Below are 57,671 nucleotides of genomic sequence, written 5' to 3'. Positions count from 1 at the left end.
ATATATGTTCCTAAACATTATTCATCAGATATTTTTATTTATATGAATATCTGTTCATATGTTTATATTACATCGAAGGAAATTAAATGTCAATACAAAATCATATTCAATATATATCAAATTTTATTTACTTTAGTTCTAACTATATTCACCTTATATCAAATTTCGTTCTACCAGGAATTTATGTGCTACATCAGCTGGCAGTTGATGTTCCGTTTCAACGGCGTAATTCATCTTCGCCATCTCTTGATCTGTAATCGTATGATTTAAACTTTCTAATACAGGCCGCAGTTCAGGATGAGCAATCAACACTTCGCTACGTACGACATTACCAGCCATATAGGATGGATATAAATGTTTATCATCTTGTAACACCGTAATCGGTGCAATACTTAATTGACCATCAGTCGTGAATATCGGCATTGCATCCACCTCTCCACGACTAATAGCCGTATATTTTAGACCTATATCCATATCTTTAGTCGCTTTAAAGCTCATGCCATACACCCGTTGTAATCCAGGATAGCCATCCTCACGGCCAAAGAAATCATATTCCCCTCCTAATGTTAGGGATGGTGCTATACGAGCAAGATCAGAATACGTTTTTACGCCATAACTCTGAGCGATTTCATTACGCACCCCTATGCCATAGGTATTATTAAAGCCGTACATGCCGACCCACTCAAAATTATATTTCTCTTTATAAGCCTGTGAAAGCTCATTAAATAAGCTTTCATCATAAGCATCTGTACGTTTTAACACAGCAGACCAAGCCGTCCCCGTATATTCAGGATATATATCAAATTGGCCGGAAAGCATAGCTGGTTGAATATTTGATGTACCACCACCTACACCTTCTGTAACCTCTACGGTTAGATCAGTCTTCTTCTCGATTAATTCTTTTAAAACATTCCCCAAAATAAGCTGTTCCGTCATAGGTTTCGTTGCAATATGAATAACATCGGTCTTCACATGACGGCAATACATGGCCCAGCCACCTATACCCATCGCAATTATCGTCATAATCGAAACAAATATAATCGTATAACGCTTCATATGGGGGCTAATATGCGTTACTCTTTCACCTAAAGAAAAGAGCGCATCAACAGTAATGGCTAATAGTGCAATCAGTAAACTACCGGCAATCGTCAATGCACTTTGATTCGTTGTAATCCCCCTATAAATCGCCACACCTAAGCCACCAGCACCAATGAAGGATGCAATACCTGTCAAGGCAATGGTCATAACGAGCATGGTCCGTATACCAGCCATAATCGTCGGCATAGCCAAGGGAATCTCTATATTCCACAAACGTTGAATCCGCGTGAGTCCTAATGCAATCCCCGCTTCACACATGGCTTGATCAATCTGGTTAAGACCAGTAAATGTATTTCGTACCATTGGTAATAAAGCATATATAACCAATGCAATAATAGCCGTCGTATTACCAACACCCGATACATACAACAAAAGGCCTAACATCGATATAGATGGAATCGTATATAGGAAATTAACCCCTACCATAACTGGCGTAGCTAGCCGTTTATATTCATATATAAATACACCCAATAATCCCCCGATGATGATAGCAATAACAGAAGCTAATACTGAAATTTCTATATGCTCCCATAACAACTGGAGAAAAAAATCATAGCGATTGATAAGTAATGATATGACATCATGCATTACATACACCGCCTTTCTAAGTTAAGAAATAAAAAACTATATAGGTATACTACAGCTAACCAAATTCAAACATTTATCATCAAGCTATATTAACCCATAATATCATTGTATACCTAATTATGCCTTAACTCTAGTCTATTTACCATACACAACAAAAGCCGTTATTTATATTTATATTTACATATCATACATGTTCAGCTCTTTAATATGTCTGAAAGGAATAACAGTCCCTTGTACAGATAGAATTTGTAATTGCTCACTAATCATATCAACAGCACCTATAAGTTCCGTATATTTTTGTTTGTTATAGTAAACAATTCGCACCCACTCCCCACAACGTACAGATTGTAAAACTGTATTTAACTCATCTATTTGATCCTCTGACAACTCTGCCCGATCTTCTTTTGGCCTTGCTACAGCGGTTAATAAAGTTTCAAAACCCCTCAATGCCGCAAAGGGCATAAATTGTTTTGCTCGCTGTAACCGAGACATGCGATGTTTCATTAATTTATACCTCCCTTTACGCGACTAATGTATTTCCAATGTATCCATTATAATATCTATTCCCCATTGTGCCCGCCTACTAAAGTATTTCTAAAGCGCATGGTCCCTTCCTCTTGCAAGCTAGAAGCGCGTAGAATAGAATTTTTACCGAACTGTTCCTTGATGGATAGCATTGCTTCTTGTACCTGCCTCTCCTTTTCCTCTGTATTTGTAGTAAGAGTACTAAATAAGTCCACCTCTTGAGGTATGGCGGATCGATTGACTAAATCCTCAAAGCTGATTCCTATGCGACGGATGAGCTCATTTTTATGGCAATGCTGCTCATATAGTTTAATAACTGCAGCCGTCAACGTTTGTAGAGAATCTGTGTACTGCTTAAGCTTTTTAGAACCCCCTGTAGAGCGCATCATTTCATCAGCATAGCCGATATGCATATGAATGTGATTTGTGACCCCTTTGATTTGTAAAAGCTCTAACACCAAGGACTCTACCATTTCGCGCATAGGCACGTATGCCTCTTCATAGGTATAATTACGCAACAAAATCTGACTGTGCGAGATAGAGTGCTTAATAGGTCGATATGCATGGATATCCGCAATCGTACAAGGCTCACGGCCCCAAGCATGATCGATTATGAGCTCTGCATTAATGCCAAACTCCTTGTACAACTTCGCCTCTGGAATCATAGTAATACCATGTAAGTCATAAGCACCATACTTATGCAAACGACTAGCTATGCCCTTACCAATCTGCCATATATCGGTCAAGGGCTGATGATACCAGATTGTCTCTTTAAAAAGGCTTTCATCAAGATAGCCTATAAAATCAGACGCATGTTTCGCCAAAATATCAAGGGCAATCTTAGCAAGAAACAAATTTGTTCCGATTCCAACGGTGGCATAAATCTTCGTTGCCGCTAGCACCGCATCAAGCAACATCTGCGCCAACTGACGAGGCGTCTTTTTATATAATGGCAAATAGGGCGTGATATCGATGAAATACTCATCAATAGAGTACACATGCACATCTTCGGGCGCCACATACTTGAGCAAGGTTCCATAAATCTCAGCAGACACCTGCATATACCGCTTCATATGTGGCTTCACCGTCAAATACTCAATATGCGGTGGAATCTGAAATAATCGACTGCGATTTTTAACACCTAACTTTTTTAAGGCAGGAGAAATAGCCAATGTAATAGCACCCTTGCCACGAGAACCATCGGCCACCACCAGAGGTGTTGTAAACGGATCCAGTCCCAAATCGGCGCATTCTACAGACGCGTAAAAACACTTCAAATCAATGCACATATACAGCCGATCCGTATCAGCTGAACCCATACAAACACCTCCCTAAACCGCTAAAAAACTGGCTTTTACAAAAATTAAGAACACAAGAATTTGTATGACTAGTATAACAAAAAAACAAAGTATTTTCAAACATATGTTTGTTATTATAAAAGTAAATTTTAAGTATAAATAAAAAATCCCAAGCCTTAACTATATAGTTAGGACTCAGGATAAAATATATCTATTTTAAAGAGAAAAACGAACACCTTGTGATTTAAACCTTTTTGGATTTTCCACTAGCTGCTTATAAATATCAAGCGCCTTTGATGTTTCTAAACTTTTAATCGGTTGTAAGATCATCTTATTGCCGTAATACTGCTGCTGTAACTCATTAAACTTATTTATACTTTCGATATCTTGTGGATTTAAATAATATACATGAATGATATTATTCTTCTGGTTGATGGTCAAATAAATATTATCTCCTATCGCATAAATTTCATCATCAATAATAATCATAGAGCTACCTTTATTAATAAGATATACATTATATGCTTTATCAAAAATAGTGTTATGTCTACTCTCTACTACATATCGATATTGCAAATCATGAAATAACCATCCTCCACCGATGAAAAAAAATAAACCAAATATAACTAATAATCCACTTGATAATTGTAGTAAACTCCTAAAAAACTCAGCTATTACTTTCATAATTTCTCTTTCCCAACAATACAATGAAAACTATCTAGTTCAATTATATATTGATGGGACTTATTTTGCTAACGTAATACAAAAAGAGCACCACCTATCGAGGGGCGACTTACGTGTCGTTTGGAGCCACGAGATAGGTGGTGCTTTTTTGTAACTAAGTTGTCGAAATAAAATTGGGCCCCATCAATATATAAGAACTAACTAATAGTTTTTATTATTGTTCCGGCCCTAGGTCTCGGAATTCTACGTCTCTAAATTGTGTTAATTCCCCAACGAATTGGAGTTCCACGGTACCGACGGAACCGTTACGGTTTTTACGAATGAGGACTTCTGCATTGTCCCCTTTTTCAGAGTTTTCATCGTAATATTTATCACGGTACAAGAAGATAACGATATCCGCATCTTGCTCGAGGGAACCAGATTCACGAAGGTCCGAAAGTACAGGCCGTTTGTCTGGTCTGCTTTCAACACTACGAGATAACTGAGACAAAGCGATAACCGGTACGTTAAATTCACGAGCAATCAGTTTAAGATTACGAGAGATTTCGGACACCTCTTGTTGACGATTTTCACTGCCCTTACCAGAATTTCGACCTTGCATCAACTGAATATAATCGACGATAACGAGATCGAGGCCATGTTCTACCTTGAGACGGCGCAATTTAGAGCGCATATCTTGTACGGTAAGGCCCGGCGTATCATCGATAAAGAGCTTGGATTTACTCATGCGGTCCGCTGCGGCAATAACCTTTTCCCAGTCAGCAGGATCCATGTTCGCACGGCGCAATTTTTCAGAGCTCACACCTGCCACGGAGGACAAAATACGACCAACGAGCTGTTCCTTGCCCATTTCCAGGGAAAAGAACGCCACCGTCTTGTCGTACAACATCGTTACGTTTTGAGCGATGTTCAAGGTGAAAGCTGTTTTCCCCATCGCAGGACGAGCCGCTACGAGGATGAGGTCAGATTTTTGTAAACCGTTGAAAATGTGGTCCACATCTTTAAAGCCTGTTGGCACGCCTGTAATAGCACCATCATGCTGTTGCAGTGCATTGAGTTTATCTAGATTAGATAAAACCACTTCACCAATGACCGCAAAGGATGACTCAGATTGAGTTTGACCACTTACGTCTAGTATCATTTGCTCCGCCTTGTTGAGGATAGCCGTCGGCTCATCTTCACCAGAGTACGTCATACCTACGATTTTATTCCCTGCATCGATGAGGCGGCGCAACTGAGCTTTCTCGCTGATGATTTTCGCATGTTCCTCCACATTGTAGGAAACCGATTCATTCGCAAGAGATGTAATATAAGCAAGACCACCTACCGCATCAAGGCGCTTACGACGGTCTAGTTCTTCACCAACGGTGATAAAATCAGCCGTCTTATTGGCATGCACGATTTCTAAAATAGCATCGTAAATAATACGATGTGCATCGCGGTAAAAATCTTCAGATTTAAGAATACTCGTCACCGTATCTACAACGGCTCCCATATTGGATCCATTAGTTAATAAAGCCCCCAAAACGGCCTTTTCCGCATCTAGATTATGCGGTGGAATGCGTACATCCATGATAATCCCCTTCATACAACCACTATGGATAAAAGAATTCACCATACTCAAAGAGCATGGTGAATACTATTATTCGGCTACTACATTAACCTTGATAGTACTTGTAATTTCAGGATGAACACGAACTAGTACGTCATGTACGCCCAATGTTTTCAATGGTTCTTTAATTTCAATTTTCTTTTTATCAATATCTACTTTATATTGAGCTTTAGCAGCATCGGAAATATCTTTAGCAGTAACGGATCCGAATACACGGCCTTCTTCGCCCATGCGAACTTTTACAGTTACTTCAATCTTAGTCAATTGAGCTGCCAAGATCTTAGCTTCGTCATTTGCAACGGCTTTATTATGAGCAATGGATTCTTGTTTTTGTTTCGCATTATTTACGTTAGTTGCTGTACCTTCAAGGCCGAGGCCTTTTTTGATCAATACATTGCGACCATATGCATCGCTAACTTCAACGATTTCGCCTTTTTTACCAACTTTTTTAACGTCTTCTAGCAATACTACTTTCATTGTTGTTCCTCCTCTTGTTCTGCGGAATGAAGCGCATCAAGAGCATGCTCCAAGATGGCCTGCTTTGCTTCCTCTACGGTCATACCTTGTAATTGAGCACCCGCCACAGTTCTGTGACCGCCACCACCCAAGGCTTCCATTACAACTTGTACGTTTACCTTGCCTTTGGATCGAGCGCTGACGCCGATACCGCCGTCATTCAAGGAATATAGTACAAAAGCTGCTTCAATATCTTCATTACTAATGAGCATGTCCGCACTTTGTGCAGCCAACGCCATCATATCCTTCAAACCTTCAGGCGCTACGGAAATAGCAATCCCTTCAGTACGACTTGCTTCAAATACCATTTTAGCACGCAATTGGATAGAATCGAAGGTTTCAATAAATAATTGTTTAACTCTGTCGATATCCGCTCCTGCACGGCGCAAGAATGCTGCTGCCTCGAAGGTACGCGCACCAGTTTGTTGGATAAAGTTCTTTGTATCTAATACGATACCTGCATAGATACCTGTGGCTTCCGCTTTTGAAAGCTTCACAGGAACGCCTGCATATTGTACAAGCTCTGTTACGAGTTCAGATGTGGACGATGCAGTTGGTTCCAAATAGGTAAGCAATGGATTTTCCACAAAGTCTGCTGCACGACGGTGATGGTCGATAACAATACGTCGTTCAGAAATTTCAAGCGCCTCTTGAGCCGCTACCATTTCTTGACGGTGCGTATCACACACAACAGTGAGCGTATTCGCATCTACCCATACTCTTGCAGCTTCTGCAGTAATAATATTCTCTTGCCAGAACTCTGACTCGTTAAGAACATTCACCATTTTATCAATGGCGCTAGTTTCTTTTGAAAGCGCAATGCGCACGTCTTTACCAAGTGCTCGAGCAATGGCAGCTACACCGATAATGCCACCTAAGGCATCATAGTCTTCGCGCTGGTGCCCCATGATAAGGATCTTATCAGAATCAATCATAAGCTCATGGATCGCTTGAGATACAACACGAGCACGAACGCGCGTATTCTTCTCAACGCCTGCCGTATTACCGCCAAAGAAGCGCGTACTTTCACCATCCATAATACACACTTGGTCACCACCGCGACCTAATGCAATATCTAAGGCTGCACGAGCACGGCCAGATACATCTTTCACAGAGCCTACATTTTCACTAATACCAATGGAAATCGTAGCTGGTACTTGACGAGGAGATGGTAATTTACGGATTCGTTCGAGCACTTTAAAACCATCTTCCTCCATCTCATGAAGCGCACCACGAGAAATGGCAAAGGTATACATATCATCTTGGAAGTTACGAATAAAACCTTCATAACGGTCAATTTCATCCATGATGATATTATTTATATCTGTCCAAATACTAGTATACTCACGATCACTGAGGCCTTTCGTCAATTCTTCAAGATTATCGATTTGAATCATGCCCCATACAGGCTGTCCCTCTTCCGCTTTAATACGGGCTTTTTCTAGGTCTGTAATGTCCTTGAAGTACAATGTCATCACTGCATGTTCCGCAAGTTCATCTTCACTATCAATATCTGATCGCGTATCCCGAGGATCGATAAATTTATAAATAATTTGGAAGTATCGATTTTCATATTTTTCCGTCATATATCCGGATTTACCCCAAATTTTATCGATACGGAAACCAGGTAACAACGCAGACATTTTTTGGAGCTTATTCCAGTCCACCTTAACCCAGTCAGCAAAAACACTGTTATTCCACACCAATGTACCTTGTTTATTAACAAGAACAATCCCCATTGGCAAATTTTGTAAAGCAAAGTTAGAAGCTTGTGTGACGTTTTTCATCATCGCACTAAACTGTTCTCTTGCTAAACGACGCCGGTTATGAAGGGTATTATAATTAAGCAAATACGCCGCTACTACAATGATTAATGCTAAAATCGCAATTGCCCAATTTAAATAGGCCAGCAATAATAACAATAATACGAGAACGGCAACAATGGTAATTTCTAAACCTTTCCATCTCCGTTGAAAGGATTTCATAACGGCCTCCTTTCTATTATGAGCTACGTTTTTCGAAACGTGCTCTCATATCTAAAAACATATCAAAAATACCATAGAAAACAAGACCATACGGACTCATTGTATATAAGAAGAAAAGAATTATAAATTGAAAGAATCCATTTACTCCATAGTTTTTCATAACTGCCATTAAACAGGTAATACCATTAACTAAGCAAATGAAAGCCCCCACAAAAGCAACATTCATTCCGATATCTTTAAGTAAACTATTATCATATCCAATATAGGATAAGCCATAAATAATAATAATCCCTATGGCTAGAACTCCAGCACCCCAAATCGGCATACGCCAAGTAGCCATGGGAGGTAATTCTCTATGAACTATATTAGTTCGACGACCAATATAAGATACTAACTTAGCCATGATATACGTTATGATAGAGCATGCACAGAACCATAATGACAACATCATACGTTCTGCTTGAGCAAATGAATAATTAAGTTGCTGAATCATCGTATCAATCTGTTCTTGCGGTGCTGATTGCTGTCGTATAGACTCAATCATAGCTTCTTTTAACTCATTATTTACATTTTGTCCTAAGCTAATAAAATCTACAGATGCAAAACTATTAGCAACCACTAATTGTAAGAGGCCCATACCAAGCAATACAGCAGCAGGCACTAATATTAACTTTCTAAAAGACCAGTTTGCTCTAAAAGCTTCCCCCAAAAATATACTAGGCAATGAATATACTAAAATGGTAGACATAGCAATTAATGGTCCAAGAAAGAGTGTTACTAATATAAAGGCTACTATTGAGGAAGTACAGCTATATCTACTACCCCAACGGATACCAATGATTGAAATACCTGCTGGAGCTACCATAGTTGCTAGAAAAGCTGAAAACGGCATGACTGCCCCAATTATAGTCAACATAGCAACAATGGTCGATATAAATGCAGTTTCCACCATCGCTCTTGTATTTGTTTTATTCATAAATCACCATTCTTACATAAGAAGATATATTAATTGGTATCTTTTAATTATAACAGTTTAAAAAGGTAACTTCAAATACCCCATATAGTAGACGAATACCATAGCAATGCTATTAATGGTAGTTTTTATTGCTCTTTTAAAATGTCAAAAGTACCACACCATGAGGTGCGGTACTTTTCTGTATTATATAAAATTATACGTCTTGAATAATTGGCAAGATCATAGGACGACGACGGGTTTTATCATAGAAGAATTTACCCAATGCGTCACGTACGTTTTGCTTAATGGTTGTCCAGTCTTTGATGCGTTGCATTTCACAATCTTCAAGAACTTGTTCTACGCGGCGCTCCGCAGCAAGCATGAGTTCTTCTGCGTCACGAACGTATACGAAGCCACGAGATACGAGGTCTGGACCAGCTACGATAGTACCAGACGCTTTGTCCATCGCCATAACAACGATAACCATACCTTCTTGTGCCAATTGTTGACGGTCGCGGATAACGATATTACCTACGTCACCAACGCCAAGGCCATCAACGAAGATAGCGCCAGCTTGTACGCGTCCACCTTTACGACCACCATCTTTATCAAATTCAAAGATTTGACCATTATCGCCGATAAGGACTTTCTTAGGATCTACGCCCATAGCCACACCAAGTTCACCATGACGACGCAACATACGGTACTCACCATGAACTGGGATAAAGTATTCTGGACGAACAAGGTTAAGCATTGTTTTAAGCTCTTCTTGGCTCGCATGACCAGATACGTGAATACCACGGTCTTTACCATATACCACATTACAACCTAAACGAAGTAAGTTATCGATAGTTCTACCTACAGCACCTTCGTTGCCTGGAATTGGTGTAGCGGAGATGATAACAGTATCATTCGGTGCCAATTCTACAGTGCGATGATTGCTTGTTGCCATACGGGACAAGCCTGCCATCGGTTCACCTTGAGAACCAGTCGTTAAGATCATGATTTGGTCATCTGTGTAGTTGTGCATTACATCTACATCGATGATTGTATTTGGTGGAATATTCAAGTATCCGCGTTCTTGGGCAATTTCTGTAACATTGACCATGCTGCGGCCCATAACTACAACCTTACGGTTGAACATAACCGCCGCATCAATAGCTTGTTGGATACGGGATACGTTGGATGCGAATGTTGCCAAAACAACGCGGCCTTTTGCTTCTCCAACAGCTTGTTTAATCGCAGGACCTACGGAACTTTCAGAACCAGTAGTACCTGGTTTTTCTACATTTGTAGAGTCCGATAATAGCGCTAATACGCCTTTGTTACCGAGCTCAGCAAATTTGTGCATATCCATCAAACGGCCATCAACTGGGGTTTGGTCAATTTTAAAGTCCCCTGTATGAAGAACCGTCCCGATTGGTGTATTAAAGTATACAGCGCAGGAGTCAGGAATGGAGTGATTTGTTTGGATGAAACCAACAGTCACTTGACCAATTTGAACTTCATCGCCGGCAGCAATCGTACGCAGACATTTTGGAGATACCTTATGTTCTTTAAACTTGCCTTCGATTAATCCACAAACGAGGTTTGTTGCGTATACTGGGCAACTAATTTCTTTCATAAGGTATGCCAAAGAACCGATATGATCCTCATGACCATGAGTAATTACGACAGCTTTCACGCGGTCTTTATTCTCGATGATATAGCTCATATCAGGAATAACGATATCTACGCCAAGCATATCTTCACTAGGGAATGCAAGCCCAGAGTCAAGAACGATGATTTCGTCCTCGTATTGGAAGATAGTCATATTTTTACCAATTTCACCAAGACCACCTAATGGAATGATTTGGAATTTTCCCTTGTTGGCGCCATTTGGTGTGCGACCGACTAATTCCACTTGTTCCTCTTGATTGTTCCAACCTGTAGAACGATTATTTGAGCGGTTATTATTGCGGTTCTGACCATTTTGACCATTGCGACCATTATTAGTACGCGTATTACGTGTATTTTCACCACGCGGTGCACGAGTTTGACGAGTTTTGCGTTCTTGACCTTCACCTTGTTCGGCATTGCGACGTGTATTTGTACGGCGAGTCGTATTAGTACGGCCACCATTCGCACTTGTGCGAGTATTTGTAGAACGGCGTTGGCGTGTTGCACCTTCACCTTCACCAGCTGTTTGTTGGCGCGTACGACCTTCGCCAGCAGGGCGGCGTGTATTTGTACGGCGACGCGTTTGTTTTTGCTCGCCTTCAGCCGCAGCTGTAAGAGTAGCAGTTTTTGCTACTGTTGGTTCTGCTTTCACTTGCGCAGTAACCTGATTATCTGTTGTATTCACAGTTCCTCCTAAAATTTTGTTCATTAATTTATTTAACATAGTTTTTCTCACCTATCACTTGAATTGATCTATGCCACGAGGAAATGTCACACAAAGAAAAAGGCGCTATTATACTAGCGTCTCGTCAAATGGGCGCAAAAATGCGCTATCAAATTTTGCCGTTCCTAGTTTGTGTGCCATTTGCCGTAGCAAATGAGTATAGTGCACTATCAGATGCTTCAACTGCAAGAGACTTCTATTTTTATCTCAATCCGATACGCAGTGCAATATAGTCCGATCTGTTTTGATGAAAGCCTCACTTTCATACGTTGTGCTCATTATAACATAAAAACAACATAAACAAAAGAGTTCTACGCTTGATTCATCAAAAGTAACATAAAATTTTACTACTACTTAAAAGGGCGGCTCAAACCGAACCACCCCAAAGCATGTCATTATTTATCATCTGGCATACTTTTATAAAATCCTTCAATATGCCATTCGCCATTTTCTTCGACCAGAGATATGTAGCGTGTCATGTGCGCAGCCTCAACCGCGCCATCTCCGGGTTTAGTGACTTGCAGATCCGCTTCGTAAATGATGCGTTTCATGCTGTTTATACGAGTGATACGACTCGCACCTAAGGACCCGACAACCACCTTCGGCGCCGACTTCATAGATTCCATCCATTTTTGCTTTTCTACGGGATTCGTCTTAGTCTGATTGATAACATAGGTGAAAGCCTTATCATAGTTCTTTTCATTGACGGCATCAAAATAATCGTGTATCGCATCCCGTGCAGCTTCATCACTGCCTTGACCGACAATGATGTTCGTAAACCATCCGCCCAGCTCCAGTTCACTTTCCGGTCCCATATAACGAGCCGAAACACTGCATACGCAGATAGCACTCACCAGCAATGCAACGAGAATTCGAGTGGTGAAAGCACTGCTCGTAGGCGATACTTTCATAATAGATGCCAACCGTTTGTCAATGACGATGTTCCTTAACGCCTCACCATATTGATTGGCCTTCGGTTCACCCTTCTTACACAGTAGAGCAAATAGAATTATTGGCCCTATAAAAGGTATTAAAACAAAAAATAGATATTCACTACTTTTACCGGTATCATGAAGGCGACGGATACATAGAGCCCCCAACGGAATTAGCAAGACTAGACCGATGATTGTCAGTAACATCCATGCCAACAGGATTAAATAAATACCCCTATGAAGCACCGCCGTAAGTCCATAAGCAAGCGCCAGAATTCCAACGATAACTAATAGCCACAACAAAAAGAACCGCAAAAATTCTCCTTTAGACGCGCGGCCATCTGAATTCATAAATTTGTGGCCTACCACATAAAGAAATGTATCCTTATAACTCAACTGATAATGCGCCAGCGGATAGATAATATCCCCTTCCGGTGCAATTCTCTCAACCTCCACCGCAGTCGTATACTGCCCGCAATGCGGACAGAACATGGCCGCCTCGTCACAATATTGACGGCAGGATTCACAATAACGTTTCATATGTAATACCTTCTATCTCAAAACTCTCTCTATATATAGCTTCAGCAAGACCTTCACGGTATAAATTGGCCTATAGCTTTAGCAAAACCTTCACGGTATAAATTAACCCCACCGTTAGCGGGATGTCTAAGACCGATGGCTGAAAGACCGAATCGCCCCATCGTGTCTGCCGATTTTTGACCGACAGCGAGCACGAGCGGCTCCGGTCCACCTAATTCGGTGTGCAATGCCAACAGTCTTTTCGTATATTCCCAACCCAGCTGCTGCTCCGACTCGGTCGGCGTCCGATTAGTGAGCGGTTCGCCCGCCTTGTGAGGGTGAAAGGGGAATATATTCCACAGCAACGCATCGTACGGATCAATACCTTGTTCAATGATAGCGCTCCACACCACCGTGTCCGTAGGCTCGTTAAAGCCTTGTTCCTGTTGAGTGCGTTTCAACATTAAACTCGTAGGTGAACTGGTCCGCTGTAACGTAATAGGCGTTATCTGATGTGCCCGAATTGTTTTATGCTTATCCAGCAACATGCGCTCACAGGTAATGGCAATGCCCGAAAAGCGCCCACCTTGATATCCGACAGCCTCCGCCACCACAAAGATCTTGGAGCGTCCCAACCGCGGCAGCAAATACGCCATCAAATTGTTACGACGCACCTGAGCCGCATCAAAATCAGGCCGAACAATTTCGAGGTCAGGATTCACCTCGCCCCATGGATTGTGAACAAGCTCGCCCCTATATTGACCGAGCCAGTCTATAAACTGCTGTACTTTTGCAATCTGATTCGTATCAAACGAAGTCATATATTCATCAAAAGACAGCGTTTTCTCTTCCTCTGATGTAAATAAGGACATAGGCTCTCCCCCAATTTATACTACCGAACCATATAATAAATAATGCTGTATATCATGATTATCAATGCTTTATATACTGTATTTATACACTAAAGCCCATAATAATACAATCCATATATTACGATATCCAATCATAATATGTGATAATATATCTGATAATCACGCACTACATAAAATGTATGCCGTTACTATATTATAATAGCATCCATTTCTGAAAATTTGATGCGAAATTAATATTCAAAATATCCACATGCAACAAAATATAAAAAACTGTAATTTTAAAGCGACTTTAGATTCTCTACCATCAAAACGACAGGCCTCATGTAACAGCCCTGATGGTAATGAACGATCCTACTATCTTTGAAACTACAGTTTTTGTTGGACTTCTGTTGCTACTAATATATACAATCTCACATTTATATATAAAACTCGATTTTGTCTTCTTTGGCAAGTTGGAATTGTTCAAATATGTGATTTCGAATATTGACGAAGGATGCGGAGGTCCTGTCCGTCCTATCGATGAGATTGACGGGGATGATCGTTTGCACCCGTCCCGGATTGGCGGCAAGCACTACGACGCGATCCGCAAGTACCACCGCCTCTTCTATGTCATGCGTAACGAATACCACCGTTTTACCCTCTTCACGGCAGATGCGGGAGATTTCGTCCTGTAAATTAATGCGTGTCAACGCGTCGAGGGCCCCTAGCGGCTCGTCCATGAAGATAATATCCGGATCGACCGCCAGCGCCCGCGCAATGGAAACACGTTGCTGCATCCCGCCGGACAACTCCGCCGGATAGCGGTTCCGAGCATGATCGAGCCCCACCATTTTCACGTATTTATCGATAATGGCAGGTCGCTCTTCCTTTGGTACATTCTTGCTTTCAAGGCCCAGTTCAATATTGCTTTCCACCGTTCGCCACGGCAACAGTCCGTAATTTTGAAAGACCGTTACATACCGCAGTTGAGGTGCTTTCACCTCCGCGCCGTCGATGGTAATAGAGCCCGAAGTAACGAGCTCAAAGCCGGCCATAGCATTTAAAAGCGTGCTTTTACCGGACCCGGAAGGACCTAAAAGGCAAATAAATTCACCTCGTTCAATGTCCAGATTAATATTTTCAAGGATGGTGAGCGGTTCTCCATCTTTCATAAATTCCTTGTGTGCATTGCGCACCGAAATGTAACCCATGCGTCCACCTCCTATTTCTCAATGCCCCAACGTCTATAAATCCATTTTTCGATGAGGGACACGCCCCAATCGAGCAAAAGTCCTACAAAGCCAATCGTCAAAATCGCCACCATCAGAAGATCGTTACGCAAATTGTTCCGCATATCGATGATGAGGAATCCAAGACCCGTCTGAGAGCCTACCATTTCCCCCGTCACCAGGAAAATCCACGCCGTTCCGAGCGCGATGTGAAGTCCTGATGCGATGCCGGGAAACACGGCGGGCAATACGATTTTAAATAACAGTTCCGGCTGCTTGATACCAAAATTTCGGGCCACCTTGATGTATACGGGATCGATATTCTGAATCGCGGACACCGTGGATAAGAGAACCGGGAAAAACGCCGCAATAAAGATGATGACGATAGCCGGCGCCTGTCCGATACCGAAGAACAGTACGATAAACGGCAACCATGCCACCGGTGAAATGGGACGAATCACCTGAACGATAGGGTTAATATAGTTCCAAATACCCTTATACCAGCCTAAAATGAGTCCCAGGAATACGCCGGCTACGACGGAAATGATATAGCCTATGAAAAAGCGCACCAAACTGTCCGCAACATCCTTGAATAACACGCCGTCTCCGATGAGCTCCCCAAAGCCGAGCAACACTTTGTATGGCGTCGGCAGCAAGGCTTCGTTAAATCCGCCAAGGCGAACGATTAATTCCCAAATTAGCCACGCTGCGATAAATGAGCCTGGCACATATGTATATTTCTTCATGGTCCCCCTCCTATGGTAACAATGTTTGATCTACAAACTCTGAATAGCTCGGCACGTTTTTGATTAAATCAATATGTGTCATGTGATGCACGAGCGCATTGTAACGCTCCTCTGTAAGGGCTAAATCTTTAAACCCAATCACTTTGAGGGAATGTTCAATAACAGGATCCTTAAACTTCATGTATTTTAAGGAAATCTCCTTTTGCGCCTCCGGATGCTCGTCTAAATATGTACCTGCATCGAGATAAGCTTTTGTGAAAGCCCTCGCCAAATCGTGGTGTTCATCGACGAATTGACCGTTGAACACGAGGGCGCAACAGATATTGTCATGCCATAAGTGATCAGGGTCTTCAAAGACCTTCCCAGCTCCCATTTCTATAGCAAGAGAACCAAATGGCTCCGCCACGCTATAGCCAGCGATTTGACCGACCGACAATGCGGACGGCATTTCAGGAGGACTCATCTCCACTATCTGTACATCCTTCTCGCTAAGACCTGCCTGTTCAAGCATGAGGTCTACGAGAATCTTTTGAGTTGATTGCTTATGAGGGATAGCAAAGGATTTACCTTTCAAGTCCTGTACAGAGTTAATATCATTATTTACAACAATAATGTTACCTTCCGTATGGCCTAATGCCGCTGCGCGCACATCAATGCCCTGTTCACGAGCCTTTACGCCGAGCTCAACGAGAACAGCTGCAGCATCTACTTTACCGGTGTTGAGCGCATCCATAAGTTCCGGCCAGGAACCGTATTTTACAAGCTCTACATGAACTGGACCATCTGCTGTCTCCAGTTCCTTCATAGCAAATACGGGTAGCGCATGCGTAATCGGTAAATACGCAACGCGCACGGTTTTTAATTCTTGGGCGGTCTTTGGTTTACTGTGTTCATGATAACCATACGCTAGCCCACTTACTATCAACAGCACGATAGCAATGAATAGATACCAAAATTTCTTCATAATGTCCCCTCTTTCTACCTCACAACAAGGGGCGTTTATGACTCATATCAATTTCCGCATTTTTCTAAACCTTAGATGAAATCAGGCTTTAGAACACCTCGTCTTCTAAACTTAATATAACCTACTATATCAATATGTATTAATTATGTCAATAAATCATATTAATATTGTAGGTATTATTATTTATGTACGAAAAATATCAATATAGACAAGATCCTATTCATTTAAATAAGCATTTTAATATAAAAGGCAAATAAATAGATAGTATATAGAGGATCAACACCAGTAAACTTTCAGATAACATAAAGCCGCAAGATTTTAATTAACCAAAAACAGCAAACAACTAATTAACAAAAAGTGGTAAGGTGCTAATTAACAAAAAACAGATAGTATTCGTTGTGATATGTACCCCCTTTACTAGACAACCAGTAAAGGGGATACATATCATTGGATACTACCTGTTTGTAATGTTTATTAACTTTTCACAATTATTTGAATAGAGTCTTTTTATTTAGTACGTAAACTTCAGATGTACCTGCTTCACTAGACTCAGATACATGTGGATAAATGGAGGACTGACGGAAATGCTTAATTTCCCCTTTAGGAACGATTAACATAAGTGGCTTACCAGATTCGATAATCTTGTTAAATTCCTCTTCACTTACTTGTTCCATAAGATATTTCTTCTGCCATTCAGCGCTACGTTTGTTTAATTTATCTCGATCATCCCAGCGGCTTTCATCACCATTAATCTTGATAACCTTATGGCCCGTATAATACACAACAGCCGTACTATAGCCATTATAGTAATAGACATCCCCTTCATAGGAATCCACTACTGGAACAACATCAATATTACTACGTTGCTTAACGAATGGCTCTAAACCTTCCATAACAACTATAGAAGATATAACCATAGTACCAAGGACAATAATTGTAACTAAACGATATCCTCTTTTCGTATACCATGTATAGAACATAGCCAATATTGCCATAGCAACCACGACATAGAGCAAACAATAAAAACCCCATGGTGCGAAGAAAGAGCCTGCTACATAAGCAATCCACAAAAGCAACGTCGGCCCCATAATAATCCATTTTAAGGCTCTAGATTTGCCTTTGCGAATAAGCTTCATAACGCCCAAAGCACCGATAGCACTAAATGGGACTAAGCTAACAAAGGTATATAGAGGGTATTTTGTTGCCATCAAGGTGTAGAATAGCACAATTCCAACACCCCAAGTCATATTATAGATAAACCCTGTATGACGTTGTTTAAAGCCATCGATTATGCCGTAAATAACAGCACCCGTCCACGGCATAGAAGCACCAAGGAAGATAGCGAGATAATACCACCACACATTATCTTCTGGATGCTCCGATTGAGTAGCGCGAGTCACATTGTGAAGCCCTAAGAAGCCATTGATAAAGTCTTGACCATGAACACTGTACATGTACACATACCACGGCAAACAAACTACACAAAAAGCTAAAATGCCACGCCAATCGAAGATGGCTTTCACCATAGACCAAGAACGATTAATACCTGCAAAAACAAGTAGAATCATACCAGGCAACACAATGGCTACCGGACCTTTAGTGAGTACGCCTAACGCAGCAAATACATAGGCTACAATCATGGCATACGGTTTCTGTTCTACCAGTCCCTTGTAGGAGTAAATCATGACCATCAACGTCGTATAGAGGAGCACCATATCCGTAATAACGCCATGTGCTACGGTCCAGAACATGAGAGATGTGCCTAGAACGGATGCCCCAATGAGACCAAGTGCCCACTTACCGCTCATGGTACGCGTAGATTGATACATGGTCGCCACCGACAAAGCACCAAAAATAGCACTCGGTAGGCGCACCACCCAATCAGCAATCCCAAAGATTTTAAAGCCAAGAGCAATGAGCCAATAAATCATGATGGGTTTATCGTACCAATAAGTACCATAAATCTGCGGAGATAGCCAATCACCCGAAAGAACCATTTCCTTTGCCGTTAACGCATAATTAGATTCAACGGGATCTGTAACAGGCAACATATTATTGCCAAACATATAAAACACTAGCCACACAATAAATACGACTGGTGTTAATCGAGAGAGTTTCATAAGGGCCTCCTTATCGACGATTACGATAGTATCTAAAGCCCAGTACTACAGCTATAATGACAAATACAACGATCATAACAATCAAGAACTCATGATTGTACTCGATAAGGTCTTGCCAATTTTCACCAAGTACCTTGCCTAAGTAAACGAGCAAAATCGTCCAAGGAATCGTACCAAGTACCGTCCAGATGATGAAATGCCACATGGGATAGCGTGCCATTCCTGCAGGGAAGGAGATAAAGGTACGAACACCAGGTAAAAGTCGACCAAAAAATACAGCTACACCGCCATATTTATTAAACATCTTTTCTGCCAGTTCAAATTTATGTTCATTAAAGAATATATATTTACCATATTTCAATAATAAAGGGCGCCCACCATGCTCACCCATCCAGTAGGATACTATAGAACCAACAATACCTGCTAAGATACCTACCACCATTGTTGTATGCATATCAAATATGCCTTGAGCTATCAAATACCCCGCAAAACCAAGTACGATTTCACTTGGAATAGGCACGTTAGCATTTTCTAGAACCATTGCAATAAACATGGCCGTATAGCCATATGTTTCCATAAACGAAATAATATATTCCACTATTTTACCTCATTAAAAATCCCCATCCGGGTTCTATAATGTACTTATGCTTGTACATCATTTCGTGAAAATTTCACCCAACCATTTAGTACACTATATATTTTACCATAATAAAGAGACCCTCACCACAGGTGGGGTCTCTTTAAGGTATAAACAGTATGCAATTTTCGAAATAGCTTTTTTGCTATTGTGTACATTTCAGTAAAAACAGCTAACAATTAACTGACTATACGGTACCTAAGCTCCTCTGTCTAAGCAAGACCATATGGTACACATATAGGACATGTTTCTTCACTGCGAGGGCTTTGTAAAATATCCGCTTTAATACCGAACCACTCTGCTAAATTCTCTGGAGTCATCATCATATGCGGAGTTCCATCACCTACAATAGCTCCCTCTTTAATAGCAATAATGCGGTCACTATAGCGCAAAGCTAGATTCAAATCATGGAGCACCATAACGACCATAATATTTCGTTCCCGCTGTGTGCGTTTAACTAGCTCCATCAACTCAATTTGATGGCGACTGTCAAGATAAGTAGTCGGTTCATCGAGAAGTAAAATATTCGGTTCTTGCGCCAAACTTAATGAAAGCCATACGCGCTGCCGTTCACCGCCGGATAGTTCCCCTATTTGCTGATACCGATATTTCCATACATCTGTGCATTTCATCGCCTGCTCCACAGCAGCTAAATCCGCATCAGATAGTTCCTTAAAAATCGATACATACGGATTTCGTCCGGATCGAACCAACTGCTCAACTAACATTCCTTCAGGGGCGGTCGTAATTTGCGGTAACAAAGCTATATGGCGCGCTAATTCCTTCGTATTCCACGAATGTAAAGATTTTTCATCCAGCGATATGGTGCCTTGTTTTATCTTGATAAGCCGCGCCAAAGCTTTCAAAAATGTTGATTTTCCCGAACCATTTGGACCAATGATAGATATTATTTCCGGTTTATCAAAGACGATAGATTGATTCTCCAGTATCAATCGTTTTCCATAGCCTACCGTTATATTATCGACGGTTAACACACTCATCTTCGCCCCACCCCTTTCAATAGATACAAGAAGAATGGAGCACCTAAAAAGCTCATCAGTACGCCTACAGGAATTTCACCAGGCGCAATCATCATGCGCGCCAATGTATCTGCATAAACAATTAATATACCACCAAAGACCATAGACGTAGGAATCAAGTAACGATAATCCACACCTACGATGAGGCGCGCCACATGAGGCACGATAAGGCCTACAAATCCCAACATCCCCGACACACTCACCGCTGATGCGGCTAGCAAAGAGGCTAATACGAGTAAGGACAATCGACATCTTTCAACATGCACCCCCAAGGTGCGTGCCGTGTCATCACCTAAACTGAGCAATGTAAGCCATCTGATAGATATCATAGATCCAATAATGCCTATAGCCGTATAAGGCCAGATCATCATCACATCGTCCCAGCTGCGCCCTACAAAACCACCTGCCATCCAGCTCACCGTTCCTTGAACACGATCCGGATAAAACACGGACAAAATCGTATTAAACCCGCCGAAGAAAGCGGCTACAGCCACACCGGCTAAGATAAGGCGCAACGGATTGAGTCCACCTTGCCAAGAAATACCGTAAACCAAAAACGATGCCACTAACGCACCAACAAAAGCACCAATAGGAACAAGCATAACGTAAGTAGGCATGAGAATCATAATAATCATAGCCGCCAAAGCACCGCCAGAGGTAATGCCAATAATGCCAGGATCCGCCAAAGGATTTCGCAAGATACCTTGTAAAATCACGCCAGCTAAGGCAAGATTCATGCCCGCTAAGAATCCCACTACAACACGTGGTAAGCGTATAGTCATGATAATTTGACCAATTTTTGATGTATCGCCACCCGTTATGATTTGGTATAATTCGCCCCAAGTTAATGGAACGGCGCCCAGTTTCATACTTAGCAACACACCTGCTATTAACAGAATCAGCGCAGCCACAAAAACGCGTAAGCCACGACGTTCCTGCACATTAATGAGATTGTCCATATAACACCTTTTCCGCATATAATAACACTTGATCCATTCGAGCGGTCGGCACCGACGCAAACAACGGACCCGGCAAGACCTCTATATTCCCATTAGCAACAGCAGGTACATTCTGCCATGCCGGCGTTTTAAAAGCCTTTTTAAAAGCTGCTATATCTTTCTCACCGCTACTGCCATGATTAATCAAGATAACCTTGTCACAATCAAGAACGGCCATCGTCTCCAGATTAAGCGGAATATATCCATCCAAAGCATTCTCCGATACATCCTGCGGCAAATATACATCAGCCACATTTTTTGCCCCTAATCTTTGGAAAATATCTCCCACATATGTTTTACTGGAGGCTAGTTGGTAACTCGTAGGTGTCCCAAAAACGATGAGGACACGCGGTGCAGACTCATCTTTATGACGCTGTATGATTTCCGTTAGGATATCATTATATTTCTGGACCAACGCAGCCGCCTCCCTATCATGACCAGTCATGGTGCCCACATGTCGAATATGGTCCATGATGTCATCATAATTGGAGGATAAGTGGTAAAAGCTAGGAATATGATTCGCATTAAAAGCTTTGCGCAACGTCGTTTGAAACGGCATGGCAATGCCGATAACGAGATTTGGGTCGGACATAATAATTCGTTCAATACTTGGAGATACAGCACTATTCATATTCGGATACTGTGCAATTTTAGCCTGCACATCTGCCGGTAACTCCCTTGAATTTACTACGCCTACGGGGCTAACACCTAAAGTGATAAGCAATTCACTATCCGCCGAAGAAATAGATACTACACGACTTGCTATGTTTGGCAACGACACAATTTGCTTCGTATCATCTTCAATCTGAATAGCACCTGCCTCGCTGAATACCTCTCGCTTGCCTTCAAAGCTCATAACCGTAGTGAAAGCCCCCACAATGGCAACAATACCCAATAAACATAATAATGGCTTACTGATAATGATCACCTCGCAGATTACTTATGCAAGCTAAATCTCATACATTATAGTTTCAAATTAATACCACTATATTATGTATGAAATACATGCATTAAAGCCTCAGCATTTCATACATACATTAATATCTCACTATTACATACGCAGGTTAAGGCCCATGCGATAAGTGGCGCCATGAATATCTCGTAAGTCTTGTTTTTCGCCAAATATATTTTCAACCCCTACATACATGGATGCATTATCATTCAACTGACGAGTCACCATAATATTCCAAGTTTGAATATTTTTCTTCTTCGGAATGCTGAGACGTGGGTTAACAACGATAGCATCAATGCCATCAAGGTAGTTAATGTAATAATTACCCCAGAACGCACCAGTCCAACGACCTTGATGATAATTAACACCACCACTGAATACATGGCGACCACGGTTTAACAGACGGTCGTGGGTCACGTCATTTTTCGCATCCAAATATGTATAGTTGCCGAATACATCCCATTTATTATTGAGTCTATGATTTACAGATAATTCCAGACCTTGCAATACAGCACGAGGTAAATTGGAATACAAAACATAAATACGGCGATTTGCCATATCAATATGATTGGCACCACTTTCAATATAATTTTTAATAACATTGTGGAAATAGGACGCCTTAACATTTGTCCGTTTCCAATCTTTTTCTACGGAGAAATCAAAGTTATATGAGCTTTCAGGTTTCAAATTAGGATTACCTTGCAAATATATATCGAAAGCTCCTAATCGCCCTCTCGGCACATTAGATGCCATAAGCCAATGATGATACATTTCCGTCATACCAGGTGTGGAGTAGCCTGCACCGTAATTCATTTTAAAACGGAGACTATCATTTGCTTTATAGGTAACACCAATCTTAGGCGACCAATGGCTATCAAATGCATTTGACGTATCGTAACGTACTGCAGGAATAATTACCCATTTACGACTAGGTTTCCATTGATGTTGTACAAAGTAACTACCGTAATTAATGGTTGCCTTACCTGCGGTATCTGTAATGCCTTCTCTAGTTCTTGACCATGCTATGGATCCATTATTAATACGCGTACTAATCGCTTCTTGACGGCGGAATTGAACGCCATACGTCAAGAGATTTTTCTTATCAATTGCCGTGTTAACCTGTGCGTCTGTAATCCATTCTTTATTATAATATTCATCCCAAATGGATAGTTTTTTTATGCCACCCATGCGCTTATATTGATCATAAGTGTCTTTGTAATGATTGTAGTAAGACTGCACCATAAGCGATGACCGGCCGCGACGGCCATTCCAACGAAGACCTGTGCTTGTAGTAGTCGTATTTTTATCAACCGATTGAGTTAATGCGCTACCCTTTTTCGTATTCATATCCAAGTCTTCAGTTTCTCGATCTATAAAGAAGGAAAATTTATCCCTTTTTCCCGCTTGATAAGATACGTCAAAATGAAGCGGTATTCGGTCACCATGATAGTTATTATCCGATCCAGAATCATTATTTCCCGCTATATTCCTACGAATTCCAGCACCAATCGATCCGTTCCACTTCCCTTTTTGTCCGCTACGAGCCAATACATTGAAGTTATATCCTGTCGCACTCGATGCATCACGTCGGGAAATTTCAGTATTAACCTCTACACTTGGCTTTCTGGATTGCTTTGTAATAATATTAATAACCCCACCGTTCGCCTCGGAACCATAAAGGGCACTCGACGGGCCACGCGTTATTTCGATGCGCTCCACATTATCCATGCCTTGACGAAGCCAGCCCATAGCATTAGCTCTTGTTTTCGTCAACTCTCCCGTAACACGTCGTCCATCAATAAGAATTAATGTATGACGAGATTCGGCACCACGCATCGTAATATTTTGTCCACCGTGAGCATCGGTGCTGAAAGCAACGCCTGGCACACTTTGTAAGGCTTGCTCTAAATTACGATATTGGCGACTTTTAATTTCTTCTTGTGAAATAATCGTTGTCGCAATTGGCACATCCCGAACTAAAGCCTCCGTACGAGTAGCAGTAACCGTAATATCTTTCATGCGTCTCGACTGCTCATCACTCGCATTATTTTGAGATTCATCCACACTAACTACACTTGTAGAACTATTATTTTCTGCACCTACCACACCTGCAGCAGATGTTAGATACACAACACACAATAGTGCTGCCCATGATTTTTTCATCACACACCTCCAGAAAATATATTAGGGCTCTAATAGCATAAAACGATATCTAATCTCAATTATATATTCATTAAGAATAACTATCAATATTATTTTATGTTATCAAAGTAATATATATACATATAAAAAAACTAGTATCTATAAAGATACTAGTTTTTCATTATACTTATAAATTATAGTGAATTGTGATATCTGCATATTGTTGTATACCTGTAGAATTTTCAGCACCACCCACACTATAAGCATATTCTCTAGCATGTTCTGATAACATAGGGTCATCAGAGTTAAGAACTTCCACACTGGCAACACTGCCACCTGGGGCAAAATAAATTCTTAGTGTTACATCACCTTGAATTCCCATAGTGTATGCATCTGTAGGGTAATTACTATTAATTGCACTTTGTAAATTACTCCAATACCCATCATAACTGAATGTGCCGCCACCACCGACATCAACTTCAGTACCTCCGGTACCTTCACGATCGCTAAGCCCTTCTCCGCTACCTGTTGATGCATACCCGATTCCAGAACCTTCAGCTCCGACAAGTCCACTCCCCGTATTGCTACCAACAGAAGATTGTTTAACCGTTCCTATTTCACCAGCACTCGCTTGTTGACTAGACGGACTTACATCACTTTTTGTAGGAACAGCAGAGTTTCCATTTTGTCCTCCATGACCGGCTCCTCCGTTATCAAGTTGAACATTATTATTTTCCAATTCTTTTGAGTGTTGAAGCTCATGAGCTTTTTCTTCTTTAATTTGCTCTTTAATTTCCTCTACTTGTTTCTCTGCTTCCTGTTCCGTTAGAAAATTAATTTGTAACGATCCAGTCATTTGAGATTCGATATAATCAGAAAAAGAAATAAAGGCAACACCAACCGTAATAATACTTATAATGGTAGCAATAACAAAGGCTTTTTTATAGGTCATATGTGGATATTTCCACACATCTACATATTGTTTCGCCATAGCATCACCTATTTATTAACAGTGGCAATACTAATACTTGCAGCGCCGGCTAATTTCATATCATCCATTAATTCCACGACCTTGCCATAACTCAACTCCTTGTCGGCACGAATAAGGAAGTTTTGATTTTTATTCTCTCCAATTTTGGCTTTCACAGAGCTAATAAGCTGTTCTTTCGTCACATATCCATCATCAATCATCAGCTGCCCAGATTTTTCAAAATCAATTAAAACCGGGCGCAACTCTGCGGACTGTTGTGTTTTTGTTTTTGGTAGCATAATAGACAAGGATTGTTGTGGAATCGTATATATGGTGCTAATCATAAAAAATACGAGCAAGAAAAAGATGATATCAATCATAGGGATAATCATCAAAGTAGGCTTTTCTCCCTCCATACGGCTCATTCGTTTCATGCAGCATGCCCCCGATCATAAGAATCTAAGACACGAGAAAATGAATCTTCTAAACGAGATATTGTCATACGTACATGATGAGTAAATCCGGCATGAAAACACAATGCCACAATAGCCACGCAAAGACCAGAAGCAGTTGCGACAAGGGCTTCCCCCACACCACCGGTAATAGCAGTAGGTACCGCACCGTCAGCACCGAACACCTGAAAGGCACCGATCATCCCCGTTACAGTACCAAGCAATCCTAATAATGGTGCTATCGTAACAATGGTAGAGAGCCAATCAAGACCACGGGAAGCGTGCGTATAAACATGGGCCACCATATCCTCCATTTTGGATTGCAATACATTGCGATCATGACACTGTCCAAGCACGCGAGTCAGATTATACGAAATATTAGCTGTATATTTAGATTCTAAGCTAGTTAATAAGGATTGCCAATTTATTTCGCTCTCTTCTAATGCATCATTCAAAGCAAACATTTCCCGCTTCAATTGTCGATAATAAGCTATACGTTCTATCGCTATAGCTACGGTTATGATAAGTGCCACTAGTAGCGGCCACATAACAAATCCACCATGTAAGAATAATTCCCACGCCTCTTTCATCGTAAACCTCCTTTATTAACAGCTTAATTCTATAAACTTATTTTCTCCCCTACTAAACTAGTTTTAAATAAATCAAGTTACATCAAAACGATAATCAAAATCACTTAATAAGTCTACCATATCATACTATATTTTCCAACATCATATAAATACCAGTCATTATAAAGGATATTATAAATTATAAACCTGAAATAAATTTGAACTTACGTCTCAATTGCAACGCAAAAAGAGACCTTGCTTTGATCAAGGTCTCTTTTTATTAAATTATATTTCCACTAACAAAATCACATCGTACATAATCAGTACTATTGCAATTCAGTAGTTTGTGTCTTTACTTCACGAGCCGTAGTAAATGCTGCTAATTCTGCATCACCAGCACCAAGAATGACTTTGTTAGCCACTAACGCATTAGCCGCTGTTTTAGCATCTTGTAAAGTAATTCCAGCACGAGGAGCACTAATTGTGACTGATGTGCTTTTACCACCGACCGTAGAAAATGTAAGATATACAACGCGTTTTTCCGCCATGTGGGCGCCTCCTTTCACGTTTCATAAACAAGTTCATCGAATCTAGATAGGCTGTAAACATGTTAGATTACAAATATACGTATCTTCGATTCATATCAATAAGGATGGGAATGTGTGGACTTGCTATTTCTACACCTCTTTACGACTATCTGAGAATGTACGAATCTAGCAATAAAATGTGTTTGGATCACCTAAAACAAGAATGAATAGGAACTCTACCCTTAATGCCCTAAGGATACTTCATTGACGCGGACCACGTCGGACAAGCTGTGGTCATACAAGGCTGCCAGCGCATTACCAACGGTTTTCACATTATCGTCAGACGCTTCTTCTGCAACACGAGTATAAGTTACGTCTTTGTACTTCGGCGCATCTTCGGTACCGATGTTAAAACGCAACACCAATTTAGTGCGTTTAATGTTAGCCATCGTATCACCTCCTTTCACCCTCTTATATTCCTGAGGGCCTTGTTCGACAACCCCCTTGCCGTTATTTAAGGTACTTATAGTGAAAGTAGCTGAACTCTGACTGTAATACTATAAATTGAAATAGAAAAAGACCTCTACCTAATGATATCTAGAAGATTAATATTCTAGATACCACCAGTAAAGGTCTATAAAGTGCTCTTATTACGAGTACTATTCAAATACATATTATTCGGTTTTCAACGCCAATATAAAGTCATATGCTTTAACAGCCGCTTCAGTGTCCACAAAATGTAGAGGATTTAACATACGACAGAATTTAAAAAGATACTCATGTTTACGTAAAATTTCTTTTATATGTAGCACTGTCTCACGGGCTGTACAAGCTGAGCTATAGCCATTCATCATAGCATATAGATACGAAATGGATAAATTATCCTCCCGAAGGAAGCTGTGAACGAAGACGAGTAAATCCCAGCCTTGCGGTGTTAACTCAGGCCAACGACGGCTATTCTCCCAATCGAGCAATGTGATCTTATCTAGTTCAGGCTCATAGGTAATGTCGCGCATAGCAGGACGGCCATGACTCAAGCCATAATCATGCAACTGACCTAATGTCTTGCCAAACATATAAAAAATATGACTTAACATATCCTGCAAACTATCATCCTCTGGATGTTGAGCGGGCAATTGGCTATAATATGTTAACGTTTTACCACAAGCTTCTGTAACAAAATAATGTTCTCTAAAACCAGCAATAACAGGAGCTACTGGCAATTGCGTATTCACAAAAGAAATCTTGTAAAACTCATAATCAAAAGAAGCTCTAGGTGCGGGCTTAATCCAACTAGAGCGATGGTTACTTATATCCTGTTTTACAAAGTACTGTTTGTTGTTAAAATCCACAGAAAAAACACGATGTTCTGTCTCTTGATCAATCATTCGATCGATATATTCTAATAGCATATCATTCATTATTTCCCCCGTATATACACTCTATAATGCTAATCGCCCTCTCAAAGCATAATAACTAGCATTTCCAATATAATATCTCCCAAATTTATATTGTATAATCTAGTATATATAACATTATAATAATTTATGAATTACAACATATTAGCTATTATTCATATAAGTGTATACAATTTGTGTATTTATTATACTACAATTATCAATCGATATCAAAATCAAATTTATTTATAAAGTTAGTATTTTACTGTATTTATTTTACATTTATCGATTTATATATATTTCACGATTTATAATTCAGTACAATTAAATCCAAACATATTACTATTAACATTACTGAAATTCCATTTTTAGAAAAGAAAAACCCCCTAGCCTAAGCTAGGGGGATCTTCTGGTAATTATGATAATAGGTTTAGATTCAGACTACTATATAGACCAACTCTGATCATGTCTAAATCAAACGAATTAACCTACAAATTTTGTCACTGCTGCAGTATCAGTTAAGTGACGTTTAGGCATACCCATTTCAGCAGGGGAAATGCCAAGAGCAAGACCTACTAATTGGGACATGTGCAAGATTGGCATATCTTTGCCGCCGCCTACAACTTCTTTAGCTTCTTTTTGGAACATATCAAGTTGCATTTGGCAAAGTGGGCAAGGAGTAACTACGCAATCTGCGCCTTCTGTAGCTGCATCTTTATTGATGGAGCCAGTCATTTGCATTACGGAATCATGTGCAGGGTATACTGCATGGAAACCGCAGCAATCAAGTTTACGGGAGAAGTCGATTGGTGTAGCACCGATAGCGGAGATTAAATCTGCTAAGGATGTAGGCATTTGATAATCTTCGAAGCCCAATTCAGTTTGAGGACGAAGAATATGGCAACCATAGTATTCAGCTACACGTAAACCAGTTAAAGGTTTAACAACTTTAGCTTTCAATTTATCCAAACCGTAATCGCGGATCAATACCCATAAGAAATGAGTAATATCAGTTGTACCGCGGTATTGTTTACCGATTTGAGCTAATTTTTTGTTAACTTCGTTCTTTTCTTTTTCGTTATTGTCTAATTCATTTTTAGCTTCACGAAGCATCAAAGTACAAGTGTTACATACAGTTAAAAGGTTCAAACCTTTTTCTTCTGCCAATGCAATATTACGAGCATTTGTAGCAAGTGTAATTTCTGGAGCGATGTCTTGAACGTGGGACGCGCCGCAGCAAGTCCAACCGTCAAGTTCTTCCAACTCGATGCCTAATTTTTTAGCTACAGCAACTGTTGCTAAGTAGTCTTCTTTGGCAGCGCTTTCAAGAACGCAACCTGGGAAAAATGCGTATTTCATTATTTGCTTACCTCCTCAGCTGCTTTCATAAGTCTGCGAACACCATCAATACCGTTTACAGGTTTTTGAGGTACTACAAGTTCGAATGGATTGATTTTGCTGTGTTTCCACAAACGCAATGCATAGAATGCTTGTTTAGCGGAATCTACAACACCATCAGATTTCAAGCTCATAGAAACTTCTTTCAAGCGACCAGTTTTGTAAAGGTCCTCTTTGAAAGCAACTGCATGGCGAACGCCTTTGCTGTTAGTAAGACCAGCTTTTGTAGCTTCTTTACGCAAGTTGGAAATATCTTGAGCAGGTTTTAAGTGTTTAGGGCAACGGGAGATACAGTTCATGCAGTGAACGCATTTCCAAAGGCCATTGTCGAATGCAGGTTGAATGTGAGCCATAGGTGCATCATCACGGCTATCCAATACGAAACGGTTAGCTTTTGTGAATACATATGGTTCTAAGAAGTCATCTTGACGTGCAGTCAATTTGTTACATTCAGATGCGCAGCAACCGCAAAGAATACATTCTGTACCAGCAACGAATTTTTTGAAGTCAGCTGGAGTTTGGCGAACGATTTTGTCCCCTTCGTTGAATTCAGCTTTAAGGAAAATCCAAGGAGCAACTGTTTTCAAGCGATCAACTTTGGATTCCCAGTCAACAACTAAGTCACGGATAACACGGAAGTTACCAATTGGAGCGATTGTCAATTCGTCTGTGCCATAACGTTCTGTTAATTCATCGATTTTAGATTCACAGCCGAGCATCGCTTCGCCGTTTACACGAATGGAGCAAGCGCCGCAAACTGCGGAACGGCAAGCTGCCAAGAATGTCAATGTTGGATCTTGAGTATCTTTAATTTTTTGAAGGCCCCAGAGGATTGTACGGTCAGGTTCGTAATCGAATTTGAAAGTCTGTACAAACGCGCGACCTTGTTGGTAACGGTGAATATGGTAGGTGATTTGTCTCATCTTAGTACTTCCTTTCTTGTGGTTCGTATTTAGTGAACACTACGTCGCGTTCTGTTAATTCGTATTGACCGTCAGCACCTAATTTGATCAAAGAATGTTTTAAGTATTTTTCATCATTACGTTTAGGATGGTCTTCACGAATATGAGCACCACGAGATTCACGGCGGTGTAAAGCGCCCATAGCAATAGCTTTTGCTACTGTTAACATGGAGCCGATTTCACAATAGTTTACGAATGCCATGTTGTAAGTACGTTCAGGGTCACCTACATAGCAAGTTTTATAATCTTCAATCAATTGTTCGATTTCTTTTAAGGCTTCAGTAATACCTTCTTCATTACGGAAGATACCTACTTTATTCCACATTGCATCAGCCAATGCATCGCGGATTTCTACAACCGGACGACCGCCTTCACGGGATGTTACTTCTGTGAAACGAGCTTCCCAAGCTTTTGCAGCTGCAGCAAGTTCCGCATCTACGTTAGGTTGTTCATGTGTTTCAGCATAATCAGCTGCGCCAGCACCGGATACTTTACCGAATACTACGCCGTCTGCCAAGGAGTTACCACCCAAGCGGTTCGCACCGTGGATGGAGATACAAGATGCTTCGCCAGAAGCGAACAAACCAGGCAATTCACATGCACAAGTTTTGTAATCCACTACGTCGATACCGCCCATTGTATAGTGACATGTAGGACGAATAGGTACCGGTTGAGTCAATGGATCGCAATGTTCGAAGCACATAGCTAAGTCGCGGATACCATGAAGTTTTTCGATAATAACTTCAGGGCCCAAGTGACGAAGGTCAGCTACTACATATGCGTTAAGGCCAGAACCGAAACCACGACCTGCAGCGATTTCATCTTCGATGGCTTTCGCTACAACGTCACGAGATGCCAATTCCATTTTGTTAGGCGCATATTTTTTCATGAAACGTTCGCCTTCAGCGTTAAGAAGGTAACCACCTTCACCACGAACCGCTTCGGACATCAAGATACCAGTACGACCAAGACCAGTTGGATGGAATTGGATCATTTCCATATCTTTCAAGCCGTTACCAGCGCGGAATGCTGCTGCCATACCATCGCCTGTGGAAAGGAATGGGTTTGTAGTACGAGTCCAGAAAATACGGCCTGCACCACCAGTAGACAAGATAATAGCTTTCGCTTTAATTTGTTCTACGCGACCTTCTTTCATGTTCCAAACTACAGCGCCACCAACGTGTCCTTCTGCAGATTTAACAAGATCTAAAAGATACCATTCTTGTAAGAAGTGTACGCCTTCTTTCAAGCATTGTTCGTAAGTTGTGTGCAAAATAACGTGACCAGTTTTATCCGCAGAGTAGCAAGTACGTGGATAGGATTGACCACCGAAGTTACGTTGCGCAATTTTATTCTCTTCAGTACGGGAGAATGGAGCACCCATGTGGTCCATTTCAAGTACGCCTTCTGGACAACGAGAGCAGAAGAATTCGATTGCATCTTGGTCGCCAAGATAGTCAGAACCTTTTACAGTATCGAAAGTATGAGTTTCAACTGTATCTTCAGCTGCAACGTTGTTCAAACATGCATTTACACCGCCTTGCGCCATTGCTGTTGCAGAGCGAGTTGGGAAAATTTTAGTAATAAGAGCTACTTTTAAGCCTTTGCGACGACCTACTTCAAGAGCCGCACGCATGCCGGCGCCACCGCTACCTACTACTAGAACATCAAACTGTTCCATAATGACCTCCTCATAACTACCTATTAATAAGAAACCTGTTAGACTATCTCATTTCAAAAACTTATAAAAATTTTTGATAACCTAATCATTTTTCTTTCAAGAAAAACCCCATACTTATGCGATTTTTCTTATTTCTTTACCTATAATTATAGAGAGCATTTCAGGTCATGTCTAAACCCTATTATGCATAATTAATTTTGATTAATCTAATTGATAATTTATTTCACTTAGCATTTTTAAGGTAAAAAGAGGAGTCAAAAAATTACCTATATGAATAATTTTTACAAGAAGTTAAGGATTTTACGAAAGTAGTTCGGTTCCGAAATTTTTCTATGTTTTTATTTCCTTTGGTATCTATAGAATTCGCATAAACACTAGCTTTTTAATTATTGCTAACCATTCCTAATAATTAATATCCATTAAATTCCTACTAAATTTACCTCGAATTTAATCATCGAAAATTATCGTATTTCTCCGTTCATAACAAGCATTTATTTCTGTGATAATAATTATCATAAGTTTTTTTAGTGATTTATCGCACATCATCTAAAATCGATAAAATCACCCTCATCTATGCGCATACGGCAATCTTCGATATAGTTAGATTTTATTCATTAGCAGAATTCATTAAGTTTCAGTCTTTCACCATTTTTAAGGCTTTCAAAAATGAAGAAACGTCTTGTAAACTCGCATGTACATTCATCTTTTGCTCATTACTATTGTATAAGGTATGATAATAGATAAATAAGTTATATAATATTATATATATAGTCACCTTATATGGTGTTGTGGCTTTCAAAAAAAAGAAAGTTTATATATATAATGACTATAATTAATGTAGTTGGAGAGCTATATTTTTAAATCATACATAAGGAGAACAGAGAATGAAAATTTTACTTGTAGAAGACGAAGAAATGCTGAATGGTATCACGGCTAAATATTTACGCGCAGAAAATATGACAGTTGATACATGCTTTAACGGGCAACAAGCGATCGATTACGTTAACACATCTAGCTATGACGTTATCGTAATGGATATTATGATGCCAATCCTCGATGGTATCAGTGCTCTTGCACAAATGCGTAACGACGGTAATACAACACCTGTATTGCTTTTAACAGCAAAGGATTCCTTACAAGATAAAGTTACAGGCCTTAACACTGGTGCAGATGATTATCTTGTAAAGCCTTTCGATCTTGAAGAGTTAACCGCTCGTATTTATGCATTGGCTCGTCGTAATGCGCGTCATGCACAAAACGATATCCATGTAGGTCCACTTACCATCAATGTTCCTCAACGTACAGTTAAACGCGACGGCGAAACAATTACATTGACTGCAAAAGAATTCGACCTATTATTCTATTTAGCAAGTAACGAAAATATCGTATTATCTCGTCAACAAATCCTTGACCATGTTTGGGAATACGATTATGAAAGCTACTCTAACCTTATCGACGTATACATTAAAGATTTGCGCAAGAAAATTGATACTGATGAGAATGTAAAACTCATTCAAACGGTTCGTGGAGTAGGGTATGTCCTCAAAACAGAAAACTAATGATCCTCACCGAGATCTAGATACCATGTCTGGGGCAGCCACCGATTTATTTAATCGGCTGCCCCTAACCTTTAAAATTATGTCTTGGTATACCATCTTTTTGCTTATCATTTTGATGGTTGCATCCGCATGGATTTACGCATATACACATGAATCCGACAACAAAGAAGTGCGCGAACGCTTACAACAACAAGCGATGATTATGGCTACGGATATCCGCAAGTTTAAACCGTACCAAGATAATACATTCTTCTTTGTATCAACTCAAGACGGCTATATTATTAAAGGCGCCTTGCCAGATGGGTTTCCAAACCAAACAATCCTTTCCTTAGGGCAAGTTGGTGAAATTGCTGCTGGTGATGATACCTTCTACTACTACGATACACCGGTTAACGAACCAAACTATCGTGGTATTTTGCGTGCTGTTACAAAAGTAAAAACAGCCTCTAAAAAGACGGAAAACCTTTTATACAGTTTACTGTTAGGGAATATCATATTCTTACTAATTTCCTCCCTAGGCGGTTATCTTTTCATCAAAAAAGGACTTAAACCGGTCCGAACCTTGACGAAAACAGCTAAAGTCATCGGTAAGAACAACGACTTGAGCCGTCGTATCGACATTCCTGCTCGCACAGCGAGAGATGAAATCTACGAACTAACTACAACATTTAACCGTATGATTTCAGGTCTTGAGGATTCTTCCAATCGTGAAAGACAATTTAGTTCTGACGTATCTCACGAGCTACGTACACCAATTGCCGTTATTAAAGCAGAAAGTGAATTTGCTTTAAAATACGGTCGTACGGAAGCAGATCTACGGGAAGGTTTAACACATATCTTAGAGCAAGCTAAGTTCATGACTAACCTCGTAAGTCAACTGCTTGATGTAGCCCGCCTTGAAAATGCACAAGGTCTAAGCTTTGCACCTGTCAATGTATCATTGATGTTATCCAATATGGTCCACGACTATACAAGACTCTGTACAGAAAATACAGATAAACAGATTACGATTACATCTCACATTGAGCCTAATTTACATATGAATGCTCACGAAGTATCATTACGTCGAGCTATCACAAACCTAGTGGACAATGCCATTAAGTTTACAAACTCTACTATTGATATTTCGGCTAAACTCGTAGGCAGAGACTTAGTCATTACCGTAACAGATAATGGTATTGGCATCGAACCTGAAGCCCTGGATCATATTTGGGATCGTATGTATCAGACGGAACAATCGCGAAACAAAAAATCTAATCACGGTATAGGTCTAGGTCTATACTTTGTAAATAAAGTTATTAACTTACACCATGGCACAGTAACGGCCACGAGTGAACCACAAGTAAAGACTACATTTACAGTGCGATTGCCGTACAACACAACGGAAGAATAACATAAAAGGGACTGACCATTGGTCAGTCCCTTTTCTATATCAATTTTAATCCCAAAAGTCCATAATGTAGAAATTAATTAAACCATAAAAAACTAGCATATAGAAGCTCCTTCTATATGCTAGTTTTTGTGTATTTAGTTTTAAAGCAACTTATTATAGATAATTAACTTTAGCCTACAAATTGTTGCCAAAACGGCATATATACATATTCTAAGAAGGTCCATACAAGTAGACCCGCTACAGCACCAACGATAGCGCCATTAATACGAATCCAGCTGAGATCATCCTCCACCTTAGATTCAATAAAGTAAATAAATTTATCTGTACTGAGGCCACCTAATACCTGACGTATGATAGTTTCAATGAGGTCATACCCTTGTTCAAGTACGTAGTCGCCAATATCGTGTAAGGTTTTTTCAATACGATTTCTAAGATCTTCTGATTGACCGTATACATTCCATAATTCAAGAGCAATATTAACTAAAACCTGAGCCGGCGTCTCTCCATTTTCATCCCCTACGAGCAATAGTTCTTCTATATAAGGGCATAAATGGTTTTCGATAACAGATTCCCAATCTTGTTCGCGAATCCAACGTTCCCACGCTTCATCAAGAGCATCGCAGACTTCATGGTTCTCTTCAATATTACGAATTGGTTCTACCCATTGTCGCAACCAAGCTATTCGTTCAGGGCTATTGGGTCGTTTCCAACTTTCCAACATAGCATAGGCCTCTTGGACAATAGCCTCTGCCATTTCTTGATAGTTTACTACATCGGTAGCTTCGGACATAGAAATAAGGAAATCAGACCAAAAGCCTTTTCGCTTTTTCTTATGTGCCTCTTCTGCTACGACAGCGGTAAGCCAGGTAACCATAGCTGGATGATTAATCCGTTCTTGAATCACGTTTAAAACTTGCACAACCATACTTTCATAGCGATTATGCTCACATAAATCGAGTAATACATGTTTCAAAACGGGTACGAGAGAATGTTGTTGAAGCAATCCACGAATGCGTTTTGCCCCCCATTGTGCCCATTCTTCATTAGTTTGAGATTTCCATAAAAGGTGTAGTCCTTGATGAATCACAAGGCGTGCTGCTCGCTGTCCCTCAGGAGACAACAAGAACTTTTCAAACAATGGCACAAATTGCACATTTTTCAATAATACTTTACAACGCTCCTTGGTAAGCATCTTCGTCTCTACAAGTTTAATAACGCCATTAATGAGACGATCTTTATTGCGAGGAATTAGCGCTGTATGATATGGGAAACCTAGTGGCTTACGGAATAATGCTGTTACAGCAAACCAGTCAGCCACACTACCGATGAGGGCAGATTGGACAGCCCAGTACAACGGTTGATACCAACTTTCATAGCCAAAGAAAAATTGTCCTACAAAAGCAAAACAATACAATACGGCAGTCAAGCCTAAAATGCGATTAGCACACTGTTTCAAGGTAAGGGATTTCAAATAACTAATCATTTGAGCACCCCCTCTACAATGATGGTCAAACCGTATAAGATGCCCCCAAGGACAGCCCCTATGAGGGAACCATTAATACGCACCATTTGAAGGTCATAGTACATTTTGCCACGAACAATTTGAGTGATTTCATCAGGCGAGTAACGAGATAACTCCTGACCTACCACACTGTCGATGAGGGGGTTCAATTTCTGCAACCACGGAATACTACGCAACAAGAAGAACCGCTCAAACGGCGCCTGCTTATCTGGATTCAACAAAATTTCGGTGCCGAGAACATTAAAGCGCTCCATAACGATGTCCATGAGGCGTTTCCAATCCAATGTATCCCCATCGATAAGTTTGCCTTCCCATTCTTCAAGAACCATTCTAATCCACTGATTTTTATGTTCTTCGATGAAAGCTTGCCACTCCGTATTAGTTTCCAAATTATTAAAAAAGCGAATTGCTTGGCCCCATACATAGCGTCCCAATGCAGAGTCAATAGATTCATTTTCCTTCAAGAATTGAACGGCCTTTTTCTGTACCGTTTCTACCAATCGTTCTGGTGAAAGTCCATCTCCGCCAAAGGCGATGGCCAATTCACGAAAGAAAGAATCCTTTGTATAAGTTTTCATAATGTCTAGCATGACGCGATACAAATAGGGATATACCTGATTTGATGCGATAACACGCTGACATGTGCGGTTAAAATAAAGCCAAAACACGCTTGCTGTGTGACGTTCTAGCATACAACGACCAAAGAGAATAACAAGGGGTGTTGCTTTCCAGTTTGTAACCCCCTTATAAATGGCCTTATTAATCTCTTGGCGCATCGGTTCAATATCCATATGAGATAAAACTTGATTGCCCACACCGTACAAGAGATTTCTAATTTGAACTTGTCCCACATCGCTCATGCCGTATTCAACGATACGGACCATAACGCGTTCTTTTTTGATAGCATAATACATCTGTGGCACGCGCAATAGCTCTTCGCTGAGCATAGTGCGGCCTATCTGAATTAATCGTTCCTTACTGCGCGGCAAGATTGCCGTTTTGAAAGGAATGCCTAAAGGCTTCGTAAAGAGAGCCGTTACTGCATACCAGTCCGCGAGGCCACCTATCATAGCTGCCCCAGAGATATGCATGATAAAGGCCCAAAATGTATCATGTCGCTGCGGATATGAAATTAAAAATATAATAGCCATGACAACCAACAGGGTGGTTGCCACTGGTTTAGTTTTCATCATCACTTGATCCTAACTTACTCAATTACGCATATAGACTATCCCTATATAACGTAGTGACCTCGAGGTCTACGGACTTTCACAAATTATATCTATAATCTAAAAAGTAGCCTCATCGCCGTCTTTTTGAGGTTCCCAAATCGGCACCTCCCCAAAGAGAGCTTTAAAGTATACAGACGGTGTCCATAATGGACCATTCAAATGCATTGGAATAAAGGCTTTATTCACCTGTACACGGCGCAAAAATTCAATACTGCCCCATTCCATAGCGTCTTCCAAACGATTGTCTACAGGGAACATCGCTACATCTACGGACAAACCGTCTAATTCCTTGAACTCACGCCAAGCCATGCGCTTTGCATCCGCATTATTTTCCGGCGTATCACCAAGCCAATGCCACCAGTTAAGATCGCCTGCATGGAAGATAGAGTCAGAGTCGATATTCGCCGTATTTGTCTTTACGTAAAAAGAACCACCTTCATCGGTGCTGCCATACATATGGATGCCTACATCATCTAACGACGCATCTTGGCCAGGGCGCATGGTAATACATTTTTTCACCTTGCCCTCTAACGGCACATCTTGATGGCAAATATAGCGCGTTTGAGGACCATCAAATTCCGTAATGGACGGATTAAAGTGGTCGCCATGAGTATGTGTGACAAAGAACCAAAGCTCACGGCCTCGTTTAGCCAACTGCCAAACAATATTATTAGGATCCTTATAATAATCAAACACATAGCAACGCTTACCATCCTCTACGAGGAATCCGCTATGCGCTAAGAAAGTAACATGTAACATTATTATCAATACCTCTAAATTATTGAGAATTTATATCATTCGTATTTTTTATTATATCATATTTTTCTAAATACATGGCATAAACAAATAGCTATTCATAACACATAGAAAGGCCTTTTTTAAGTCTTATCAAATATATAGGGCCCCATATGTATAATCATAATAAGGGCAGAAATGCCGCTGGCATTTCTTAGATGCGACCAGCGGCTTTCATATAGTCAATATATTGGTTACCCCAGTTTTCGAGGGAAGCTAACACAGTTTTAAAACCAGCTCCCACTTCGGTAAGGCTATATTCAACCTTTGGTGGAATGGTACCATATACTTCACGATGTACAAGACCATCATCCTCTAATTGGCGTAAAGCTCTAGTTAGAGTGGCTTGTGTGATTGGATATAATCTCCGTTCTAATTCACGAAAGCGCACGGGACCTTCAGATAGTTCATGCATAATCAACAAAGACCATTTGCCAGCCAATAACTTTTGGCTTGTCGCAAAAGGACAGCGGCCTACTAAATCATGAACATTTACGAGTTGCTCTGCCATTGTCATTCTCCTTTTCTTTCTAATTTAGTTCAAATCATATCACAAATTTATCATATTGCAAGCATTTTACAGTATCTTTTTTTAGGGTACAAATTATTTTGAAAAAATTTTAATCAGTATTTATCATAATTCTATCACTTTTGATAGTACCTATCTAAAATAATTCTACTATTCAAAATATTTGCACCAATATATAATAAACTCACTAACTAAATACAATTATCGGTTGGTAAATCAATAACTATTAGATTTAGTCATCAACATTTATAGCTAAACAATTGTATCAATTTTACAGCATTAAACAGATTACACATTATCAATTGAAGGATTAGGTGGTATTATGAAACGCATGCCAACATTATTCGTAGGCCATGGCAGTCCCATGATGGCCTTAGAACATACAGAAACAACAACTACTTTCAAAAGTGTGGGACAAAATATAATCAACAACTATGGCAAACCAAAAGCCATACTTGCCATCTCTGCCCATTGGTATGCAGATGGTACCTATGTTCAAAGTGCAGAGAATCCAAAACAAATTTACGATATGTATGGATTCCCTCAAGATCTCTACGAGGTTGTCTATCCTGCCAAAGGAGACAGCAATTTAACGAAAGAAGTACAAAAATTACTGGGTAACTCCGTTTCTATAAATGACACTTGGGGCGTTGATCACGGCATGTGGACCGTGTTAGTTCACATGTTCCCTGATGCATCAATTCCCGTTGTCCAACTATCTATCAACAAATACCTGAGCCCAAAAGAAGCCTATCAACTAGGAACAAAGCTTCAGTCATTACGCGATGAAGGCTATCTTATCATGGGCAGCGGTAATATCGTTCATAATCTAAGGCGCATAGAATGGGACAGTCCATCCGGCACCTCCGCCACAATTGAGTTTGATCAATACATTTCTAAGGCAGTCTTAGAAAACGATATAAATGCTATTGTTAATTACACTCGACATACTCAGGCTAGCTATGCAGCACCTACACCAGATCACTATCTGCCATTAATTTATATTATGGGTGCGAGTGAAAGTGCAAAACCGACTGTATTTAATCAAACTTATAATTTAGGCTCCCTATCCATGACGGGCTTTATTTTTGAGGATGAGAATAGAGAAAAATAAAAGTCAGTGTAACGTATGCAAGCATTCTTTATAATCGTGCTTTGACATTTTGTTTTTAGGACTAACGAATATTATCAAATGTATATCTAGTTGTTGTATATCAAAATATAAAATCATCATAGTCGTATTGCTGGAATATATCGTATAGCGTTTGCGAAAATAAACTTGTAAATGGTAAATACGAATACCAATGTGGATTACTAGACCATACATAGTTCCTGTCACTATAACTAAGCAAGCATTAGACTCTATCACAAAACTAGATTAGCGTCTAGATGGATTACGAATAACGTATCTAGACAAGAAACAGTTTGGAAAACTATAGCTATTTTGGAAATACATAGCGTGACTAAAATCGACAAAAAATTTCCATATTTAATAAATGGCGATATAAAAATAAAATCTATATATACTAATACATGACAAACATTCTCTTAGGCAGACGACAATGAGATTAATGATCCATCCTCAAGTTGCTTATCATTACCAATAGATGGTACAGAAGGACAAGATAAAAAGCTCTGGCAATATTAATACCTATAGTCATGTTATTTTAGATGTTAGTGGTTTATAGATGATTCTATGGAACTTAGAGGTAAAGTTGTTAGTATAGTTACATATGATGTAGATAATGTACAAAATATTTATACTATTAAGTTAAATACTACAGAATATATTGCCCTAACTCATACATCTGAACCTGATTCTGATAAAATTTTTAAAATCGGTAAAAAAGGCAATATTAATATCATCCTAGCACAAGCAATATATTGCACTAAATAATAATACGTATTATACTGGCCTTAAAAGGAGGTATTGTATTATGAAATTTTTAGTTGCTTTAATTGTGTTATTATCTTGTGCTTTTTCATCCAATGCGTTCTACAATAATCCAAATGGTAGTTATGCCTATGACATAGGGTATAACTCTGGATATATACATGGTTCGTCTGGACGTTGGGCAGAATCTAATTATGGTCGTAACTACGATTATATCGAAGGGTACAATGACGGATATTATGATGGACAGTCTGAATACTACAACAGACAAAACACAATAGACGAATATAACCAAAGTCTGTATTATTAATTTGCCAATAAGAGATTTATGTCAAAACGAAAATTATCCTCGCCAACGCACGAATTGGTTATTAATCAAGGTGACGATTTTCTTTCCAACCTGTAATCAAAGATGCACAAAAAGAGAGCTGTAACAGAATGCGGTTTTATGATCTGCACCCATTTTCTTGGACAGATATAATTAAGCTACTTTTTGGGAATGAGTTCGGTATTCTACCGGACTCATTCCTTTTAATTTGAGCTTAATACGTTTTGTATTGTAATAATCAATATAATCTCTTAATTTGTTGATAAAATCTTCATAGGAAGTAAATTCCTCTAAATATAACAACTCTGATTTTAGTAAGCCAAAGAAGTTTTCCATCACGCTATTATCCAAACAGTTTCCTTTTCGAGACATACTTTGGATGATAGCGTGATTTTTTAATGTTTCTTGATACGTACTATGCTGATACTGCCAGCCTTGATCTGAATGCAAGATGCCGCCTTTGCTATCTGGCCTATTCTTAAAGGCTTTATCCAGCATAGATAACACCTGTGTTAATACAGGTCGTTCTGATATTTCATAGGATACAATTTCTACATTATACAGATCTAAGATTGGTGATAAATAAACCTTACGCCCAAACAAGTGGAATTCGGTAATATCTGTGGTCCATTTTTGATCTGGCTTTGTTGCAGTAAAGTTTCGCTTAATAATATTAGGAGCAATTTTTCCTTCGGTACCCCTATATGAACGGTACTTCTTCAGACGAACTTTGCATGTTAAGTTTTCTTCCTTCATAATACGCATCACAACTTTGTGATTCACATTGAAGCCTAATTTATGTAATGCTATTCTGATTCTGCGATATCCGTAACGACCTTTATTCATCGATACAAGTGTATGAATAGCCTCTCGTTCTTCAACATATTTGTCTCTCTTCTTTATGCTAGCTAGGCGTGCATAATACGTACTTCGACTAATACCAAAGTATTTGAGCATAAACTGAAAAGGATATATGTTTCTTAATCTTTCGATGGCAATTGTTTGTGCTTTTTTTACAGCTCTATTGGGTTTAGCTATTTCACGCATTTCTTTCATAAAGTCGTCATAAAAAGATATTTCATACTTTAATCGAGCATTTTCAGCTTCCAGTTCTTTAATACGTTCCTTATCTGATTTTTGGCTTGAATCTACTTGTATTTTAATTTCTTTCTTAGTCTTCATAGGTGGTCTACCTTTTGGCTTGGGTTGCAACCCCAAAATCCCTTCCTCTAAATACCGCTTTTGCCATGCTGCAATTAGGCTAGGATTATCTAAACTAAATAATGCTGCTGTTTCTTTAAAGGATAACTTATCTTTCCACCTAGTTTCAAGAACTTTACATTTAAAATCTGCTGAAAATACTTGTTTACCAATTTTATGGGTCAAATTATGACTAAGGTTAAACTTGTGTAGCCAATTTTTTACAGTACTTTCAGGAATTGCAAGCTCCTTAGCAATTCTAAAGGGACTTAATTCTTTTTCAAAAAGGCTAATGACTTTTTCTTTAACTTCTTTTGAGTATTTTGACATAAAAAACTGCACCTCCAAAAATTGTGTCCAATTTTTGGGGTGCAGTTCAATCAGGTTTATTTTCTATAACAAGAATTATAGGAGCTAATAATTATAAGAATTGCAAATCATGCCTATTAAATTATAGCAGTTCTTTGATGAAAGCTTCCATTTCCATCGGTTTTACAACAGGCTCGAAGCGCCCTACCACATTACCTTTACGATCTATAACAAACTTAGTGAAGTTCCACTTTACCTCATCATCTCTTAGATAATTAGGATCGATGCCATTGAGATAATTTGTAAGCATTTCAGTTTTATCACTAGGTGGGAAGCCTTGGAACGGTTGTTCTCGTATCATGTATTTAAAAAGGTCTAATGCACTTTCATCGCGTACATCTGCTTTCCCCATAACTGTAAAAGTGACACCGTAATTCAATTTGCAGAAAGATTGGATTTCGTTATTAGAACCAGGTTCTTCCTCTCCAAATTGATTGGAAGGAACAGCAATAATTTCTAATCCTTGCTCTTTATATTGCTTATAAAGAGCCTCTAGACCCTCATATTGGTGAGTAAATCCACATTTGCTTGCCGTGTTAACAATGATAAGAACCTTACCTTCATAAGTTTGTAAGGATTGTAATTCACCAGACTTAGTAGGCAGGAAAAAATGATATACAGACATGGAATCTCCTAATTTAAATTAAAAATCTTTATTACACTAATAATGTTTTCACATCATAATTAAATTTTGCCGTTGTTTCCGCCGCAGTTTTTTGCCATTCTGTTGTTGCTGTACCATCTTTTTCAAGGAAGAATCCAGAATCAAGATAGCGAATGATAATATAATTGGAATCTTTTTGATCAAAGCCATTACCACGAGTGAAATCGATACCATGACCTGTATTGCGCGTTACGATAGCTTCCAACAAAGGCAACGTAATGGCATTCAACGTAATTTTCATATCACATTTGTCGAAAATCTTTTTAAAGAAAGAACTAGGTTTTTCTTCTTTATATACTAATAGTTTACTAATTGTACCATTAGATGCACACACTACGCGACGAATTTCATTAATAGGAATATCTACCTTACCATTCGAGATAACACCGTTTTTAATGGTAATTTCTCGTTTACCCATGTAGGAGTAATCTAGTGGTAATTGAAGAGTGTCTAAATTTGCAGGGAAGTCCGCTGTCAATTTATGGCGAGCAAAGGCAGCAATGATTGCTTTAGTTTCACGAATATTATGACCAGTATTATAATCTGTACGGTCAGTATCTAAATCTTGACCTTCTATATTTTTCCAATTATGGTCTCTAAATATAATCGAATAGTTACTATTTGAATTTAAATATCTTGTAAGATGAAGCTCATTTACATCATCAAAATCAATGTCAGTTATAACTTGTCCATTCGAATCTTTACAGAGTACACCATTGTAACTAACCGTTAATATACGATCCGTACTTTCAAAAACAACAGGATTTGTGTCGAATACAGAAATCATAGCCCTCTCCTTTTCACGACTTCAAACATACCTACACCTGTATATATCAAGTGCATTTACTCAATATATTGATTAAAGATATTAATCAAATATAGTTAACTTAATCATACACCTTCTATATGAATTTATGCAAATGATGTATTTCCCCCATACTATAGCTACAAACTCATGATTCTCAAGATAACAAAAGACACCAACCATTCAATTGGTGTCTTTACTACATACAAGGAGCCATTTTGCAATAGCTCCTTGTCATTATACAGATGATATTATAATCTATTTCATGTCAAACAAAACAGAATTTTCTAAGAAAATATGTTCATGCAGGCCTTCTTCTAAGGCTTTCATGGTCTTAAATACATACACATAAGTAGCACAGCCATCTGCTGGTGCTGTGTACTGGTTGGTCAATGCACTTAAGGATTCCAAAAGTACACCTGCAGCTTCGTGTTCAGCACGAAGTTCTTCAAAGTCTACGGGTTTACCCGCTTTAAACTCAGGGAAGTCTACATGCTCTTCATGCCGGAAATGAGGTACAAGAGCGGATTTAAGTTGCAAAAAGATTTGATAAATCTTTGTCAATTCCTCACCATGATGGTCATAATGTACATTTAACAGTTTTGCCAACTCTTGGTCAATTTCATCAATCATATTTAATTGTTCTCTATGATAGGTATGAACAATGTAATCAATCAATTGGTCTTTAGAATAGCTAAGCACCTCTGCACGAGAAGATTTCTGAGCAACTTGTACATCATTTAGCATAGCAATGTATGCATCCACATCTTTACCTTTTTCTGCAATAGCCTCAGCTAAAGGATGTCCACCACCACAGCAAAAATCAATTCCATCTTTTGCTAATACATCCATTAACTCTGGATTTACTTTAACCGCATCAGCTACGGTCATGGATTTATTAATAGTCCCAAAACTCATAAGATACACCTCCAATGGTTTACGCCGATCTATTTTCTTATAGTTATACTATACGGCCAACCATGGATTCTGTCTGTCGCAGTGGCTACGAATTTGAAAGTAACATGACAATAATGGTAACGCTGTAAGAAATAACATAGCGTGATGAATATAAAAATATATGGATATATGTTGAACATACAAAAAGCTGGCCCTATAGAGCCAGCTTTCAGCATATCAAAACATATACAACATATGTGTATATATATAATTGTTTAGGCAGATATTAAATGCTTTCAACAGCAGCGATAGCAGCAACGTCTACAACGTCTTGAGCAGAGCAGCCACGGGAAAGGTCATGGACTGGTTTAGCCAAGCCTTGAATCAATGGGCCAAGAGCGTCAGCGCCGGAGAAGCGTTGTACCAATTTGTAACCAATGTTAGCAGCTTGAAGATCAGGGAAGATCAAGATGTTAGCTTTACCAGCTACATTGGAGCCAGGAGCTTTCTTTTCTGCTACGGAAGGAACGATGGAAGCGTCTAATTGCAATTCGCCATCGAATTTGAAATCAACGTTGCGTTCTTTCAAGATGTTAACAGCTTCAACCACTTTATCTACTTCTGGAGTGGAAGCGGAGCCTTTTGTGGAGAAGGACAACATGGATACGCGAGGGTCAGCCATGCCAACAACTTTGCGAGCTTTTTCTACAGTGGATTCTGCAATATCAGCCAATTGTTCGCTAGTTGGATTAGGCAATACGCCGCAGTCAGAGAATACAAGCATACCGTCGTCGCCATATTCTTTTTTGCTTGTGAACATGAACATGGAAGAAGATACAGTTTTAAGACCTGGTTTAGTACCTACAACTTGCAATGCAGCGCGCAATACGTTTGCAGTTGGGCAAGCGGAACCAGCAACCATGCCATCTACTGCGCCAAGGCGAACAAGCATAGCGCCGAAGAACAAGCAATCGCCTTTCATAGTTGCGTCAGCTTTTTCAGGAGTCATGCCTTTTTTAGCGCGCAATTCTACGAATGTATCAACCATTTCTTGGTAACGATCGTAGTTAGCAGGATCGATGATTTCAGCACCTTCGATGGATACACCAACAGCTTTAGCAGCTTCAGCGATTTCAGCAGGGTTGCCAACGAGTACAGGTGTTACGAAACCTTCTTTCAAAATAATTTCAGTTGCTTTCAATACGCGTTCATCTTTGTATTCTGGCAACACGATTTTTTTACCTAATGGTTTTACTTGGTCTTTTAATTTTTGAATTAAATCCACGATTTTTGCCTCCTTAACATTGGCTTTACGCCATATCAATACTATTATTATAGCAAGTTAACGACTCTCTAACAACCATTCTAAAACATTTCGTTGTTGAATTCCGTCGTAGTTGGCATTTTTATTTAGTTCATCTAAGGTGAGCAAAAACTTAGAGTATTGGTCTTGTACCGCCTCAAGCGGTGCTAGTTCTCGGCTCAAAGTATTAGAGTCAAGTACGGTCTCACTAACTTGATAATATTCGGTAATTCCCCCTTTTTGTGCTACAAAATCTATTTCACCCTTAGCAAGTTGCCCTACATATACGGTGTATCCTCGTCTAATGAGCTCTAGAAAAACGATATTTTCTAGAATATGACCTGTATCACGGCTCGCATTCCCAACTAGCAAATTTCGTAATGTTACATCAACACTATAATACTTTGCATTGATACGTAGTAATTCTTTACCTCGTACGTCATAGCGATTTACCTTATATAACAACAAGCTATCCTGTAATCCTTGTAAATACCGTTCTACAGTTTTATTATCGATTTTTCGACCTGCACTAACGAGAGAGTTGGCTATTTTATTTGGTGAAAGTAAACTACCAACATTCGCCATAATATACCGCACTATATCTTGTAAAATTGTGACATCATTAATTTTCAATCGAGCCACAACATCATGCAATAACAAAGTATTATATAATCCACGTAAATATTCTTGAATATCAAAGTCTTCGCCCCCTAATTGCTGAGTATAAGGGAAGGAACTTTCACGAAGATAGGCCTCATAGGCAGGAATCAAAGAATACTGATTACCCTCATACTTGCTATGGTAAAACTCACTGAAGGACAATGGAAACATCTGAATTTCCACATATCGTCCAGTCAACAATGTGGCGATATCAGAAGACATAAAGTATGCATTGGAGCCCGTAATATATAAATCTGTGTTCTCTTTTACAAACAAGCTATCTACGACACGATGAAATTGATCTACATGCTGAATTTCATCAAGAAAAATGTAATTCGTTTCATTAGGCTGTATACGTTCTAAAATATATTGATACAACGCATGGTAATCTCGCAAATGATCGTATTCCAATTCTTCAAAATTAATGGAAATAATCTGTTCAGGCTTCACATTATCTGCCAATAACTCATCTTCAAACAGCCTAAACAATGTAGATTTACCACAACGGCGTATGCCTGAAACGACCTTAATAATAGGCCGCTCTCGATTACGCCGTAAAAAATCTAGATATCCTTGGCGCTGAATTAACTTCATAAGGGCCTCCTCATCTATGTACCTTCTCATAGATGGAACCCATGTATTAGTAATATCAGATATCATATCACTTACCTAATAAATTTGGATTCCATTCCAACTTTATATTAATTTTATCATAAAGTTGGATTTCATTCCAAATTTTTATTATTTTAATCATAAAATTGGATTAGATTCCTAAAGTTTTACTTTAAATTTTAACATACAGCACTTCAATTAATGTTTATCTATGAACTACATACCAATAATTGAACTCTTTACACATAATACGCTACAATAATAGAAACAAAATACGGATAGCCAAATGCCAATTTATATTCCTTATACACCCATTTAGGAGGTCTTATGGCGAATACAGAGGCAACAATCAACGCTGTTATACATCCAAAATACAATGATACACCTATAGACATAGAGAAAACAATTAAAGCCTTGGAACGCAATAATTTTGTAGTCCATTATTTCGAAACAGGTACTGAAGCTATTTCCTATTTAAAAGATCGTATTCAAAACAAACGCGTAGCCATCGGGGACTCTCGCACGTTACTAAAACTCAACGCTTATAAAGCCCTATCCGAAGTCAACGAAGATGTAACGGATATTCAACGTCCCCTTCCTGGTGAAAGCTTCCGCGACACCGCATTGCGCACCATGGGGCGTGATGTATTTCTCACCTCTGTAAATGCTCTTGCTCAAACGGGGGAAATGGTCAATATTGATGGTACGGGTAATCGTGTTGCCGCCTCACTCTTTGGCTCTCAAGAGGTATTTTTTGTGCTAGGCATCAACAAAATCACGCCGGATTTAGCTTCCGCCATCTATCGTGCACGCAATGTGGCCGCTCCGCTCAACAGCAAAAAGAATAAAAAGAGCTGTCTCAATCCATGTGCCACATTAGAAGAGAAATGCTATGACTGTGGTTCTCCCGACCGCATATGTAATGCATTAACCATTTACTATAAAAAGATGCGCAATATGCAAACCATGGAAGTCATCATCATCAATGAATCTTTAGGCTTCTAATTGTTTGCGGCCCATTCAAAAAATCTTGTATATTCATTTCTCCAAGTCCATACACGACTCTGTAAATTGTGGACCACCGAGGATCTACGGCACCACTTTCAAGGTCACTAATATAAGATTGGGCTAAACCAGATTTATCTGCCAATTGATATTGAGTCATTCCCAATTGTCTGCGCCAAAGTAAAATCAATACACCAAGCTTGTGAACTTCTTGTCGAACTTGTAGATCTTGACAACATACGATAGGATTCATGCCAACCTCTATCTACTTTCTCCCTCAACACATATTTATGCCTTTACTATAAATCTGGGCTCAATCATTTCCTAGTAGTGGTTGAAAAGCGATAACACAAAAGCCTTAACAAAAACTAATGTGTAAATCATTTTAATTAAGGCTTTTGTTCTATGCAGATTTCATTGCGTAGGATTTCATCATTTCGTGGAATTTTAGTATATATAAAAGTTATTATCATTAAAAATACAGATAGTAAATCAAAAATACAGGTATTATCTATATATTGCAATTCTTTTACAGTATTCATACATTATGCATACACTTGATTTATAAAATTACCTAGTTTTATTTATAATACAAGAAGACTATACGATATAAAGTAAATGCGATATATAGTAAATGCGATATATAGTAAATACGCAATATTGTTAAAATACATTTAGAAATAATAAGTCTATTAACAATACAAAAGGACTATACAGCTGAACTGTATAGTCCTTTCTATGTATTTATATAAAATTATTGATTTGCGCTTTCTTGTGCTTTTTTGATTTCCATGTATTTAACCATACCATCAACGGCTTTTTTAGCTTCACGCATAGCCAATACTACGGTAGCAGGTTTGTGAACAACGTCACCACCTGCAAATACGCCTTCACGACTAGTCATACCATATGGATCTTCAGATGTAATAATATAACCTTTTTCATCTACTTTTAAGTTATTACCTTCACCTACAAGACGAGCATTTGGTTTATGACCTGCGGCGATAATGATTTTATCAACAGGCATTACTTGGAAGTTACCAGTACCGTGGATACCTGCACCATCTTCGTTAAGTGCCATCACTTCGTATTTGAAGCCTTCTACCTTATCTGTACCTTCTACGCCTACTGGAGAAGCAAACCATTGGAACTGAACGCCTTCAGCACGAGCTTCTTCGTATTCAGACAACAAGGCTGGCATTTGTTCTTGGCTACGACGATATGCTACAGTTACCGCTTCGCAGCCTAAACGGACGCATGTACGAGCCGCATCCATCGCTACGTTGCCACCACCGATGACGATAACACGATCGCCTTTTTTAACAGGAATTTGATCTTCATCAAGTTCCCCATTTTCTACCAATTGTACGTTAGTCAACAAGTACATCGCTTGGAATACACCATGCACTTCATCGTTTTCCATGCGCACTTCTTGAGGAATATGTGTACCAGTACCGATAAAGATAGAGTCAAAACCTTCAGCAAAGAGATCATCCAAAGTTTTATCTTGACCAATAAATGTATTACATACGAATTTAACACCTAAGCCTTCAAGACGAGCGATTTCACGACGTACAACGGCTTTGGACAAGCGGAATTCGGGAATACCGAATAAGAGTACACCACCTGGTTCAGATTGGCCTTCAAATACAGTTACCTCATAACCGAGTTTAGCCACATCACCAGCTACGGACAAACCTGCAGGCCCAGAACCTACTACAGCTACCTTGCCGAGATCTTGTTTGATTTTCTTAGGCTTGCGAAGTTCATTGATGCTTTCAAAGTCAGCTGCAAAGCGTTCCAATTTACCGATGTTAATAGGCGGTTTCTTCGCCTTATTCATGATACAGTTGCCTTCACATTGGTTTTCACGAGGACAGACGCGGCCGCAAATAGCCGGCAAATTCGTCCGTTCCGCCAAAATATCGTTTGCTTCACCGAAATTGCCGCGTGCGATAGCCTGAATAAAACGAGGAATCTCGTTCTCAATGGGACAACCCATGCGACACAACGGCTTAGGACAATTCAAACAACGCTTCGCCTCCGCAAGCGCCTCCTCCATCGTATAATCCGCATCAAAATGTAGTGGTTTTAATTCGTTACTCATGGCACATGCCTCCTAACAAGGATCCAGTACTATACTTACAGCGTTGCATGCACCTAAGCATTCCGATGAGCCCTCTCACATAGGGACGCCGCCACATGCTGCTAACATTTATCTTTTGTAACCATTTGATAGACGTGTGGTCACTGGTCAGACTCACACTATTCTATAGTATATTCTAAATTGTGAAAGTCCCAACAGTCAAGCAAATATCACACGTTTTGTATACGAATATAGCCCTTATACTTGCAAGGAGTGCATAGAAAAAGAGGCACCAGTAGGCACCCCTTTCATAGCGATGTATAGTTCTAGGTTTGGTTTAGGATTGTTTTTTAGATTAAATATGTGTGTGCGAATAAAACCTTCTGTGTGTTTTGTTTGCGAGTTAAGAAAAAGGTTATGACATCGCTATGTAGTGCTGATTTAGCACTACTTTCGCAAAACAATTATGTAATTAATAACATAATTACTTTAGTATTATATGCAAGATTAAACTATGTTAATTTTTACATATAACTTGATACATATATATTGATATAATACAAATAGAGATTTACGACTTTTGCACGCTAACCACAGCCAAATCTATCCTGAATTTTGACTAATGCGAGATTCCCTATGAACACAGCAGAGTTTACCAAAAAATACTATATTGATCGCCGAGGATCTCATTCCAGAAAATGGGACGGACAACATTTAAAATTCAATCGCATCGATTTATTACCACTATGGGTGGCGGATATGGATTTTATGCCGCCCCGGTGCATCCAAGAGGCGATTTGCAACTATGTGAAAGCTACTCCTTTAGGCTATACCATGACAAATCCCAATTACCTAAAGGCTGTCATTAGTTGGTACAAACGTCATCATAACTGCACAATCGTTAGCGACTGGCTTACTAGTGCCCCCAATGTTATTACAGCCATCATGTGGTGCATAGCAGCTTTCACAAAAACAAATGATGCCATCGCAGTGTTAAGCCCTGTGTATGGCGCATTCGACAGTAGCACCAGCGATGCGAAGCGGCAAATCATCGCCGTTCCCATGACGCGCAACGAAGATAATCGCTATGCCGTTGATTATGAAGCCTTTGAGGCCGCTATCATTAAACACGATGTAAAATTGTTTATTCACTGTAATCCACACAATCCAGTAGGCCACGTATGGACTGCAGAAGAAATGGATCGACTATTTAGTATCTGCCAGCAACATAAGGTCCTTATCATTAGTGATGAAATCCATCAGGACCTCATCACGGGACTTACACCATTTACATCTGCATTAACTGTGTCTAAAGGAGCGTATACAGACAGGCTCATCGCCATGTCCTCGTTGTCAAAATCGTTCAATATAGCTAGCCTGCACCACGCAGAGGTCATTATCCCTGACGAAGAACTGCGGAATCATTACAACGCCTTTAAAGCCCTTGTATACCATACAGATTCGGACGTTCTTGCCGAGGCAGCCATCACAGCTGCCTACACGCATCCAGAAGCAGAAGCATGGCTAACGGACCTACTCAATGTAGTGAAAGAAAACTATGATTATATGTGCAATAAACTACTTGCCAACTTGCCTGAACTTCGCATTAGCCCTATGGACGGCACCTATTTGGCTTGGATCGATTTTAGCGCTTATCTTAAACCAGAGGAAATGCATGATTTCTTTGAAAATAAATGCGGTATTGCACCAAGCTTTGGTGAATGGTTTGGTGGTGAAAGCTACGCAACCTTTGTGCGCTTGAACTTGGCCACAAGCCTTGAGAACATCAAAATTGCTACGAATGCTATCCTACAAAATATTTAAATATTACAGGTCTAAAATAATAGTTAATTTTCAATATCACTATATAATCAAAAGAGGCAGTCACAGCTGTTTAGAACACGTCTGTGGCTGCCTCTTATTATATTTAAACCTACTTTTAGCTAATCATACGTTACTATTACCGACATCTAAAGCCTTTATTAGGAGTATTAAAGCAATTATTTATCAGGAGTATTTGAAATAATCGATTATTCGGAACGTTTGAAAAGCCTTTTAGCAGGGATATTTAATAGTCTTTTACTAAGAATATTAAAAATCGTTTTTTACTAAGAATGTTTAAAATGGTCTTTTAGTAAAGATATTTAAAATAAAATTTACTAGGAACGTTTGAAATGGTCTTTTGCAAATTGCATGTCTTGCACTAATTCTAATGTACCAAGGTAATTATTGTTTTGGTCGCGCACCGCCATATAGTTTACATAGAATGGACGACCTACCTTTTCAAGCCATACCGCCACATTATCGCGTTCCCCTTTGCGGAAGGATTCGATAATACCGCGTACGATAGGCTCTATCTTTGGAGGATGGCAAGAGTATACATCGCGACCGATAGCTGTAGTAGGGCGTTTAAAGACCTTTTCACCATCATTGAAGTAACGGTTAATGTCTTCGTGGTCAACGAAGGTTACTTCCATTGGCATTGTATTAAGCATGGCATTTAATTGATCTACAGTTAAGCTACCACCTATTAGAGCAATAGTATTATCATCGCCACTTGCTTTTGTTGTTTGTGTAGCTAATGCGGCTTCAGCCTCTGTCCAAATAGTGCGTTTTACCCCAAGGATTTCTTCATACTGCGCTGTATCTTTGTAAATTTGATACCACTCTTCAGTACTAAAGTTCTCTGCACAAATTGGGAACAAGATATTTTGCTCTTTGTAGATCATCTCTTGAGCACGTGTGAGAAGACCATCAAACTCTTCGTACCAAGCATCATCAATAGACTTAGCACGAGCTAGACGACCAAAGCCATCGCGAATATCGTCATCAACAGTCCACATAACCATGGATGGACCAGAGATATCATAGGCTACTTTCAAATGAGGATATAAAAGGTCGCCCTTCTTAGCGTAGTGAATAGACACTTGGCGCACTTCGTTCACATCATCTACCGTAGCAGTCTTATCGGCCACCTTAACCTTTGTAGCTTCAATCAACGCATCAAGAGCTTTGTTTTCTTCTGTTAATCGATTGAGTGGATGACCTACTGTTTCGACTAGCGTTACTACGCTTTGACTTTTTTCTTGTGCTTCTAGTACAGCCTCAACCTTAGCGTGTTCAGACTCCATTTGTTCATGGATAGTGGAGCCGTGGAACAAGGCAGAGTGAAGGTCACATAATTGTTGAACCTCTGCTAGTGGTGTGCCTTCACGCATAAGGCCTTGTTCAGCTTTCATGATTTCACTAGCCTCAACATGGGCGAATTGACTAGCAAAGTCTTCACGAACGGCACCAAGGTCTTCACCTGTACCTAAACGTTTCAAGAAACCTTTGAGCTGCTCTACGCGTTCGCTATCTTGAACTGTATCTTCAGCCTTAGTTTCGGAATCTTCATCAGTATTAGCTGGCGCTGTAGTAGATACTGGTTCACTGTTTTCTACTGCATTTGCTGCAACTGTACTAGATGCTACGTTAGCAGATGCATCCGTAACATTAGACTTTGTAGCCGTTGCGGTAGGCGCTACACCAGGATGACCCGTAGTTTCCGCATCATCACCAGATAGATTTGGCATTTCACCTTCTAAGGTAAAGCCAGCTTTCATGAAAGCGCCCACGATATCAATCATGGATACGCCTTTCATCTTAGCCCCTTTCGGGATGGTCATGATTTTACCAACAGAGTTCAACATCACCTTGTTTGTAATTTCGCTGAACCCTAATTCTTTCATAATATCTGCTACTTCAGGATATTCTTTTACCAAATCATATACAGATTTGGATAGATCTAATTTCTTTTCCATTTTGAGCCCCTCATGTCAAAATCTTTATAAAATACTTACTAATATTAATGAGCCCCTATACGTAAAAATCTCGCATATAAGGCTATCTATTTACTGTGAAAGGTCTATATATAATGACCTATGCATCTATGATAAACGATATCGATTAGAAAATCTGTATCCGTGGCAATACTTTTGAAAGTAATTCAAAATTTTTCAGAATATCATGTAACGCTTTACCAATAGTAACTCTTTACCAATAAAATAAATTATACGCTTATACGCTCGAAAACAGTAAAAAAAGATAAAAATAACGGATAGATGATTATCCATCCCGGCTCATACATGAAGGGAGACACATCAACTATCCGTTATATATTTAAATTACTTATCTATTACTGTTTCTGTTTCTGTTTCTGTTTCTGTTTCTGTTTCTAACAAGTGTACCACTTAATCATGATGTGGTTTCAATGCTTTTTCGTAGTTTTCAGAAACTTTGTCCCAGTTAATAACGCGGAAGAATTCCTTGATATAGTCTGGGCGACGGTTTTGGTAGTGCAAGTAGTATGCATGTTCCCAAACGTCCAAGCACAAAATTGCTTTTTTACCTTCCAATAGAGGATTATCTTGGTTCGCAGAGGATGTCACTTCTAGCTTGCCATCTTTGTTAACTACAAGCCAAGCCCAACCAGAGCCAAAGCGTGTAGCTGCCGCAGTAGAGAAGCTTTCAACAAACGCATCGTAGCCCCCAAGTTCAGCGTCAATAGCCTCTTTCAAAGGACCTTGCAATTTAGAAGTATCTGGTTTTGTCATGATTTCCCAAAACATGGTGTGGTTCTTGTGACCACCACCATTATTGATAACTGCTTGACGGATATCTTCTGGCACATTAGCAATATCGCCGAGAATGCAGTCTACACAACCATACGCAAGATCCGGATATTTCGCGATGGCCGCGTTCAAATTATTAACATACGCTTGGTGATGCTTGTCATGATGCAATTTCATTGTTTCAGCGTCGATAACAGGCTCTAGGTAATCATAAGCATACGGTAATGGTGCGAGTTCGAAAGGTTTCATAGTAGTCCTCCTTAAATTTAGGGCATAGAACAATGCTAACTATTTCGTATCATCGTTCTTGTGAAAGCGATTCGATGCACCTGCATCGTTAGTATAATATCAATCTACTAGCATAGCATATATACTTCAAGAAGAGACGTATTATCCTAACTTTAACCAGAAGTTAAGATATACTTTTCAGCCAATAAATTGATATGAATTATCATTCTTTATCTAATTGTACACATTATATAGAAAAACGTCAATATAAAAGGCTAACATAAAAAGGCCATGGGAACTCCCACAGCCTTTCATTAGTTGATTGTTATGGACTTTTGCTCAGCAATAACACATAGTTCTACATAAAAACATATACAGATATATACAAATTATTCGACAATGCACTGGCACATTTTCATCGTTGCTAATGCCGCTTGATGAGACTCCTCTGTTACGCCAGCACAACAGCTCGAATCAATGTGAATCGGAATCTCTGGCAAGCCTGCTTTCAACATAATCGCATTGGACACAACGCAAATATCTGTACATAAGCCGATGAGCGTAATAGACTCAATAGGATTTACTTTATCCATGCCCTCTAACCGAGTGAGCAACTCAAAAGAGGCAAAGTTTGGTTTATCTACAAAGGACACTGGACTCATAATTGATCGACCTTCTGCAGCCTCAATCAAGCCATCCACAATATGCCAGCCCTCGGTATTTTTAACGCAATGTGGCACTGGTAAAAGCTTTCCTTCTTGGTGTTCCAAGTAATCTCTATCATGCGTATCACGCGTAAAAATAATAGGGCCATCAAAGCTTTCAATTTTCTTACGCACATTATCTACGATTAACTGTGCTTGCGATGAACCAAGGGCACCATCTACAAAATCATTTTGCATATCGATTACTACTAGAACCTTTTGCATAGCTCCTCCTGTATATAGCTACAAAACAAAGTACTTATTTCCAATCAATATTATTTATACTCTTTATTCTTTATAACATCAATAATATCTAGCAACTCTATACATTGTTATCAAGTTGTTGTGAAAGTGTCATCAAATTGTTGTGAAAGTGTTATCAATGAGTCATCGAAGCCTATCTCATACTTTATCGATAAATAGATATATGACAAACTTCTATTCTTCTGCTATAGCATGTTGCACGCGATTTGGCTCATTATGTGCCAGTTTTCCTGCCGCTGCTGCCGCTACAGCACCTACTAAATCATCAAGGAATGTATT

At 39.5% G+C, this 57,671-nt stretch carries 51 protein-coding genes and 1 pseudogene; 7 read left to right on the top strand and 45 right to left on the bottom strand.

The features are described 5' to 3' along the window. Nucleotides 1–153: 153 nt before the first annotated feature. From HMPREF0874_RS05290 to HMPREF0874_RS05150, 29 genes are all read right to left on the bottom strand, one after another. Nucleotides 154–1,686, bottom strand: a complete 1,533-nt coding sequence (locus tag HMPREF0874_RS05290; RefSeq protein WP_039965208.1) for a glycine betaine ABC transporter substrate-binding protein — start codon at nt 1,684–1,686, stop codon at nt 154–156. A 177-nt stretch (nt 1,687–1,863) separates the two neighbouring features. After that, nucleotides 1,864–2,190: a YolD-like family protein gene (locus HMPREF0874_RS05285; RefSeq protein WP_008602179.1), complete on the bottom strand. Its 327-nt coding sequence runs from the start codon at nt 2,188–2,190 to the stop codon at nt 1,864–1,866. A gap of 56 nt (nt 2,191–2,246) precedes the next feature. Further along, nucleotides 2,247–3,530, bottom strand: a complete 1,284-nt coding sequence (locus HMPREF0874_RS05280) for a DNA repair protein (protein ID WP_039965207.1) — start codon at nt 3,528–3,530, stop codon at nt 2,247–2,249. Nucleotides 3,531–3,725: 195 nt separating this feature from the next. Next, nucleotides 3,726–4,193, bottom strand: coding sequence for a hypothetical protein (locus HMPREF0874_RS05275; RefSeq protein ID WP_008602176.1), 468 nt, complete (start codon nt 4,191–4,193; stop codon nt 3,726–3,728). A gap of 214 nt (nt 4,194–4,407) precedes the next feature. Further along, a complete protein-coding gene (gene dnaB / locus HMPREF0874_RS05270) occupies nt 4,408–5,766 on the bottom strand; it encodes a replicative DNA helicase (RefSeq protein ID WP_008602175.1) in 1,359 nt (452 codons plus the stop codon). Between the two features lie 69 nt (nt 5,767–5,835). Next, nucleotides 5,836–6,282 carry a 50S ribosomal protein L9 gene (rplI, locus tag HMPREF0874_RS05265; RefSeq protein ID WP_008602173.1) on the bottom strand — a complete coding sequence of 149 codons (447 nt, stop codon included), beginning with the start codon at nt 6,280–6,282 and terminating at the stop codon, nt 5,836–5,838. Next, nucleotides 6,279–8,306: a DHH family phosphoesterase gene (locus HMPREF0874_RS05260; protein WP_008602171.1), complete on the bottom strand. Its 2,028-nt coding sequence runs from the start codon at nt 8,304–8,306 to the stop codon at nt 6,279–6,281. Before HMPREF0874_RS05260 ends, rplI begins: the two co-directional genes overlap by 4 nt. Nucleotides 8,307–8,322: 16 nt before the next feature. Continuing rightward, nucleotides 8,323–9,282, bottom strand: coding sequence for a DUF2232 domain-containing protein (locus HMPREF0874_RS05255; RefSeq protein ID WP_008602170.1), 960 nt, complete (start codon nt 9,280–9,282; stop codon nt 8,323–8,325). A 193-nt stretch (nt 9,283–9,475) separates the two neighbouring features. Next, nucleotides 9,476–11,644 carry a ribonuclease J gene (locus HMPREF0874_RS05250; RefSeq protein ID WP_083791382.1) on the bottom strand — a complete coding sequence of 723 codons (2,169 nt, stop codon included), beginning with the start codon at nt 11,642–11,644 and terminating at the stop codon, nt 9,476–9,478. A gap of 395 nt (nt 11,645–12,039) precedes the next feature. Then, nucleotides 12,040–13,116 carry a DUF805 domain-containing protein gene (locus HMPREF0874_RS05245; RefSeq protein WP_008602167.1) on the bottom strand — a complete coding sequence of 359 codons (1,077 nt, stop codon included), beginning with the start codon at nt 13,114–13,116 and terminating at the stop codon, nt 12,040–12,042. A 53-nt stretch (nt 13,117–13,169) separates the two neighbouring features. After that, nucleotides 13,170–13,967 (bottom strand): uracil-DNA glycosylase, encoded by a 798-nt coding sequence (locus tag HMPREF0874_RS05240; protein WP_039965206.1) that lies wholly within the window; start codon nt 13,965–13,967, stop codon nt 13,170–13,172. A gap of 416 nt (nt 13,968–14,383) precedes the next feature. Beyond that, nucleotides 14,384–15,157, bottom strand: coding sequence for an ABC transporter ATP-binding protein (locus HMPREF0874_RS05235; RefSeq protein ID WP_004698211.1), 774 nt, complete (start codon nt 15,155–15,157; stop codon nt 14,384–14,386). A gap of 11 nt (nt 15,158–15,168) precedes the next feature. Then, nucleotides 15,169–15,921 (bottom strand): ABC transporter permease, encoded by a 753-nt coding sequence (locus HMPREF0874_RS05230; protein ID WP_008602165.1) that lies wholly within the window; start codon nt 15,919–15,921, stop codon nt 15,169–15,171. A 10-nt stretch (nt 15,922–15,931) separates the two neighbouring features. Next, entirely contained in the window at nt 15,932–16,885 is a 954-nt protein-coding gene (locus HMPREF0874_RS05225) for an ABC transporter substrate-binding protein (protein WP_008602163.1), read from the bottom strand. Between the two features lie 488 nt (nt 16,886–17,373). After that, complete coding sequence (locus tag HMPREF0874_RS05220; RefSeq protein ID WP_008602161.1) at nt 17,374–19,005, bottom strand: glycosyltransferase family 39 protein; 1,632 nt, start codon at nt 19,003–19,005, stop codon at nt 17,374–17,376. Between the two features lie 10 nt (nt 19,006–19,015). Beyond that, nucleotides 19,016–19,603 carry a DedA family protein gene (locus HMPREF0874_RS05215; protein ID WP_008602158.1) on the bottom strand — a complete coding sequence of 196 codons (588 nt, stop codon included), beginning with the start codon at nt 19,601–19,603 and terminating at the stop codon, nt 19,016–19,018. Between the two features lie 251 nt (nt 19,604–19,854). Beyond that, nucleotides 19,855–20,643: an ABC transporter ATP-binding protein gene (locus HMPREF0874_RS05210; RefSeq protein ID WP_008602156.1), complete on the bottom strand. Its 789-nt coding sequence runs from the start codon at nt 20,641–20,643 to the stop codon at nt 19,855–19,857. Beyond that, nucleotides 20,640–21,641, bottom strand: a complete 1,002-nt coding sequence (locus HMPREF0874_RS05205; RefSeq protein ID WP_008602154.1) for an iron ABC transporter permease — start codon at nt 21,639–21,641, stop codon at nt 20,640–20,642. Before HMPREF0874_RS05205 ends, HMPREF0874_RS05210 begins: the two co-directional genes overlap by 4 nt. Then, the gene (locus HMPREF0874_RS05200) at nt 21,625–22,608 is read right to left on the bottom strand and encodes an ABC transporter substrate-binding protein (protein WP_008602152.1); all 984 of its coding nucleotides are present in this window, start codon (nt 22,606–22,608) and stop codon (nt 21,625–21,627) included. Before HMPREF0874_RS05200 ends, HMPREF0874_RS05205 begins: the two co-directional genes overlap by 17 nt. 123 nt (nt 22,609–22,731) lie before the next feature. Beyond that, nucleotides 22,732–24,795, bottom strand: a complete 2,064-nt coding sequence (locus HMPREF0874_RS05195) for a TonB-dependent siderophore receptor (RefSeq protein ID WP_039965203.1) — start codon at nt 24,793–24,795, stop codon at nt 22,732–22,734. Between the two features lie 166 nt (nt 24,796–24,961). Beyond that, entirely contained in the window at nt 24,962–25,765 is an 804-nt protein-coding gene (locus HMPREF0874_RS05190) for a cell envelope integrity protein TolA (protein ID WP_008602148.1), read from the bottom strand. A gap of 8 nt (nt 25,766–25,773) precedes the next feature. Beyond that, nucleotides 25,774–26,178: a biopolymer transporter ExbD gene (locus HMPREF0874_RS05185; RefSeq protein WP_008602147.1), complete on the bottom strand. Its 405-nt coding sequence runs from the start codon at nt 26,176–26,178 to the stop codon at nt 25,774–25,776. Next, a complete protein-coding gene (locus HMPREF0874_RS05180; protein WP_008602145.1) occupies nt 26,175–26,786 on the bottom strand; it encodes a MotA/TolQ/ExbB proton channel family protein in 612 nt (203 codons plus the stop codon). The genes HMPREF0874_RS05185 and HMPREF0874_RS05180 overlap by 4 nt, the downstream gene beginning before the upstream one ends. 305 nt (nt 26,787–27,091) lie before the next feature. Next, nucleotides 27,092–27,313, bottom strand: coding sequence for a DUF2922 domain-containing protein (locus tag HMPREF0874_RS05175; RefSeq protein WP_004694662.1), 222 nt, complete (start codon nt 27,311–27,313; stop codon nt 27,092–27,094). A 221-nt stretch (nt 27,314–27,534) separates the two neighbouring features. Then, nucleotides 27,535–27,741 (bottom strand): DUF1659 domain-containing protein, encoded by a 207-nt coding sequence (locus HMPREF0874_RS05170; RefSeq protein WP_009352393.1) that lies wholly within the window; start codon nt 27,739–27,741, stop codon nt 27,535–27,537. 225 nt (nt 27,742–27,966) lie between these two features. Continuing rightward, on the bottom strand, nt 27,967–28,713 hold the full coding sequence (locus tag HMPREF0874_RS05165; RefSeq protein WP_008602139.1) for a hypothetical protein: 747 nt from the start codon (nt 28,711–28,713) through the stop codon (nt 27,967–27,969). A 459-nt stretch (nt 28,714–29,172) separates the two neighbouring features. Then, nucleotides 29,173–30,048 carry a CoB--CoM heterodisulfide reductase iron-sulfur subunit B family protein gene (locus tag HMPREF0874_RS05160; protein ID WP_008602138.1) on the bottom strand — a complete coding sequence of 292 codons (876 nt, stop codon included), beginning with the start codon at nt 30,046–30,048 and terminating at the stop codon, nt 29,173–29,175. After that, nucleotides 30,048–31,010, bottom strand: coding sequence for a succinate dehydrogenase/fumarate reductase iron-sulfur subunit (locus HMPREF0874_RS05155; RefSeq protein WP_004698188.1), 963 nt, complete (start codon nt 31,008–31,010; stop codon nt 30,048–30,050). The genes HMPREF0874_RS05160 and HMPREF0874_RS05155 overlap by 1 nt, the downstream gene beginning before the upstream one ends. Before the next feature lies 1 nt (nt 31,011). Beyond that, the gene (locus tag HMPREF0874_RS05150) at nt 31,012–32,730 is read right to left on the bottom strand and encodes an FAD-binding protein (RefSeq protein WP_004694652.1); all 1,719 of its coding nucleotides are present in this window, start codon (nt 32,728–32,730) and stop codon (nt 31,012–31,014) included. 884 nt (nt 32,731–33,614) lie between these two features. Here HMPREF0874_RS05150 and HMPREF0874_RS05145 point away from each other — a divergent pair. Then, nucleotides 33,615–34,289 carry a response regulator transcription factor gene (locus HMPREF0874_RS05145; RefSeq protein ID WP_004698139.1) on the top strand — a complete coding sequence of 225 codons (675 nt, stop codon included), beginning with the start codon at nt 33,615–33,617 and terminating at the stop codon, nt 34,287–34,289. Next, a complete protein-coding gene (locus tag HMPREF0874_RS05140; RefSeq protein WP_038150483.1) occupies nt 34,267–35,682 on the top strand; it encodes a HAMP domain-containing sensor histidine kinase in 1,416 nt (471 codons plus the stop codon). The genes HMPREF0874_RS05145 and HMPREF0874_RS05140 overlap by 23 nt, the downstream gene beginning before the upstream one ends. A 169-nt stretch (nt 35,683–35,851) precedes the next feature. On the opposite strand, the gene HMPREF0874_RS05135 is transcribed toward HMPREF0874_RS05140, so the two are convergent. The 4 genes from HMPREF0874_RS05135 to HMPREF0874_RS05120 all read right to left on the bottom strand — a co-directional run bounded on the left by HMPREF0874_RS05135 (nt 35,852) and on the right by HMPREF0874_RS05120 (nt 39,742). Further along, on the bottom strand, nt 35,852–37,165 hold the full coding sequence (locus tag HMPREF0874_RS05135; RefSeq protein WP_008602133.1) for a DUF445 domain-containing protein: 1,314 nt from the start codon (nt 37,163–37,165) through the stop codon (nt 35,852–35,854). Next, nucleotides 37,162–38,397 carry a DUF445 family protein gene (locus HMPREF0874_RS05130; RefSeq protein ID WP_004694645.1) on the bottom strand — a complete coding sequence of 412 codons (1,236 nt, stop codon included), beginning with the start codon at nt 38,395–38,397 and terminating at the stop codon, nt 37,162–37,164. The genes HMPREF0874_RS05135 and HMPREF0874_RS05130 overlap by 4 nt, the downstream gene beginning before the upstream one ends. Before the next feature lie 96 nt (nt 38,398–38,493). Then, on the bottom strand, nt 38,494–39,195 hold the full coding sequence (locus tag HMPREF0874_RS05125; protein WP_039965200.1) for an MBL fold metallo-hydrolase: 702 nt from the start codon (nt 39,193–39,195) through the stop codon (nt 38,494–38,496). A 190-nt stretch (nt 39,196–39,385) separates the two neighbouring features. Then, nucleotides 39,386–39,742, bottom strand: coding sequence for a helix-turn-helix domain-containing protein (locus tag HMPREF0874_RS05120; RefSeq protein ID WP_008602127.1), 357 nt, complete (start codon nt 39,740–39,742; stop codon nt 39,386–39,388). A gap of 340 nt (nt 39,743–40,082) precedes the next feature. Here HMPREF0874_RS05120 and ygiD point away from each other — a divergent pair, with 340 nt between their 5' ends. The 3 genes from ygiD to HMPREF0874_RS05105 all read left to right on the top strand — a co-directional run bounded on the left by ygiD (nt 40,083) and on the right by HMPREF0874_RS05105 (nt 41,964). Then, nucleotides 40,083–40,874: a 4,5-DOPA dioxygenase extradiol gene (gene ygiD / locus HMPREF0874_RS05115; protein WP_008602125.1), complete on the top strand. Its 792-nt coding sequence runs from the start codon at nt 40,083–40,085 to the stop codon at nt 40,872–40,874. Between the two features lie 582 nt (nt 40,875–41,456). Next, nucleotides 41,457–41,657 carry a hypothetical protein gene (locus HMPREF0874_RS05110; RefSeq protein WP_008602123.1) on the top strand — a complete coding sequence of 67 codons (201 nt, stop codon included), beginning with the start codon at nt 41,457–41,459 and terminating at the stop codon, nt 41,655–41,657. Between the two features lie 40 nt (nt 41,658–41,697). Continuing rightward, nucleotides 41,698–41,964, top strand: coding sequence for a hypothetical protein (locus HMPREF0874_RS05105; RefSeq protein WP_008602121.1), 267 nt, complete (start codon nt 41,698–41,700; stop codon nt 41,962–41,964). A 171-nt stretch (nt 41,965–42,135) separates the two neighbouring features. On the opposite strand, the gene HMPREF0874_RS09985 is transcribed toward HMPREF0874_RS05105, so the two are convergent. The 6 genes from HMPREF0874_RS09985 to HMPREF0874_RS05075 all read right to left on the bottom strand — a co-directional run bounded on the left by HMPREF0874_RS09985 (nt 42,136) and on the right by HMPREF0874_RS05075 (nt 48,474). Continuing rightward, nucleotides 42,136–43,512, bottom strand: a complete 1,377-nt coding sequence (locus tag HMPREF0874_RS09985) for an IS3 family transposase (protein ID WP_008602119.1) — start codon at nt 43,510–43,512, stop codon at nt 42,136–42,138. A gap of 121 nt (nt 43,513–43,633) precedes the next feature. Then, nucleotides 43,634–44,176, bottom strand: coding sequence for a glutathione peroxidase (locus HMPREF0874_RS05095; RefSeq protein WP_008602117.1), 543 nt, complete (start codon nt 44,174–44,176; stop codon nt 43,634–43,636). Nucleotides 44,177–44,207: 31 nt separating this feature from the next. Continuing rightward, nucleotides 44,208–45,002, bottom strand: a complete 795-nt coding sequence (locus HMPREF0874_RS05090) for a hypothetical protein (protein WP_008602116.1) — start codon at nt 45,000–45,002, stop codon at nt 44,208–44,210. Between the two features lie 276 nt (nt 45,003–45,278). Beyond that, a complete protein-coding gene (locus HMPREF0874_RS05085; protein WP_039965199.1) occupies nt 45,279–45,938 on the bottom strand; it encodes a DUF542 domain-containing protein in 660 nt (219 codons plus the stop codon). A gap of 265 nt (nt 45,939–46,203) precedes the next feature. Continuing rightward, nucleotides 46,204–47,202, bottom strand: a complete 999-nt coding sequence (gene pta / locus HMPREF0874_RS05080; protein WP_008602113.1) for a phosphate acetyltransferase — start codon at nt 47,200–47,202, stop codon at nt 46,204–46,206. A 57-nt stretch (nt 47,203–47,259) separates the two neighbouring features. Then, complete coding sequence (locus tag HMPREF0874_RS05075) at nt 47,260–48,474, bottom strand: ATP-binding protein (RefSeq protein WP_039965198.1); 1,215 nt, start codon at nt 48,472–48,474, stop codon at nt 47,260–47,262. A gap of 345 nt (nt 48,475–48,819) precedes the next feature. Between HMPREF0874_RS05075 and HMPREF0874_RS05070 the strand changes: the two genes are divergently transcribed. Continuing rightward, entirely contained in the window at nt 48,820–49,497 is a 678-nt protein-coding gene (locus tag HMPREF0874_RS05070) for a lactate utilization protein (RefSeq protein WP_008602109.1), read from the top strand. Here the strand turns inward: HMPREF0874_RS05070 and HMPREF0874_RS05065 are convergent. Together HMPREF0874_RS05065 and HMPREF0874_RS05060 are read right to left on the bottom strand one after the other, a co-directional pair. Further along, nucleotides 49,475–49,750 (bottom strand): helix-turn-helix domain-containing protein, encoded by a 276-nt coding sequence (locus HMPREF0874_RS05065; RefSeq protein ID WP_004694625.1) that lies wholly within the window; start codon nt 49,748–49,750, stop codon nt 49,475–49,477. The two genes, HMPREF0874_RS05070 and HMPREF0874_RS05065, sit on opposite strands and share 23 nt — an antisense overlap. Nucleotides 49,751–50,251: 501 nt before the next feature. Beyond that, on the bottom strand, nt 50,252–51,604 hold the full coding sequence (locus HMPREF0874_RS05060) for an NAD(P)-dependent oxidoreductase (RefSeq protein ID WP_008602104.1): 1,353 nt from the start codon (nt 51,602–51,604) through the stop codon (nt 50,252–50,254). 615 nt (nt 51,605–52,219) lie between these two features. Here HMPREF0874_RS05060 and HMPREF0874_RS05055 point away from each other — a divergent pair. Continuing rightward, a complete protein-coding gene (locus HMPREF0874_RS05055; protein WP_008602102.1) occupies nt 52,220–53,407 on the top strand; it encodes a MalY/PatB family protein in 1,188 nt (395 codons plus the stop codon). 335 nt (nt 53,408–53,742) lie between these two features. On the opposite strand, the gene HMPREF0874_RS05050 is transcribed toward HMPREF0874_RS05055, so the two are convergent. The 4 genes and pseudogenes from HMPREF0874_RS05050 to HMPREF0874_RS10175 form a co-directional block, all read right to left on the bottom strand. After that, entirely contained in the window at nt 53,743–55,386 is a 1,644-nt protein-coding gene (locus tag HMPREF0874_RS05050; protein WP_008602099.1) for a DUF438 domain-containing protein, read from the bottom strand. A 429-nt stretch (nt 55,387–55,815) separates the two neighbouring features. Continuing rightward, a complete protein-coding gene (locus HMPREF0874_RS05045) occupies nt 55,816–56,445 on the bottom strand; it encodes a superoxide dismutase (protein WP_008602097.1) in 630 nt (209 codons plus the stop codon). 368 nt (nt 56,446–56,813) lie between these two features. Beyond that, nucleotides 56,814–57,353 carry a cysteine hydrolase family protein gene (locus HMPREF0874_RS05040; protein WP_008602095.1) on the bottom strand — a complete coding sequence of 180 codons (540 nt, stop codon included), beginning with the start codon at nt 57,351–57,353 and terminating at the stop codon, nt 56,814–56,816. A gap of 213 nt (nt 57,354–57,566) precedes the next feature. Further along, a pseudogene (locus HMPREF0874_RS10175) lies at nt 57,567–57,671 on the bottom strand (phosphatidylglycerophosphatase A); the annotation flags it as partial.

Origin of the sequence: Veillonella sp. 6_1_27 (assembly GCF_000163735.1) — a bacterium.
Taxonomy (GTDB): Bacteria; Bacillota; Negativicutes; order Veillonellales; family Veillonellaceae; genus Veillonella; species Veillonella parvula_A.
This window is presented reverse-complemented; position numbering and strand designations above follow the sequence as displayed.

Bases quoted from the DNA above. Each gene is read 5' to 3' on its own strand.
- HMPREF0874_RS05260 (WP_008602171.1), bottom strand. From the start codon at position 8,306: ATGAAATCCTTTCAACGGAGATGGAAAGGTTTAGAAATTACCATTGTT.
- HMPREF0874_RS05075 (WP_039965198.1), bottom strand. From the start codon at position 48,474: ATGAAGTTAATTCAGCGCCAAGGATATCTAGATTTTTTACGGCGTAAT.
- HMPREF0874_RS05285 (WP_008602179.1), bottom strand. From the start codon at position 2,190: ATGAAACATCGCATGTCTCGGTTACAGCGAGCAAAACAATTTATGCCC.
- HMPREF0874_RS05245 (WP_008602167.1), bottom strand. From the start codon at position 13,116: ATGAAACGTTATTGTGAATCCTGCCGTCAATATTGTGACGAGGCGGCC.
- HMPREF0874_RS05125 (WP_039965200.1), bottom strand. From the start codon at position 39,195: ATGTTACATGTTACTTTCTTAGCGCATAGCGGATTCCTCGTAGAGGAT.
- HMPREF0874_RS05175 (WP_004694662.1), bottom strand. From the start codon at position 27,313: ATGGCGGAAAAACGCGTTGTATATCTTACATTTTCTACGGTCGGTGGT.
- HMPREF0874_RS05280 (WP_039965207.1), bottom strand. From the start codon at position 3,530: ATGGGTTCAGCTGATACGGATCGGCTGTATATGTGCATTGATTTGAAG.
- HMPREF0874_RS05155 (WP_004698188.1), bottom strand. From the start codon at position 31,010: ATGAGACAAATCACCTACCATATTCACCGTTACCAACAAGGTCGCGCG.
- HMPREF0874_RS05225 (WP_008602163.1), bottom strand. From the start codon at position 16,885: ATGAAGAAATTTTGGTATCTATTCATTGCTATCGTGCTGTTGATAGTA.
- HMPREF0874_RS05180 (WP_008602145.1), bottom strand. From the start codon at position 26,786: ATGAAAGAGGCGTGGGAATTATTCTTACATGGTGGATTTGTTATGTGG.
- HMPREF0874_RS05255 (WP_008602170.1), bottom strand. From the start codon at position 9,282: ATGAATAAAACAAATACAAGAGCGATGGTGGAAACTGCATTTATATCG.
- HMPREF0874_RS05045 (WP_008602097.1), bottom strand. From the start codon at position 56,445: ATGAAACCTTTCGAACTCGCACCATTACCGTATGCTTATGATTACCTA.
- HMPREF0874_RS05135 (WP_008602133.1), bottom strand. From the start codon at position 37,165: ATGATTAGTTATTTGAAATCCCTTACCTTGAAACAGTGTGCTAATCGC.
- HMPREF0874_RS05165 (WP_008602139.1), bottom strand. From the start codon at position 28,713: ATGAATGATATGCTATTAGAATATATCGATCGAATGATTGATCAAGAG.
- HMPREF0874_RS05230 (WP_008602165.1), bottom strand. From the start codon at position 15,921: ATGAAGAAATATACATATGTGCCAGGCTCATTTATCGCAGCGTGGCTA.
- HMPREF0874_RS05150 (WP_004694652.1), bottom strand. From the start codon at position 32,730: ATGGAACAGTTTGATGTTCTAGTAGTAGGTAGCGGTGGCGCCGGCATG.
- HMPREF0874_RS05120 (WP_008602127.1), bottom strand. From the start codon at position 39,742: ATGGCAGAGCAACTCGTAAATGTTCATGATTTAGTAGGCCGCTGTCCT.
- rplI (WP_008602173.1), bottom strand. From the start codon at position 6,282: ATGAAAGTAGTATTGCTAGAAGACGTTAAAAAAGTTGGTAAAAAAGGC.
- HMPREF0874_RS05220 (WP_008602161.1), bottom strand. From the start codon at position 19,005: ATGAAACTCTCTCGATTAACACCAGTCGTATTTATTGTGTGGCTAGTG.
- HMPREF0874_RS05140 (WP_038150483.1), top strand. From the start codon at position 34,267: ATGTCCTCAAAACAGAAAACTAATGATCCTCACCGAGATCTAGATACC.
- HMPREF0874_RS05060 (WP_008602104.1), bottom strand. From the start codon at position 51,604: ATGAGTAACGAATTAAAACCACTACATTTTGATGCGGATTATACGATG.
- dnaB (WP_008602175.1), bottom strand. From the start codon at position 5,766: ATGGATGTACGCATTCCACCGCATAATCTAGATGCGGAAAAGGCCGTT.
- HMPREF0874_RS05195 (WP_039965203.1), bottom strand. From the start codon at position 24,795: ATGAAAAAATCATGGGCAGCACTATTGTGTGTTGTGTATCTAACATCT.
- ygiD (WP_008602125.1), top strand. From the start codon at position 40,083: ATGAAACGCATGCCAACATTATTCGTAGGCCATGGCAGTCCCATGATG.
- HMPREF0874_RS05040 (WP_008602095.1), bottom strand. From the start codon at position 57,353: ATGCAAAAGGTTCTAGTAGTAATCGATATGCAAAATGATTTTGTAGAT.
- HMPREF0874_RS05185 (WP_008602147.1), bottom strand. From the start codon at position 26,178: ATGAAACGAATGAGCCGTATGGAGGGAGAAAAGCCTACTTTGATGATT.
- HMPREF0874_RS05160 (WP_008602138.1), bottom strand. From the start codon at position 30,048: ATGAAATACGCATTTTTCCCAGGTTGCGTTCTTGAAAGCGCTGCCAAA.
- HMPREF0874_RS05290 (WP_039965208.1), bottom strand. From the start codon at position 1,686: ATGCATGATGTCATATCATTACTTATCAATCGCTATGATTTTTTTCTC.
- HMPREF0874_RS09985 (WP_008602119.1), bottom strand. From the start codon at position 43,512: ATGTCAAAATACTCAAAAGAAGTTAAAGAAAAAGTCATTAGCCTTTTT.
- HMPREF0874_RS05240 (WP_039965206.1), bottom strand. From the start codon at position 13,967: ATGTCCTTATTTACATCAGAGGAAGAGAAAACGCTGTCTTTTGATGAA.
- HMPREF0874_RS05145 (WP_004698139.1), top strand. From the start codon at position 33,615: ATGAAAATTTTACTTGTAGAAGACGAAGAAATGCTGAATGGTATCACG.
- HMPREF0874_RS05205 (WP_008602154.1), bottom strand. From the start codon at position 21,641: ATGGACAATCTCATTAATGTGCAGGAACGTCGTGGCTTACGCGTTTTT.
- HMPREF0874_RS05090 (WP_008602116.1), bottom strand. From the start codon at position 45,002: ATGATTTCTGTATTCGACACAAATCCTGTTGTTTTTGAAAGTACGGAT.
- HMPREF0874_RS05130 (WP_004694645.1), bottom strand. From the start codon at position 38,397: ATGATGAAAACTAAACCAGTGGCAACCACCCTGTTGGTTGTCATGGCT.
- HMPREF0874_RS05170 (WP_009352393.1), bottom strand. From the start codon at position 27,741: ATGGCTAACATTAAACGCACTAAATTGGTGTTGCGTTTTAACATCGGT.
- HMPREF0874_RS05110 (WP_008602123.1), top strand. From the start codon at position 41,457: ATGGAACTTAGAGGTAAAGTTGTTAGTATAGTTACATATGATGTAGAT.
- HMPREF0874_RS05050 (WP_008602099.1), bottom strand. From the start codon at position 55,386: ATGGAAAAGAAATTAGATCTATCCAAATCTGTATATGATTTGGTAAAA.
- HMPREF0874_RS05085 (WP_039965199.1), bottom strand. From the start codon at position 45,938: ATGAGTTTTGGGACTATTAATAAATCCATGACCGTAGCTGATGCGGTT.
- HMPREF0874_RS05070 (WP_008602109.1), top strand. From the start codon at position 48,820: ATGGCGAATACAGAGGCAACAATCAACGCTGTTATACATCCAAAATAC.
- HMPREF0874_RS05235 (WP_004698211.1), bottom strand. From the start codon at position 15,157: ATGGGTTACATTTCGGTGCGCAATGCACACAAGGAATTTATGAAAGAT.
- HMPREF0874_RS05065 (WP_004694625.1), bottom strand. From the start codon at position 49,750: ATGAATCCTATCGTATGTTGTCAAGATCTACAAGTTCGACAAGAAGTT.
- HMPREF0874_RS05095 (WP_008602117.1), bottom strand. From the start codon at position 44,176: ATGTCTGTATATCATTTTTTCCTGCCTACTAAGTCTGGTGAATTACAA.
- HMPREF0874_RS05105 (WP_008602121.1), top strand. From the start codon at position 41,698: ATGAAATTTTTAGTTGCTTTAATTGTGTTATTATCTTGTGCTTTTTCA.
- HMPREF0874_RS05055 (WP_008602102.1), top strand. From the start codon at position 52,220: ATGAACACAGCAGAGTTTACCAAAAAATACTATATTGATCGCCGAGGA.
- HMPREF0874_RS05250 (WP_083791382.1), bottom strand. From the start codon at position 11,644: ATGTTAAATAAATTAATGAACAAAATTTTAGGAGGAACTGTGAATACA.
- HMPREF0874_RS05190 (WP_008602148.1), bottom strand. From the start codon at position 25,765: ATGGCGAAACAATATGTAGATGTGTGGAAATATCCACATATGACCTAT.
- HMPREF0874_RS05275 (WP_008602176.1), bottom strand. From the start codon at position 4,193: ATGAAAGTAATAGCTGAGTTTTTTAGGAGTTTACTACAATTATCAAGT.
- HMPREF0874_RS05210 (WP_008602156.1), bottom strand. From the start codon at position 20,643: ATGAGTGTGTTAACCGTCGATAATATAACGGTAGGCTATGGAAAACGA.